At 41.2% G+C, this 57,671-nt stretch carries 50 protein-coding genes and 1 pseudogene (1 of these 51 running past the window's edge); 43 read left to right on the top strand and 8 right to left on the bottom strand.

The window, feature by feature from the left end; translation table 11 throughout:
• Positions 1 to 305 precede the first annotated feature (305 nt).
• From BN3456_RS09690 to BN3456_RS09730, 9 genes are all read left to right on the top strand, one after another.
• Positions 306 to 776, top strand: a complete 471-nt coding sequence (locus BN3456_RS09690) for a PTS sugar transporter subunit IIA (RefSeq protein WP_089983943.1) — start codon at positions 306 to 308, stop codon at positions 774 to 776.
• 76 nt (positions 777 to 852) lie between these two features.
• Positions 853 to 2,799: a BglG family transcription antiterminator gene (locus tag BN3456_RS09695; protein ID WP_089983944.1), complete on the top strand. Its 1,947-nt coding sequence runs from the start codon at positions 853 to 855 to the stop codon at positions 2,797 to 2,799.
• 125 nt (positions 2,800 to 2,924) lie between these two features.
• Complete coding sequence (locus BN3456_RS09700; RefSeq protein WP_089983945.1) at positions 2,925 to 3,566, top strand: class II aldolase/adducin family protein; 642 nt, start codon at positions 2,925 to 2,927, stop codon at positions 3,564 to 3,566.
• Positions 3,567 to 3,598: 32 nt separating this feature from the next.
• Positions 3,599 to 3,913, top strand: a complete 315-nt coding sequence (locus BN3456_RS09705) for a PTS sugar transporter subunit IIB (RefSeq protein WP_089983946.1) — start codon at positions 3,599 to 3,601, stop codon at positions 3,911 to 3,913.
• Between the two features lie 20 nt (positions 3,914 to 3,933).
• Entirely contained in the window at positions 3,934 to 5,199 is a 1,266-nt protein-coding gene (locus tag BN3456_RS09710) for a PTS transporter subunit IIC (protein ID WP_089983947.1), read from the top strand.
• 28 nt (positions 5,200 to 5,227) lie between these two features.
• Positions 5,228 to 6,073: a class II fructose-bisphosphate aldolase gene (locus tag BN3456_RS09715; protein WP_089983948.1), complete on the top strand. Its 846-nt coding sequence runs from the start codon at positions 5,228 to 5,230 to the stop codon at positions 6,071 to 6,073.
• A gap of 22 nt (positions 6,074 to 6,095) precedes the next feature.
• Positions 6,096 to 6,356, top strand: a complete 261-nt coding sequence (locus tag BN3456_RS09720; RefSeq protein ID WP_089983949.1) for an HPr family phosphocarrier protein — start codon at positions 6,096 to 6,098, stop codon at positions 6,354 to 6,356.
• Between the two features lie 5 nt (positions 6,357 to 6,361).
• Positions 6,362 to 8,074, top strand: coding sequence for a phosphoenolpyruvate--protein phosphotransferase (ptsP, locus tag BN3456_RS09725; protein WP_089983950.1), 1,713 nt, complete (start codon positions 6,362 to 6,364; stop codon positions 8,072 to 8,074).
• Position 8,075: 1 nt separating this feature from the next.
• A complete protein-coding gene (locus BN3456_RS09730) occupies positions 8,076 to 9,050 on the top strand; it encodes an NADH-dependent methylglyoxal reductase (protein WP_089983951.1) in 975 nt (324 codons plus the stop codon).
• Between the two features lie 132 nt (positions 9,051 to 9,182).
• Here the strand turns inward: BN3456_RS09730 and BN3456_RS09735 are convergent, their stop codons facing one another.
• Both BN3456_RS09735 and iadA read right to left on the bottom strand, forming a co-directional pair.
• Positions 9,183 to 10,607: a YfcC family protein gene (locus tag BN3456_RS09735; protein ID WP_089983952.1), complete on the bottom strand. Its 1,425-nt coding sequence runs from the start codon at positions 10,605 to 10,607 to the stop codon at positions 9,183 to 9,185.
• Positions 10,608 to 10,636: 29 nt separating this feature from the next.
• Positions 10,637 to 11,818, bottom strand: coding sequence for a beta-aspartyl-peptidase (gene iadA / locus BN3456_RS09740; protein ID WP_089983953.1), 1,182 nt, complete (start codon positions 11,816 to 11,818; stop codon positions 10,637 to 10,639).
• Between the two features lie 259 nt (positions 11,819 to 12,077).
• Between iadA and BN3456_RS09745 the strand changes: the two genes are divergently transcribed.
• The 6 genes from BN3456_RS09745 to BN3456_RS09770 all read left to right on the top strand — a co-directional run bounded on the left by BN3456_RS09745 (position 12,078) and on the right by BN3456_RS09770 (position 17,733).
• Positions 12,078 to 13,031 carry a Gfo/Idh/MocA family protein gene (locus tag BN3456_RS09745; RefSeq protein ID WP_089983954.1) on the top strand — a complete coding sequence of 318 codons (954 nt, stop codon included), beginning with the start codon at positions 12,078 to 12,080 and terminating at the stop codon, positions 13,029 to 13,031.
• Positions 13,032 to 13,189: 158 nt separating this feature from the next.
• Positions 13,190 to 13,870 (top strand): D-lyxose/D-mannose family sugar isomerase, encoded by a 681-nt coding sequence (locus BN3456_RS09750; protein ID WP_089983955.1) that lies wholly within the window; start codon positions 13,190 to 13,192, stop codon positions 13,868 to 13,870.
• Positions 13,871 to 13,898: 28 nt separating this feature from the next.
• Positions 13,899 to 15,410 carry a sugar ABC transporter ATP-binding protein gene (locus tag BN3456_RS09755; RefSeq protein WP_089984060.1) on the top strand — a complete coding sequence of 504 codons (1,512 nt, stop codon included), beginning with the start codon at positions 13,899 to 13,901 and terminating at the stop codon, positions 15,408 to 15,410.
• A gap of 15 nt (positions 15,411 to 15,425) precedes the next feature.
• The gene (locus tag BN3456_RS09760; protein WP_089983956.1) at positions 15,426 to 16,409 is read left to right on the top strand and encodes an ABC transporter permease; all 984 of its coding nucleotides are present in this window, start codon (positions 15,426 to 15,428) and stop codon (positions 16,407 to 16,409) included.
• Positions 16,410 to 16,446: 37 nt separating this feature from the next.
• The gene (locus tag BN3456_RS09765) at positions 16,447 to 17,403 is read left to right on the top strand and encodes a substrate-binding domain-containing protein (RefSeq protein ID WP_089983957.1); all 957 of its coding nucleotides are present in this window, start codon (positions 16,447 to 16,449) and stop codon (positions 17,401 to 17,403) included.
• Between the two features lie 60 nt (positions 17,404 to 17,463).
• Positions 17,464 to 17,733, top strand: a complete 270-nt coding sequence (locus tag BN3456_RS09770; protein ID WP_089983958.1) for a hypothetical protein — start codon at positions 17,464 to 17,466, stop codon at positions 17,731 to 17,733.
• An 87-nt stretch (positions 17,734 to 17,820) separates the two neighbouring features.
• Here BN3456_RS09770 and BN3456_RS09775 read toward each other — a convergent pair whose 3' ends face one another.
• Entirely contained in the window at positions 17,821 to 18,072 is a 252-nt protein-coding gene (locus BN3456_RS09775; RefSeq protein ID WP_089983959.1) for a helix-turn-helix domain-containing protein, read from the bottom strand.
• 374 nt (positions 18,073 to 18,446) lie between these two features.
• On the opposite strand from BN3456_RS09775, the gene BN3456_RS09780 reads away from it, so the two are divergent.
• Together BN3456_RS09780 and BN3456_RS09785 are read left to right on the top strand one after the other, a co-directional pair.
• Positions 18,447 to 19,262 carry an ABC transporter permease gene (locus BN3456_RS09780; RefSeq protein ID WP_089983960.1) on the top strand — a complete coding sequence of 272 codons (816 nt, stop codon included), beginning with the start codon at positions 18,447 to 18,449 and terminating at the stop codon, positions 19,260 to 19,262.
• 44 nt (positions 19,263 to 19,306) lie between these two features.
• Positions 19,307 to 20,701 (top strand): alpha-L-fucosidase, encoded by a 1,395-nt coding sequence (locus BN3456_RS09785; RefSeq protein WP_089983961.1) that lies wholly within the window; start codon positions 19,307 to 19,309, stop codon positions 20,699 to 20,701.
• A gap of 383 nt (positions 20,702 to 21,084) precedes the next feature.
• On the opposite strand, the gene BN3456_RS16305 is transcribed toward BN3456_RS09785, so the two are convergent.
• Together BN3456_RS16305 and BN3456_RS09800 are read right to left on the bottom strand one after the other, a co-directional pair.
• Positions 21,085 to 21,492 carry a sugar-binding domain-containing protein gene (locus tag BN3456_RS16305; protein ID WP_089983962.1) on the bottom strand — a complete coding sequence of 136 codons (408 nt, stop codon included), beginning with the start codon at positions 21,490 to 21,492 and terminating at the stop codon, positions 21,085 to 21,087.
• A gap of 515 nt (positions 21,493 to 22,007) precedes the next feature.
• Positions 22,008 to 22,892, bottom strand: coding sequence for a LysR family transcriptional regulator (locus BN3456_RS09800; RefSeq protein ID WP_089983964.1), 885 nt, complete (start codon positions 22,890 to 22,892; stop codon positions 22,008 to 22,010).
• A gap of 309 nt (positions 22,893 to 23,201) precedes the next feature.
• Between BN3456_RS09800 and BN3456_RS09805 the strand changes: the two genes are divergently transcribed.
• From BN3456_RS09805 to ttdB, 3 genes are read left to right on the top strand one after another with little or no spacing between them, the layout of a single operon-like run.
• Positions 23,202 to 24,467 (top strand): SLC13 family permease, encoded by a 1,266-nt coding sequence (locus BN3456_RS09805; protein WP_089983965.1) that lies wholly within the window; start codon positions 23,202 to 23,204, stop codon positions 24,465 to 24,467.
• A gap of 51 nt (positions 24,468 to 24,518) precedes the next feature.
• Positions 24,519 to 25,418, top strand: a complete 900-nt coding sequence (gene ttdA / locus BN3456_RS09810) for a L(+)-tartrate dehydratase subunit alpha (protein WP_089983966.1) — start codon at positions 24,519 to 24,521, stop codon at positions 25,416 to 25,418.
• A complete protein-coding gene (gene ttdB / locus BN3456_RS09815) occupies positions 25,418 to 26,044 on the top strand; it encodes a L(+)-tartrate dehydratase subunit beta (RefSeq protein WP_089983967.1) in 627 nt (208 codons plus the stop codon). Before ttdA ends, ttdB begins: the two co-directional genes overlap by 1 nt.
• Positions 26,045 to 26,362: 318 nt before the next feature.
• On the opposite strand, the pseudogene BN3456_RS16595 reads toward ttdB, so the two are convergent.
• Positions 26,363 to 26,542 (bottom strand): annotated as a pseudogene (locus BN3456_RS16595) (ATP-binding cassette domain-containing protein); the annotation flags it as partial.
• Positions 26,543 to 26,582: 40 nt separating this feature from the next.
• Complete coding sequence (locus tag BN3456_RS09825) at positions 26,583 to 26,876, bottom strand: hypothetical protein (RefSeq protein WP_089983969.1); 294 nt, start codon at positions 26,874 to 26,876, stop codon at positions 26,583 to 26,585.
• A 365-nt stretch (positions 26,877 to 27,241) separates the two neighbouring features.
• Between BN3456_RS09825 and BN3456_RS09830 the strand changes: the two genes are divergently transcribed.
• The 21 genes from BN3456_RS09830 (at position 27,242) to BN3456_RS09930 (ending at position 55,022) form a co-directional block, all read left to right on the top strand.
• Positions 27,242 to 28,576 carry a GntP family permease gene (locus tag BN3456_RS09830; protein WP_089983970.1) on the top strand — a complete coding sequence of 445 codons (1,335 nt, stop codon included), beginning with the start codon at positions 27,242 to 27,244 and terminating at the stop codon, positions 28,574 to 28,576.
• Between the two features lie 51 nt (positions 28,577 to 28,627).
• Positions 28,628 to 29,617 carry a zinc-dependent alcohol dehydrogenase gene (locus tag BN3456_RS09835; RefSeq protein WP_089983971.1) on the top strand — a complete coding sequence of 330 codons (990 nt, stop codon included), beginning with the start codon at positions 28,628 to 28,630 and terminating at the stop codon, positions 29,615 to 29,617.
• 47 nt (positions 29,618 to 29,664) lie between these two features.
• Complete coding sequence (locus BN3456_RS09840; RefSeq protein WP_089983972.1) at positions 29,665 to 31,032, top strand: homoserine dehydrogenase; 1,368 nt, start codon at positions 29,665 to 29,667, stop codon at positions 31,030 to 31,032.
• Positions 31,033 to 31,070: 38 nt separating this feature from the next.
• Positions 31,071 to 33,194: an extracellular solute-binding protein gene (locus BN3456_RS09845; RefSeq protein WP_089983973.1), complete on the top strand. Its 2,124-nt coding sequence runs from the start codon at positions 31,071 to 31,073 to the stop codon at positions 33,192 to 33,194.
• 6 nt (positions 33,195 to 33,200) lie between these two features.
• A complete protein-coding gene (locus tag BN3456_RS09850) occupies positions 33,201 to 34,076 on the top strand; it encodes a carbohydrate ABC transporter permease (RefSeq protein ID WP_089983974.1) in 876 nt (291 codons plus the stop codon).
• Between the two features lie 4 nt (positions 34,077 to 34,080).
• Positions 34,081 to 34,923 (top strand): carbohydrate ABC transporter permease, encoded by an 843-nt coding sequence (locus BN3456_RS09855; RefSeq protein ID WP_176699168.1) that lies wholly within the window; start codon positions 34,081 to 34,083, stop codon positions 34,921 to 34,923.
• Between the two features lie 4 nt (positions 34,924 to 34,927).
• Positions 34,928 to 35,902 carry a Gfo/Idh/MocA family protein gene (locus BN3456_RS09860; protein ID WP_089983976.1) on the top strand — a complete coding sequence of 325 codons (975 nt, stop codon included), beginning with the start codon at positions 34,928 to 34,930 and terminating at the stop codon, positions 35,900 to 35,902.
• Positions 35,899 to 37,074 (top strand): mandelate racemase/muconate lactonizing enzyme family protein, encoded by a 1,176-nt coding sequence (locus BN3456_RS09865; RefSeq protein ID WP_089983977.1) that lies wholly within the window; start codon positions 35,899 to 35,901, stop codon positions 37,072 to 37,074. Before BN3456_RS09860 ends, BN3456_RS09865 begins: the two co-directional genes overlap by 4 nt.
• A 12-nt stretch (positions 37,075 to 37,086) precedes the next feature.
• On the top strand, positions 37,087 to 37,815 hold the full coding sequence (locus BN3456_RS09870) for an MBL fold metallo-hydrolase (protein ID WP_089983978.1): 729 nt from the start codon (positions 37,087 to 37,089) through the stop codon (positions 37,813 to 37,815).
• Positions 37,812 to 38,708, top strand: a complete 897-nt coding sequence (locus BN3456_RS09875; RefSeq protein WP_089983979.1) for a dihydrodipicolinate synthase family protein — start codon at positions 37,812 to 37,814, stop codon at positions 38,706 to 38,708. The genes BN3456_RS09870 and BN3456_RS09875 overlap by 4 nt, the downstream gene beginning before the upstream one ends.
• 231 nt (positions 38,709 to 38,939) lie before the next feature.
• Positions 38,940 to 41,609 carry a translation factor GTPase family protein gene (locus BN3456_RS09880; protein WP_242862856.1) on the top strand — a complete coding sequence of 890 codons (2,670 nt, stop codon included), beginning with the start codon at positions 38,940 to 38,942 and terminating at the stop codon, positions 41,607 to 41,609.
• Positions 41,610 to 41,675: 66 nt separating this feature from the next.
• Complete coding sequence (locus BN3456_RS09885) at positions 41,676 to 42,476, top strand: FAD binding domain-containing protein (protein ID WP_089983980.1); 801 nt, start codon at positions 41,676 to 41,678, stop codon at positions 42,474 to 42,476.
• Positions 42,477 to 42,478: 2 nt separating this feature from the next.
• Positions 42,479 to 42,946: a (2Fe-2S)-binding protein gene (locus BN3456_RS09890; RefSeq protein ID WP_089983981.1), complete on the top strand. Its 468-nt coding sequence runs from the start codon at positions 42,479 to 42,481 to the stop codon at positions 42,944 to 42,946.
• Positions 42,943 to 45,225, top strand: a complete 2,283-nt coding sequence (locus BN3456_RS09895; RefSeq protein WP_089983982.1) for a xanthine dehydrogenase family protein molybdopterin-binding subunit — start codon at positions 42,943 to 42,945, stop codon at positions 45,223 to 45,225. Before BN3456_RS09890 ends, BN3456_RS09895 begins: the two co-directional genes overlap by 4 nt.
• Positions 45,226 to 45,434: 209 nt before the next feature.
• A complete protein-coding gene (gene pflB / locus BN3456_RS09900; protein WP_089983983.1) occupies positions 45,435 to 47,687 on the top strand; it encodes a formate C-acetyltransferase in 2,253 nt (750 codons plus the stop codon).
• A 123-nt stretch (positions 47,688 to 47,810) separates the two neighbouring features.
• A complete protein-coding gene (gene pflA, locus BN3456_RS09905) occupies positions 47,811 to 48,569 on the top strand; it encodes a pyruvate formate-lyase-activating protein (protein ID WP_089983984.1) in 759 nt (252 codons plus the stop codon).
• A 75-nt stretch (positions 48,570 to 48,644) separates the two neighbouring features.
• Positions 48,645 to 50,096 (top strand): FAD-dependent oxidoreductase, encoded by a 1,452-nt coding sequence (locus BN3456_RS09910; protein ID WP_089983985.1) that lies wholly within the window; start codon positions 48,645 to 48,647, stop codon positions 50,094 to 50,096.
• A 79-nt stretch (positions 50,097 to 50,175) separates the two neighbouring features.
• The gene (locus BN3456_RS09915; RefSeq protein WP_089983986.1) at positions 50,176 to 51,072 is read left to right on the top strand and encodes a tocopherol cyclase family protein; all 897 of its coding nucleotides are present in this window, start codon (positions 50,176 to 50,178) and stop codon (positions 51,070 to 51,072) included.
• 94 nt (positions 51,073 to 51,166) lie between these two features.
• Positions 51,167 to 52,327 (top strand): DUF4317 domain-containing protein, encoded by a 1,161-nt coding sequence (locus BN3456_RS09920; RefSeq protein WP_089983987.1) that lies wholly within the window; start codon positions 51,167 to 51,169, stop codon positions 52,325 to 52,327.
• 185 nt (positions 52,328 to 52,512) lie between these two features.
• Positions 52,513 to 53,721: an amidohydrolase family protein gene (locus tag BN3456_RS09925; protein ID WP_089983988.1), complete on the top strand. Its 1,209-nt coding sequence runs from the start codon at positions 52,513 to 52,515 to the stop codon at positions 53,719 to 53,721.
• A gap of 104 nt (positions 53,722 to 53,825) precedes the next feature.
• On the top strand, positions 53,826 to 55,022 hold the full coding sequence (locus tag BN3456_RS09930) for a MalY/PatB family protein (protein ID WP_089983989.1): 1,197 nt from the start codon (positions 53,826 to 53,828) through the stop codon (positions 55,020 to 55,022).
• Positions 55,023 to 55,161: 139 nt separating this feature from the next.
• Here the strand turns inward: BN3456_RS09930 and BN3456_RS09935 are convergent, their stop codons facing one another.
• Positions 55,162 to 55,764 (bottom strand): 50S ribosomal protein L25, encoded by a 603-nt coding sequence (locus tag BN3456_RS09935; RefSeq protein ID WP_089983990.1) that lies wholly within the window; start codon positions 55,762 to 55,764, stop codon positions 55,162 to 55,164.
• Between the two features lie 240 nt (positions 55,765 to 56,004).
• Between BN3456_RS09935 and scfA the strand changes: the two genes are divergently transcribed.
• Positions 56,005 to 56,148, top strand: a complete 144-nt coding sequence (gene scfA / locus BN3456_RS09940; RefSeq protein ID WP_087156264.1) for a six-cysteine ranthipeptide SCIFF — start codon at positions 56,005 to 56,007, stop codon at positions 56,146 to 56,148.
• A gap of 167 nt (positions 56,149 to 56,315) precedes the next feature.
• On the top strand, positions 56,316 to 57,671 hold the 5' portion of the coding sequence (gene scfB, locus BN3456_RS09945) for a thioether cross-link-forming SCIFF peptide maturase (protein ID WP_089983991.1). Its footprint extends 42 nt past the window's final position; only the first 1,356 of its 1,398 coding nucleotides appear in the window; it begins with the start codon at positions 56,316 to 56,318; its stop codon lies off the right edge, out of view.

Here is a 57,671-nt window from a genome sequence, read left to right on the forward strand (position 1 = left end):
GCACTCATCTGTGGGGCTATTCCTTTATCTAAGATGAGATGATTGTAAAATAAAAAGTCTGCCAGTACAACACCGACAGACAAAAAGTTAAGAAAGGGCTATCACGCAGCATGCGTGATTTGGTTCAGATATTTTTCAAACATAAAAAATTATATACAAGTTAAATCAAACATAAAATGGTACAAGGACCTTTATGCTTTTCCTAATGGCTAAGGAAAGGAGTGGTTTGCCTGAGCAAGAATGCTGGCGCTATACTTAGAGTAAAGAAAAGGGACTCTTAAGTAAAGGTAAAGGAGAAATTATGGATGGAAAAGGTCTCATCATTATTTAGAAAAGATACAATTTTTTTTATTGATGATGATAAGGAGTATACGGATAAAGAGGTACTTCATATTATTGGAAAAAAGTTGTTAGACAGGGGATATGTAAAAGAAAGTTTTGGTGAGGCTTTGCTTGAACGGGAGGCGAATTATCCTACAGGGCTGGCAATGATGCCTTACCCGGTAGCAATACCGCATACAGATCCCGGGCATGTAAATGAGCCTTGTATTAGCATCGTAAGAATCAAACAAGGGGCAGTGTTTCACGAGATGGTAAATTCGGAGTCTATAGTGAAGGTGAATTTTGTGTTTTGCATTGCGTTACAGGTGGCGGATAAACAGACAGGTGTTCTTCAATATCTGATGCAGGTTGCAGGAGATGATTCTATAATGAACATTATAAAAAATGCAAAAAATGCAGATGAAATATACAAAGTAGTGTCTATAAAAAAATAGGATTTAAAGCATTCTCTGTAGGCTGGATGAGTTGTAGGGAGTGCTTTTTGAAATGAGGGTAAAAGAGGATGCGTAGATGTATTTGATAGAAAGACAGAAAAAAATGTTAGGCCTATTATTATCGAGTGATAATTGGATGACAGGTATAAAGATTGGTTATATACTTGGAATTACAGACCGCACAGTGCGTAATGATGTGAAGAACCTTAACGAGGCACTCAAGGAATATCCGAAATCATATGTTGAAGCTGTGCGCGGAAAAGGATATTTATTGGTCAGTGAGTATAGAAAAGAACTGCTCGAACAAGTGGAGCAGACGAATGTAAATGAGACTACAAAAGGGCGTTTATGTAATTTGGCATTGGAAATTCTTACAGTAGATGAGCCAATCATGTTGGATGATCTTGAAGAAGATTTTTTCATTAGTAGAACTTCATTGGAGGCAACTATAAAAAGTATCAATGTGCAGTGTGCTGCAGATGGAGTCCAAAATGCAGTCAGGCGTAAGAAAAATGCAATATATACAGAATGTGAAGAAGAAGAGCGAAGGAAGCTAATTCGGAAGTTTATTGTCATATCGGAAGAGCAGTCTGGAGAGATGCTGAAAGATGAATATGGTTTTTTAAACCGCGAACATACAGGTATTTTGATGAAGCATATCTGCCATGTATTGGCGAAACAAGGAATGCAGCTGATGGATAAAGATATGATGGAATTGGTCTTGTATCTTTATATTCAGTGCATGAGAATACAAAAAGGTTGCCTGGTAACGATGAAGTGTGGCAAAACCCGGCAATCTGTACCAAGAATGCTTTGGAAAATTGCAGAGGAACTGACGAATCTACTGGAACATGATATGAAGGTAAGGTATCCCGAGAAGGAAATGATCTTACTAACATGTCATCTAAGTGATGTAAGAATGATGAAAGTGGATCGTTTTAGTAAAAAAGAAATAGAAGCAATAATCGAACCGCGATACCTAGTTATTGTTGAAGAAATGTTAAATGACATTAAGAATGATTTTATGCTGGATCTGACAAAGGATGAGGAATTGTTCGTAGATTTGATTCTGCATATAAGATTTTCGATTAAATTTGGAAAGGACAGTCCACATCAAGGTAATCCGCTTTTAGAAACGATGAAGAACCAGTATCCGTTTGTGTTTGAGCTCTCTACTTATATATTTAGCAGATTCTATGAAGCACTTGGAATAGAACTTAATGAAAATCAATTAGGATACATTGCGGCACATTTGGGAGCTGCATTGGAACGCTTGGAGAATAGAGAATCTGGAAGTGATCTTAAAATTGCTGTCTGCAGCAATATGAACCTGGCAGTAATTCGGCTTTTAATGGCAAAGTTGCATTCACTTTATACAAATGTGGAGATTAGCGGACCTTATCCGGTATACGATATAGAGCGTATAATTAGTGAGGAACCAGCGATGATAGTGACGACAACCTCATCCAATATATTCCGAGAGGTTCAAATACCTGTAATCACAATATCTCCAATGCTTGAATCCGAAGATGTACTTGCAATTAACAAAAAGATAGGGGAACTAAAAAGGGAAGCTGTAGTACCAGGAGTGTCTAATGGAATAGAACAGTATTTTGATGAAGAGTTATATTTCCCGCAGTTGGAGATGGATTCCAGGGAGAGTGTTCTTCAGTTTCTATGCAGAAAAGTAGTAAAAAAAGGATATGCATCGGAAGAACTGTTAGGTAATACGTTGGAACGAGAAAAGATTGCTCCTACGATATTTGCGAATAAGATTGCTGCGCCACATCCAATCCGAGTATGCGCGTACAAGACAGTAATAGCAGTTGCAGTACTAAAAAATTCCGTTCCATGGGGAAATCTGGAAGCGAGATTAATCTTTCTTCTTGTGGTGCGTGGAAGCGATATGAAGTATATGAATAGCTTTTTTGAACTTACATCAAAGCTTGTGTGGGATAAGGAAAAGGTCAGAAAGCTAATTGAGATAGAGCAATTTAACGACTTTATAAAAAAACTGGCATAAGTGCTGTGAAAATCACCTGTTATTTCTTCCTTTGCCATGCGGAACAGGTTGGTTTTATCTTTGGAAAGTAGTTCGCTATAATATATTTAACGACAAAACAGAACCCAAAAGGTAAAGGAGAAAAAATGGAGTATCAAGAAACAAGAAAAAAAGTATTGGAAATAGCTGTAAAATGCCTGGAAAAAGGACTGATTCATGGCACTGCAGGAAATGTGTCAATGAGAGTACCGGGAGAAGATGTTATAATTATTACCCCAACCAGAATTTTTTACGATCAGCTGACGCCGGAGCAACTCCCGGCAATTTCTTTACATGCAGAGCTGTTAGATGGAGAATTTAAACCCTCTTCAGAAGCGCCGATGCATACTGCGATTTATCGCGCAAGAAAGAATCTAAATGGAATTGTACATACACATTCAATGTTTGCAACTGTATTTTCCATCTTAGAAAAGGAAATTCCACCAATGATGCCACCCTCAACACCATATGCACCGGTACCGGTTGCGCCATTTGAGCTTCCAGGATCTGAAGAACTTGGGCAGGCAGCAGTAAAAGCACTTGGTGAGGATAAAATGGTATGTACATTACAGAATCATGGGCTTCTAGCAGCATGTCCGACATTAGATCGTGCATTTTCGGCAGCAGAATATATCGAAGAATGTGCACAGCTTGCTTATTGGACGATGCAGGCAGGCAAGATGAATCCAATTACGGATGAAGCAGTAAAGATTCTTCGCGAAAGAATGTTGAAAGGTATTGCAGTATAGCAAGAATAGAGCAATAAAAAGGAGAATAAATTATGGCTCAAAAATATCGTATATTAGCGGTTTGTGGAGCGGGCCTTGCCACCTCAACACATGTAGCAAAGACATTACAGACGGGATTAGAGAAAAAAGGTATTACATGTCAGATTAGAACCTGTAGTGTGGCAGAATCGCTCGGTGTGATTTTTCAGTATAAACCACAGGTAATTATGGCGACAGTATCTGTTAATTCAATCAAGGATTCAGGCGGGGCAAAAGTGTTTTCAGGAGTTCCGCTTTTGACAGGAATCGGGTCACAGCAACTGTTTAACGATGTCGTAGAATATCTAAAAACACAAGGTAATGCCTAAAATCAAGAGAGGAAAAAGATATGGATATAGTATTTATGATACTAGATAAGGTAGTTGCTCTTGGAGCATTTGTAATGATGCCGGTTATCTTGTTTATTATGGGTATGATATTCAAGATGAAAGCCAGTGATGCTTTACGTGCAGGAATTACAGTGGGTATCGGATTTAAGGGTATTTCTTTGGCAGCGGGATTGATCGGTACAACGATGAACCCTCTGGTTGAAAAGCTGCAGCAGCTCTGGGGCCTGAAACTGGATGCGGTAGACCTGGGTGTTCCGGTTATATCAACAATGGCATTCAGCGATGGTAGATTTGTACTTATGATGTTTGCAGGAGTGATTCTGATAAATGTTATTATGCTTGTTTTTAATTTTACCAAAACTTTGAATGTAGATATCTGGAATTTTTGGCATTATCTGTTTATTGGAACCTTGGGAACCATTATTTCAGGAAATATGTTCATTGGGTTATTGATAGGTGTCATCTATTCTGTAATAAACCTGCTTCTTGCAGACCGCAATCAGGAAATAATCTGTAAAGTTTGTGGCGAACAATATAGAGGCTTATCCTTCTGTACAATGGCATTTCCAATTCTGGTCCCGATTGGTCAGGGAATTGACTGGGTGATTGACCATATCCAGGGTGTACGCAAAATTAACTTTAACTTAAAGTCAATTCCGAGTAGATTTTCCTTTTTGTCGGAACCAATCATGATAGGATTTATTATTGGTGGAGGATTGGCACTGCTTGCTCGGTATAGCTGGGATCAGTGCTTGAATGTAGGTATGACGATGGCGGCAGCGATGTTCCTACTCCCAAGAATGATTTCCATACTTATGGAAGGTTTGTCACCAATTGCCACAGCAACACGTGAATTTATGACAGCCAGGTTTCCAAATCGTGAGTTCAGAATTGGTATGGACTTTGCGCTTCTGGTTGGTGATACGGACATGATTACATTGGGTCTTCTGTTTGTACCGATTTCCCTGCTTATGGCAGTTGCACTTCCAGAAAACCGTGTATTACCGCTAATTGGTCTTACCAATCTGTCTTATATGATGATGGCACCGATAATCACATCAAAGAGAAATATGTTTCGTGCACTTATAATAGGAATGGTCATGGTAGCACTGGTATTCTTTATGGCAACCAGTCTGACACCTTTGATTACACCGGCAGTAGTAGGTGCAGGACTTGCAGATCCAGATGGCAACTATACGTTATTTAATACTGGAGAACATGTAGGTTTTGTATTACTTCAGATATTGAAATTATTTTTTCACTAATTGGTAACTGGTCAGGAGGAGATTAGCTATGATTATAGAACGAGAACAGATTGAAGAACTGTTTAGAGATGCAGAATTGAAATGCTATGCAATTCCTCATTTTAATCATTCGGATTTCTGGGATATGTCGGCAATTGCGGAAGCTGCACAGGAATCAGATACACCCATATTTATTGCCTGTCTTCCAAAAGTAATTGAAGCAATCGGAATTGAAAAGTTAGGTGCAGTAGCGCAGGTTACGATGAAACAGAGCAGGACTCCGATTATTTATCATCTGGATCATTGCCACAGTGTAGAATTATGTTTGAAGGCGATAGATAACGGATATAACTCAGTCATGATTGATGCGGCGGATCTGCCACTTGAGAAAAATATAAAAGAAGTAAAAACAGTGGTTGATTACGCACATGAACAAAATGTTCATGTGGAAGCTGAAATTGGAAAGATAAAAAGTGCCGGTGATGAAGGATATACATCGGAAACTGCATTTGCAGGTCTTGAGGATGCGAAGAAGTTAATAGAGGCAACAGGTGTGGATGCACTGGCGATATCTATTGGAAGTGAGCATGGATTTTATAAACATGCACCAAAGCTTGATTACGAATTATTGGAAAAGATTCATGCTTATGTCAACATTCCGCTGGTACTTCACGGAGGTTCTGGAATTCCGGAAGCAGATGTTAGGAAAGCAATAAATGGTGGCATTAGAAAAGTAAATGTGGGAACGCATATCCGTTATACTTATATTAAGTCAATTGGCGATGCAATTCAGAATATGGGACCTGCAACACATACAGCTGATATTATGGCATCTGCGAAAAAGGATGTAAAAGAGATATTAAAAGATTGGATACGGATCTGCGCAAATAAATAAAAAGTATAGGAAGGAACCAGCTATGTATGCAAGAGAGATTACGATTACCAATCCTATGGGATTACATGCAAGACCGGCGACACTGTTGGTGCAAAAAGCTGGAAAATATGAATCAAACCTCCAGTTGATTAAAGAGAATGTGATTGTTAATCCGAAGAGTATTTTTACAGTGCTATCGGCAGGTCTTGGGGCGGGTACAACAATTACGATTCAGGCAGAAGGACCGGATGAAAAGCATGCCGTAGACGATCTGTGTGAATTTATTGCTTCATTGAAGGAGTAATTGATATGGTACGAAAAGGAATCACTGCATTTGACGGAAAAGTGGTAGGAAAAGCATTGGTAATTCAGGAACCACCAAAGGTAAATCCAGAGACAAAACGAACAGGAACAGAAGCAGAAGTGGTTACAAGTGTGAAACAAGCAATTGCGGAAATTGCAAAGGATATGGAGCATAAGATAGCCCGTTACCAGGGTCTGGATGCTACAATGAAACTGGATATTGTTAATATGCAGAAAACGATGCTTACGGATCAGGTATTTCTTGATAATATACAAAATGCGGTTCATGAAGGATATAATGCAGAAGCCTCTGTGTACAGATGTGTGAAAGAGCAGTGTGATATGCTTGAATCACTGGGAGATTCATATCTTGCAGAACGTGCAGAAGATTTCAGGGATGTAGGGAACAGGCTTATTTATGAGATCCTTGGCATACACTCTTTTGATCTTTCAGTACTGGAACAGGATGTCATTTTGGTCGGAGAAAATATTCCGCCATCTCTTTTGGCGGATGGCGATGAAAAGCATATCAAAGGGATGCTGATGACTAAAGGGTCAAAGACAGCGCATGTATGTATTCTCGCTGCGAATATGGGAATCCCCTCACTTGTAGGCTGCGTAGACGTAGAAGGTCTGAAAGATGGAGAGAATATTTTCCTGGATGCTTCCACGGGCAGTGTAAGGTATGGGTTATCAGAGCAGGAAATTGTAGAAGCAAAACAAGATGTATTACAATATCAGGATGAACTGCGAGTGATGAGGAATTATAAGTATAAGGCGGCAGAAACAAAGGATGGTACAAGGATTCAGCTTCTTGCCAACATTGTGGATATCAGTGGAATACAGCGAATGCTTGAGGTTGGTGCAGATGGAGTAGGATTGTTTCGGACAGAATTTTTATATATGAATAAGCAAAATTTGCCTACAGAGATGGAACAGTTTTCTATATATAAGAGTGTTGCACAAAAATTAACACCGATGCCGGTCACGATTCGTACAATGGATATAGGCGGAGACAAAGAAGTTGAATCATTGCATCTGGCAAAAGAGGAAAATCCATTTTTGGGATATCGGGCAATTAGAATTTGCCTGAATCAGACTGAAATATTAAGAGAACAGTTAAGGGCAATTCTTCGTGCAAGTGTATATGGTAAGATTCAAATTATGTTTCCGATGATTAGTTGTATGGAAGAGTTGGATCAAGTGTTGCAGATTCTTGCAGAAGTAAAAGAAGAGCTGAAAAAAGAAGGAGTTGCATTTGATCAGGAAGTTCCGACAGGGATGATGGTTGAAGTACCGTCAGTGGCGGTCATGGCTGAACATTTTATCAAGAAGGTAGATTTCTTTAGCATAGGAAGCAATGATCTGACACAATATACTGTGGCGGTGGATCGGCAGAATGAGAAGATATCTGGATTATATGATTACTTTCATCCGGCAGTGCTAAGTTTAATTCAGAACACAATTCAGGCATGTCATAAGACGAAAAAACCATGTTCCTTGTGTGGGGAGATGGCAGCAGATATTCAAGCAATTCCACTTCTTCTTGGAATGGGGTTGCGTAAATATAGCGTGAATCCGTCCTCAGTCTTAAAAGTGAAAAAAATACTTGCAAACTGTAGTGAGAAACAGGCGGAAAAGCTGGCTAGTACTGCATGTGAGGCATATAGCGCTACTGCTGTCAGAAAATTAATCAACGAAATGTCGGGAGATGAATAAGATGCAGACAATAAGACTTGGAAAAACCAATGTGCAGATTCCAAAGCTGGGAATGGGAACTTGGGCAATTGGTGGTGGACCGGCCTGGGGTGACCGCGATGAAAAAGAGTGTGTGGATACGATTCATAAAGCCATCGAATTGGGAGTAAATCTGCTGGATACAGCACCAGCATATAATTTTGGAAACAGTGAAAAGGTTGTTGGCAAAGCGTTGGAGAAAATTGGGCGAGAATCCGTTTATGTGATTACTAAATGTGGAATCGTATGGGACAGAGAGGGGAGCCTGTTTAATAAAATTGGCGATGTACAGTTGTATAAGAATCTTTCAAAAGAATCAATTAAATTAGAAATTGAAGAGAGTCTGGAGCGCCTTGGCATTGAGTATGTGGATGTGTACATGACACATTGGCAGTCAGTGGAACCATACCATACGCAAGTTTCCGAGACGATGGAAATTATGAATAATCTGAAAACCAAGGGAAAGATTAAAGCAATCGGAGCAGCCAATTTATCTAGGGAACATATTGAGGAATATTTGAATTATGGAGAACTCGATATTGTACAGGGAAAGTATAGTATTTTGGATCGGCAGGCAGAAGAAGAATTACTTCCGTTCTGTCGGGAGAATGGGATTACATTTCAGGCGTATTCTCCACTGGAGCAAGGGTTGCTGAGTGGATATTATACAAGAGAATATCGGCCAAAAGGCGCACAGGCAAATAAAAAATGGTTCCAGCCGGAAGCCATGCAGAAAGTAATGGATATGCTGGAAAAGTGGGAGCCACTGTGTAAGAAGTATGGGTGCAGTATCGCAAATCTGGCATTAGCCTGGGTAATGGCACAGGGAGATTATATTACTGTGTTGAATGGATGCTCTAAAGTCAGCCAGATAGAAGAAAACAGTAAAGCTATCCAGATTGACCTGTCTAAAGATGATGTGAAGTGGATGAGAAGTTTAGCGAATGAAATTCTATAACATACCCTTCAGAGATGATAATTCCTAAAGGAAAATTTTAAAGCGGAGCGATAAAGTAGAACACTTGCAGTTCTTACAACTATCATAATATAAGAACTGCAAGCGTTTTGATATCCATTACAGCAAGCTTATTTACTGCAACTGTATTATCGTTGCAATTACAATAAACACGATACTTAACGCCCACTCTAAAAATGCTAACTTGATGGAAAATTTGAACCACTGCGTAAACCCGATATTCCCCGCTCCAATACAGGCGTTGGTTGTGGAGCTGGTAGGGATCACTATATCGGAAAAGCCAGCAGCACACTGGAATGCAATAACTGCAGTCTGTGCTGTAATTCCTGTCATCTGTGCCAGGGGAGCCATAAGCGGCATTACCAGTGCAGCCATTCCGCTGCCCGAAGGTACAAGGCAATTGATTATAATATTAATAAAAAACATACCTACGGCAATCAGAGATGAAGGCAGTAATTGCAGGATGCCGGACAATCCATTTAAAATAGTGTGGAAAATCATACCGTTTTCCATAACAATTAATACAGCACGGCCCAGGCCGATAACCAGACATGCAAATATCATGGAGCGTGCTCCTTCTATCCATGTTCTGCATATTTCGTTTCCGTTAATTCCACCCACTACACCGGCCACAATACCCATGGCTAAAAAGATGGGGGCCATTTGACTCGCAAACCAGCCTAAACGTATTGCACCGTAAATAATAATACTAAACCCTGTGAGCATTGTGATCAATACAAGAATATTGCGAACAGAAAAGCTCGTATTGGAAGTATATTCTATATTTTCTTCTGTGTCAGGTAATGATTTTTCCAATTCATAGCAATAACTTTTTGCTGGATTTTTCTTGACTTTTTCCGCATAGTGGATTGTGTAAAGTGCTACCGCAATCAAAATAATTACATGCATGATTATTCGATACCATGCACCTGAGAAGATCGGCAGGCCTGCGATACCTTGTGCAACGGCTGTAGCATAAGGATTGAAGGTTCCGACCGAACTACCCACAAATGCACCACAGACTACCATAGCAACACCGGTAATACTGTCATACCCCATTCTGCGCGCCAGTGCGATACATATGGGAACGAATATAACGCATTCTGAATCAAAGCCGATAAGGCCGCCTAACAGGGAAAACAGAAGCATAACCATAAAAATGACCCAGCGTTCTTTCCCTTGTAATACTTTAACCAGCTTATTGATGAGAATATCCAATGTTTTGGTTGCATTTATGATGGAAAAGGATCCTCCGGCAATCATTACAAAAAAGATTAAAGAGGCCATTTCCACAAGTCCGCTGGGAATGGCGTTGAAAAACTCATACAGTGTTGTTGGATTGGAAGCTACATGATGATAGGTTCCAGGAACCAATATAGCCCGCCCGGCGTCGTTTTTCACCATATCAAACTGGCCGGCCGGAACGATGTAGGTCAATATGGCGCAAATGAAAAGGATAGTAAATATTAGTAAGTACGTATGTGGTGGTTCTTTCATAAGAAGCTTGGGAAAGGTTTTCCCTTTTTTATTTTCGTTCATGTTCTAATCTCCTATTTTTAGTGTGAATCTTACATCATAGTAGAATGCTCAAATACATTGTGCAGCAGCGCACCATTTTCATTTGCGGCCAACTTGCCCCTGGCATAAACTTCCCTGATTTCAAGATCGCAGTCCATCAGTACTAGATCGGCATCGGCCCCCTCTTTTATTGTTCCTTTTTGCGGATACATCCCAATTGCCCGGGAAACATTGGAAGTGATTACCCGCAGAGCTGTTTCCAGAGGTATTTTTTCTTTAAGTACTAAATCCTTAAATTCTTTATGCATCGTTTCAACAGTGGTGACAATCAATCCGATATAGTTTCCCTGGGCATCATATACCGCCATACTTCCGTTGGCATCAGAACTCATGGTAACACGTTCAATATCTACTCCCGCATCGAGATACCGGTGAACGGCCTCACTGGGCTTTACCGCTTCAGCAGTCCCATACTCAGGACCGATTCCAGTTGTAATATCAATAGTTCCACCTAACCTGGCAAATTCAATCGATTGTTCAAAGAGGTCCTTGTCCCGATTAACATGAGTTGGGATAAGCAGATAGGGCGGCAGCTCCGTTTCTTTAATAATATCCATGAGCATGTCCAATTTACGGGCACCTACTCCCATATGTATATGGGTATAGCCACGTTTTCCGCCAACCAGCCCTCCGGTATATGATTCTGCTATCAAATGCTCCATTTCAATACGTGTGGGCTGTGATGAACGCCTGTCCGAAACAGCTGTTTTTGCACCGATGACTTTATCGATGAGAATCAAATCTCTACGAACCGACCCTGTAAGTGTAGCAGACGGCATCTCAAAGGATCCGGTCAGCATACGTGCAGTAATTCCTTCTTCTTCCAGGGCACATACTTTGGCATACAGTGCCTCAATGTTGCGGGCGGTTCCGTCAGTACCGTGCAGTCCGACCACGGTGGTGATGCCATGGACGACAATATTTGAAATCTGCAGTTCCGGAGTCCGGCTGGCAAAACCTGCCTCGCCGCCTGCACCCATCACGTGTACATGCTGATCTACAAAACCGGGCGTCAGGATTTTGCCCGCAGCATCCACTGTCTGCATATCAACCTCCTTGTAATCTCCTTCAATGCAATCCGCAATTTTTAGAATCTTCCCTGCTCCAATCAAAACATTCTTTTTACCAAGCGGTTCAGGGGCGTAAACTTCTGCATTCTTAAATAAAATCATTTTTTAAACCCACCTCTCTGCGAAAGATTTCAATGAGAAAGTAGAACAAATTTTCCTTCCGATATCCTTTCGCTTTTATTTTTGTGTTCTCCATTGATCAAAAACAAACACATATGGATAATATATCTTAATCGATGTAAAAATAATGTCGAATTATGTAATTAATGTATATTCGCATTGATATAGTTATTAAGTATTGATATACTGGAGTCTTACATGGCAGAACGCGAAATTCTTTAAAACAGGAGAACAAAAAGAGATGAGAATTGGAATTTTAGGAGCGGGAGGAATTGCTGTGTCTATGGCGGACACAGTAGCTCAAATGAGTGACGTTACGATTGAGGCTGTGGCGTCCCGGTCAATTGAGAAAGCGGTGCAATTTAGCAAAAAACACAGTATTGTAAAGGCTTATGGATCATATTTGGAATTGGTTCAGGATCCGGCTATTGATCTGGTATATGTTGCGACAGTTCATTCCAGCCATTATGAAAATGTAAAACTTTGTTTGGAAAATGGGAAAAATGTGCTGTGTGAGAAAGCATTTATGATGAATGCAGAGGAAACACGACAAGTAATTGAATTGGCAAAAGAAAAGAACCTGCTTTTGGCGGAAGCTATATGGACAAGATATATGCCTTCCAGAAAAATGATTAGAGATCTTGTGACAGATGGCACAATAGGAAAAGTCACGTCGCTGACTGCAAATCTCGGGTATGTTGTTGGTCATAATGAGCGGATGAAGCGACCGGAATTAGGCGGCGGAGCGTTGCTCGATTTAGCTGTTTATCCAATTAACTTTGCGCTCATGGCCTTTGGGGATGATTACGATTCATTTTCCGCAGATGCAGTAATGGCTGATACAGGTGTGGATGCAATGGACAGTATCACATTGAAATGGAAAGACGGCCGCTGTGCAGTGCTTCACGCCAACATGCAGGCTGCACTTGACCGGCTTGGGTGTATATATGGGGATCAGGGGTATATCATAATTCAGAACATTAACAATTGTGAAAAGATTACAGTTTATAACACACAACATCAGATTATTCGGGAGATTCCGGTACCAAAACAAATTACAGGATATGAGTATGAGGTTGAAGCATGTAAAAGAGCACTTGAAGAAGGAAAGACAGAGTGTGACGAAATGCCTCTTGCGGATAGCTTAAAGGTAATGGAATTACTTGATGCTATACGAAATTCATGGGAAAAATAAACTATCACAAAAAGTAACAGCCAGTTATGGATAGATCCAGAGCTGGCTGTTACTTTGTTTTTATGCCACCCTGTTATTGCAGCATTTTTTAGGACTTATCTAATGTTATCCTGAATAAAATAATAAAGAAATGTTGTCACAAGACGAGGAGAAAAAATATGAAAAGATCCAAAATCAACAAGGTAATCAAACACATGGAAAAATTAATTAGTGATAATGGGTTTCATCTGCCTCCATTTTGCTCCTGGGCGCCGGAAGAATGGAAGAATAAGGGAACCGAGTACGATGAGATACGTGATAACATGCTGGGCTGGGACATCACCGATTACGGACAAGGTGATTATGATAAACTGGGATTTGCCCTTATTACCCTGCGAAACGGAAATCAGCACAATCCCAAATATAAAAAAGTGTATGCAGAGAAGCTGTTAATGTTGAATGAGGGTCAGCATTCCCCCATGCACTTTCATTGGACGAAATCAGAAGATATCATTAATCGCGGAGGCGGTACTCTAATAATTCACATTTATAATGACAAAGATGGTGCTCTTGATGATACTGATGTACTCGTTAATTCTGACGGCCGCTCCTATTACGTAAAGGCCGGTACTGGTGTAGAACTGAAGCCAGGTGAGAGTATCACTATCTGGCCTCATCAGTACCATGATTTTGACACTGTGCCGGGCACCGGAGATATTTTGATTGGCGAAGTGTCCATGTGCAATGATGATAATAATGACAATCACTTTTATGAAGTACTGGGAAGATTCCCAAAAATCGAAGAGGATGAGGCGCCATATCGTTTATTGTGCAATGAATATCCGCAGGTTGGAAAATAGTACAGAAAAGAAAGAAAAGGTGAAGAGCGTGCAGGAATATATTGTTGAAATGAATCACGTGAGCAAATCTTTTCCGGGTGTAAAGGCCTTAGATGATGTTTCGTTTAACTTGAAATCCGGCGAAGTCATGGCGCTGCTTGGAGAAAATGGTGCCGGTAAGTCCACTTTGGTAAAAGTTCTAAGTGGTGTTTATACAAGGGATGAAGGAGAAGTGAAAGTTAATGGTACCGAACAGCCTGACTTGACTCCCAAAAAAGCACAGGAGCTGGGAATAGCTATTATTCATCAAGAACTTAATATGTGTGCTCATCTGTCTGTTGCCGAAAATATTTTTCTGGGCCGGGAAGTTCGCAGGGGCGGGACCCTGGCCGATAAGGAAATGAACAAAAAAGCGAAAGCAATTCTCGATGAGCTTAACATCGACATTAATCCTAAAACGATTGTTGGGAATCTGCCGGTATCAAAACAGCAGATGGTGGAAATTGCAAAAGCCTTGTCAATGGATACTAAGGTTTTGATCATGGATGAACCGACTTCAGCACTGACCTCAAAAGAAATCCATGACCTTTTTGTTATTATCCGCAAACTAAAAGAGGAAGGCCGCGGGATAGTTTATATTTCGCATCGGCTGGAAGAATTGCAGCACATTGTTGACCGCGTGAGTATTATGCGTGATGGAAGGTACATAATTTCAATGAATTTCGCTGATACCGACATGGAAGAAATTATTTCCTATATGGTCGGTCGTGAAATTAAGGAAAAGTTCCCACGTGTCAGCTGTAAAAAGGGCAGTAAAATCATGGAAATAAAGGATTTCAATGCCGGGCGGCTGGTTCGAAATATTAGTTTTGATGTGTATGAAGGGGAGACGCTGGGGATTGCCGGGCTGATGGGAGCCGGACGGACTGAAACGACGCGCGCTATCTTCGGAATCGATCAGAAGGAATCAGGAACCGTTTTTTTGGATGGCCGTGAGTTAAAAATCCATCGCCCCATTGATGCTATTAAAGCCGGAATCGTACTGGTTCCAGAGGACAGAAAAAAGGACGGACTTTGTGTTAATCTAAGTATCAAGGATAACATCTGCCTTCCAAATCTTGATATCATCTGTAACAAAGCCGGAGTTGTGAAAAAGAAAAAGGAGATGGAAATGACCGACAGCATGGTCGATCAGCTGCAGATAAAACTACCTGACACAGAAGTGAATGCCGCAGCACTTTCCGGTGGAAATCAGCAGAAAGTTGTTCTTGGCAAGTGGCTGGCCCGGAAATCCCGGGTAGTTATCTTTGATGAGCCGACCAGAGGCATCGATGTAGCTGCAAAAGTTGAAATCTATAATCTAATGAATCAGCTGAAAAAAGAAGGAATCGGCGTGGTATTTATATCCTCCGAACTGCCAGAACTTATGGGAGTCAGTGACCGCATTCTGATTATGTGTGACGGAAGGATGACCGGTGAATTGGAAACAGCGGCAGCTACTCAGGATAAAATTATGATGTATGCAACTAAATTTGAAAACAAGATGGAAAAGAGCAGATAGGTGGGGGAAAGTGCTATGATAAAAAAAATTCTATCCATTCGGGGGATGGGGCAGGTAGTTACGGTGACAATCGGACTGATTATCATGTGTGTCATTTTTGGTATATTAAGCCCGAGCTTCTTTTCCGGCAGGAATGTTGGGAACCTGCTGCGCCAGATCGCACCGATTCTTTTAGTCGGTATTGGTCAGTCCTATGTCATGATTACAGGAAATATTGATCTGTCCATTGGTTCAGTTTTAGGCATGAGCTGCATGATTTCGGCAACTCTGATGACTAAGGGGATATCTCCCGCTGGGGCTGTTCTCATTACTTTGGCTGCCTGCCTGGCAGTGGGACTTATCAATGGTCTTCTGGTTGCCCAGTTCCATCTGCCGGCATTCATAGCGACTCTTGGTACAATGCAGACAGCCAGAGGGATTGCTCAAATCGTCAATAATAATTACAATACGGACGCAATTGGCAAAGCTGCACAAGGTTTTCGTGATTTCTTTTATTATGGAAAGCTTCTGGGTACTTACAATACAGTTTGGATCACATTGGTGCTATTTTTGATTTTTAATTTCTTACTCAGCAGGACCAGAACCGGACGACATATTTATGCTGTCGGGAGCAATATTGATGCTGCAGGGCTCTCCGGAGTTAATGTTGTAGCAACAACTGTTAAGGCCTATCTGGTCAGTTCGTTCTGTGCTTTTACGGTCGGCCTTATTACCTGTGCGACCGCTGGTATGGGAACGATGGATGCCGGCAACATGTATGAGATGTACGCAGTTGCCGCTTCCGTTATCGGGGGCGTATCAACCCTTGGGGGACAGGGCATTCTGGTAGGTACTATCATTGGTGCAGCAATCTGGGGTGTACTGCAGAATGGTCTCCAATTTGCCGGTGCTCCAGTTGCAATGAGGAATATCGTCATCGGTGTTATAGTTGTTGTTTCAGTGCTGCTTGACGTCATCATCAGAACGGGACGTAAACCAAAACTTAAAAAAAGTAATTAAAGCAAACGCTTTAATATAAAAAGGGAGGTATTTTGAGATGAAGAAAAAACTTTTAACTATTCTGCTTTGTGCTTCACTGGCAGGAACACTGGCAGCAGGCTGTGGCGGAAAAGACAAAGAGGAAAGCAGCTCAGCAGATTCGGGTGGTGAAAAAAAGGGAAAAGTCATTCTTATCACTATGGATAGCACCGATCAGCATTGGGTAAGCGTTGACAAGGGAGCAAAGGAAGAAGCTGAGAAACTCGGGGTTGATTATGCCTGGATGGCTCCTGACAAAAAGGACGATGCACAGCAGATAGAACGGGTCAATAATGCAGTTGCCGATGGGGCCGATGCCATCATGATTGCTGCAAATGGTCCGGATGCCATTACCTCGGCACTTGATGAAGCCAAAGAAGAAGGTATTAAGATTATTTATGTCGATTCACCGGCAAACACTAAAGCTGAGGCGACTTTTGCAACTGATAATGAGGCGGCCGGCAAAACCGCCGGAGAAGAGTTGATTAAAGGGTTGGAAGCCGCCAATATAACCGAAGGAAAAATCGGCATTGTCGGTGTCAATCCGGCCACTCAGTCGACGGTAGATCGTGAAAAGGGGTTCCGTTCGGCATTTGAGGGTTCAAAATATGAACTGCTGGAAACACAGTTTGGTGAAGGGGATACAGCCAAATCACAGGACATTGCCGACAATTATATCACAGATGGCTGTATTGGTATTTTCGGAACGAATGAAGGATCAACTGTAGGTACAGGAAACGCTGTTAAGGGTGACGGCGGCTCAGTGATTGCAGTCGGATTTGATAAATCAGACGCAATTCTGTCATTAATCGAAGACGGCTCCCTGCTCTGTGTCATGAGCCAGAATCCTGATGTAATGGGTTCAGAAGGCATGAAGGCGGCAGTAAAGGTTATAAATGGTGAAGAAATTACGGAAAAAGATGTGGATACCGGAGTTTCCGTTATAAGCAAGGATAATGTAGCAGATTTTCAGTAAAAGGTTGTAAAAAATAGTAGTAGAGAGCAGGTAGCATACGACTCCAGGTATGCAAGTATCATGTGCCAGGACAATTATTACCTATATCTGGAGAAATATCATAATCGTTTATGTGTTACGCATCTGCAGGATACAGACGCAGTTCCCAAAGAGAAACTAGATGATAATGTTGCTGTAGTTCAGGCTGACGCACACAGGGTGCTTTTTACCGGTGTACTGGGCTGGCAGAAAATAGCATACTGGGTTGCTCGAGCACCATTGGATATGCCTGCTGATTTCGAGATAGGATTAAAATATAATCAGTTATTTAAATCTGAAAAAGAGTTATGATAGCAGAAAGAGGCTCTTACCGAGTAACTTGTAGTACAATGATATTTATAGAGTATTGGGTAGTTTTTGCTTAGCAGGTACTACCCTTTATTCTTCATCCAGCAATGTTTCATAGGTTACATCTAATACTTTGGCAATTGTCTTGAGTTCTATGTCTGTGACAAATCTTTGACCGCTCTCAATCTGTTGGATGGCATTTTTATCAATATCGAGTCCATGAACCTGCAGTAAAGATGACAGGGCATTCTGAGATGTCTTTTTGGGTAAATTCGTTCTGATTTCTTTTATTTTTTTGCCACATATGTTTTTTTTACCGTCTTTAGCATGATTTTTAAACATAATGTCCTCCATCTTGACATTTAGTAGTTGTCATTTTGAACATTATATGGTAATGAATGTCAAAAGAGTATTTTAACATTTGTGTTATTAATATGGTAAAAGGCTCTAATTTCAATAAAATAGAGTCACGTGGCCTGAGTAAGCGGCGCCAACCACTTACTTAGGTATAAAGGTGCCCGACTAAAGGAAATCACCCTTATGTTTTTACCACGCAACGAAGGTAGTATATCAAATTTACTACTGCTTTTCAAGCGTGCCGCTAAGTAATTATTGTGCGCATAAAGGGTTCTTAATACATATCCAGTCTAGGGCCCCTATGCGTGCTTTTTATTTGTTAGAGCTTTTTATATAGTAACCTAGGCAGAGTACTGTAAATGAACATTGTCAGACAGGCATCTGTGAATATTATTGTTGTTATGGGCGTCAGTATTATTATGATCGCCGGTGAACTTGATTTGTCAGTGGCTGGTGTGGCATGTCTTACAGGTATGGTTGTTTCTAAGATTATGGTATCTGGTATAAGTATCCCGTTAGCAGCGCTTATAGGGCTTATTTTAGGAGCGGCAATTGGGCTTTTGAATGGGTTTCTCACAACTAAGTTTAATTTGTCATCTATGATTATCACTTTGGCAGTGAACAGTGCATGCACTGGATTTGCAAGTCTGGTAACTGGTGGAACTGCAGTATATGGTTTGCCTAAGGATTTTGAATTTCTTGGAAGAGGAACAATACTTAAAATTCCTACTCAGGTTATTGTCATGCTTGTAATTGTAATAATTGCCTGGATATTGTTAAGCAAAACTCTGGCCGGAAGATATGCACTGGCAATTGGTGGAGATAATCAGGTATCCAGGCTTGCAGGTATATCTGTGAACAAATACAAAGTACTCTATTTCGTTATAAGCGGCTTTTTAGCAGCACTGGCTGGTATAATCTTGACAAGCCGGCTGTCGACCGGGCAGCCCAATCTTGCAATAAATATGAACATGGATTCTATTACAGCTGCAGTCCTCGGCGGGACCGCTATGGAAGGAGGAACTGGGAGCATTGTAGGTAGCGTGCTTGGAGCATTACTTCTGACTATAATCACAAATGGGTTGACTATCAATGGGGTAGATTCCTATTGGCAAATGGTAATCTCAGCGGCTGTACTTGTTATTACTATTGTAACTAGAAGAAAAAAAGATTAAACAACGAGGAAAGGAGAATAGCTCTGTGAGCTATAAATAAGAACATGAAATACGAACCAACATTAGAATCTGTCGAGAAGCATGAAATTCCGGACTGGTACAATGATGCAAAATTTGGAATCTTTTTTCACTGGGGACTGTACTCTGTACCGGCCTATGCAAAAAAGGGAAATAATTTAAATGAAATGACCGAACAAGATAACACTTTTGAGTCTTCTATGACTGAATCTCCCTATTCAGAGTGGTATTTGAATAAACTCCGTATAGAAGGAAGTTCAACTCAAAGGTATCACTACAAAGTTTATGGAAAGGATTCGGATTATTACGATTTTCAGAAGGACTTTGAGAAAGCCAATAAAAACCTAAACATGAATGACTGGGCTGATGTATGCAAAAAGGCTGGAGCCAAGTATGTAGTCTTAGTTACTAAACATCATGATGGATATTGTATGTGGCCCAGTGAAGTGAAAAATCCAAGTATGCCTGATTATCAGTCAAATAGAAACTTCGTTGAAGAACTTACAGATGCTGTACGTTCAAGAGATATGAAGATGGGATATTACTATTCAGGTATCTTTGATTGGACATTTTTCAAAAAGCCTATTTTAGATGTTAGAACTTTTATAGGTCAGCATTTGGCCTCCAACGAATACTGTGAATATTCAGTGGCCCAAATGAAAGAGCTAATTGAGAAATGCCATCCTTCCATTCTATGGAATGATATCGGTTTTCCGCCACAGTATAATTTGAATAAAATGTTTGCAGATTATTATAATACGGTACCTGAAGGAGTCATTAATGATAGATGGAAGCAATTTCATCTTAATACGGAAAAGGATGCAGAGGCTCAACTTGACAAATGGGTTGAGGAAGCTGGCGAACGTATGAAGACTCTTGGCCTTGAGGGAATGATGATGAATGATGATCACCACGACTTTTCGACTCCAGAGTATACAACGAAATTTGAATATCGTGAAAAAAAGTGGGAACTGACAAGAGGAATCGGAATGTCCTTTGCATATAACAAGGAAGAGGACGAGAATGATATGCTGTCTGCTACGGAGTTGATTACAACATTGGTGGATGTCGTAAGCAAGAATGGTAACTTTTTGTTAAATATTGGTCCAATGGCGGATGGAACTATTCCGGAGATGCAGAAAAAGCCATTGTTTCAACTCGGAGCTTGGCTGGAGAAAAATGGAGAGGCCATTTATGGAACCAGGTGCTGGAGAGAACAGGAAGGCATCACAGCTGATGGTTTAGGAGTCCGCTACACAGAGAAGCCGGATGCACTGTATGTATTTATACTTTCTTCAGAGATATCAACAGAATTAACTATTAAGAATTTAGAGATTCCTAAAGACAGCAGAATTCTCCTTCTGGGGGACGGAAGTTCATTAGAGTGGGAACAGAGTGGCTCTAAGTACATTCAATCATAGATGTTTTAAGAAAAAGTGGCGAGTTCTCTGGATGGGTAGAACATGATAGCAGCCGGATTTGGGCAACTCAGCTTGCTATAGCTCCCTTCAGCATATTTTCCCGCTGCACGAAAGGCAGCACCCCAAATTGGCCATGAACCATCGCCGCTGTATTCCATTCTTTATATAACTATCCTGATAACTCCGTTGTCTCTCTTTCAAGTTTTAAACTTGGTGTACAGCATGCATCTTTGAGTAAATCCTCCTATTCAGAATCAGCCCTCAAAATCGGAATCAATCCCCCACGCAGAAAAAATGACTGCGTTAGAATTTTTAAAAATGTTAGATGCAGCGCTGAAGGTGATACAGGCAACTGGAGAAAAAAAATTGGATAAGTATGCTTTTCAGGTCTGAAGTTGCAGAAGTTTTTCCGCTAACCAATAATCAATAATTAGTGTATCAGCTAATTTACCTTTGAGGGCAGCCTGGAGAGAATAAACTTTATGGCTGCCGGATACAACGAGAATCTTTCGGGGAATTTTTTTATAAATATCCAAATCAATAGCAAGTGTTCTTTTTGCAAGGTTCTGGCAGCATTCGTTTCCACCTGCATCTAAAAAGCGCAGCATGATATCCGTATAAATGGAGAGTTTGAATTTAATGAACAGGAAAACCGTATTACAAAGTGTCTCGGAGGATTCACACCAAAAAGCTGCAGCTATAATGTAAAAAGTGGACAATGTGTTGCTTCTTTTGAGAGGAGCAACTGTGAGAGCTGTCCGTATCGGGATAAATGTAACCCTAAACGGCATAAGCGAACCTGCCAGAAAGTATTATCAGCAAACAGTAAACGCAGATCACTCCAACAGAGAACAAGAACCAATAAGAAATTCAAAGTCATATCAGCTTTTCGGAATGGAATCGAAACCATTCCATCTATCCTTCGCAGGAAATATGAAGTTTATCACATGCCAGTTCGAGGCAAGACCAGATACAGATATTTCACTGGATGCAAAATAGCAGCTCTGAACATCAAGAAGTTTTGCAAATATCTGCAAGGCTTGGATAGTTATGCTCTAAACGTCGAAATAGGCTAAAAAGGAGGAGGGAGACCACCTGTAATTTAGAAAAACGGGTATCTGCATGAGCAAAAGAATAAATGTGTTAATTTTTCAAGGTACAAAGTATATAACGAGATGTCAAAGCTATTCTTTTGACGCTCTAACCATGTAATAAGGTGAGAAACAGCAAGCGTTATCTGTTCCTCAAACACGGAAAATGCAGTTAGTACAAAAAATACCCTGTGCAGATTAAGAAGCTATGGCAATCATTTATAAATTCTAGCCGAATATTTTTTCGTAAATGAAATGTATTTTTCTACACTACTGTTAATATATGTCCCTTTTTGCCATACAAGCCCAATTTCCTGCTGTATTGTTGGGACTATAGGAATGCCCACTAAACTAGGTATGTTTTTCAGGAGAGAAGAGTAAAGGAACGCTCCCCCTAAGTTGTTTTTAATGAAGTTCTCAATCGTGTATAGCTGGCTGGCACGTAAAATGACATTTGGTTTTACCCGAAGGTGTTCAAAGATGGAATTTAAGGTAGTGTTTTGTACAGAGTCTGTATTATACATAATGAGCGGTTCGTCCTTTAACATTTCTATGGTCACTTCCTTCTCTTTCGCCAGGGGGTGTTCTGGAGATACGCAAAACACAATTCTGTCAGAAAGAATTTCGTAAGAATTTAATTTATCCACTTCATAATAATTCATATTTACCAGGGCAAGATCCAGTACGGCTTCCTGAACTAGATTTGTAGCACGGATGGAACCGTATTCAAATAGTTCTACTGGAATGTAAGGATATTCTTCGTGGAATTCAATCAACATGTCTGGAAAGAATATGGTACTCAAGATTGGCGGAATGCCTATACGTATTGGATTGATTTGTCTGCCAAGGTCATAGAGTTCAGAAGAAGTCTGATTAAAGGTATTGAGCAGTTCGTTTGCTTTCTGATAGAATATTTCGCCCTCTTTTGTTAAAATCATATGATTTTTAGAACGAGTAAACAAACTAATTGAGAATTCTCTTTCCAATTCATGAATTGCAGTGGATATTGCAGGTTGTGTGACGTAAAGCTTTTGTGCTGCTTGGGTAATGCTGTGGTATCGGCTGACAGCACAAAAATATTCTAATTGAGTGATTTTCATAACATTTCCTCTTTCTTTAAAATATTTTTTGACAGCAAGTATAGACAAAATCGCTAATAAATGATTGCTATTGACTGGCATTATATCATGTTTTTAGATTAAATGCTGAAAAAATGAATCTTATTAATTTTTTTTATAAGGGTATTACTTCTATTAAATGTACAAACATAAGAGCAATCACTATAATGAAGGAATAGCAAAAGGTAATAAATCGGCCGTCATATTGCTTTTTGATATTTCCAATGGCTAAAATGATTTAGTCAGTGGTAATAAATTATTAAATATGAAAAAGGAATTGGAGGAAAACAAATGAGTCCATCTATAATAACTCTACTATTTCTTCTGTTTGCGGTAGTCATGTTCGTATTCGAAAAGATTCCGCTCGGAGTTACTTCCATGATTGTTTGCATTGGATTGGTTGTAACAGGGGTACTGGATGTCAACACAGCTTTTGCAGGATTCATAGACAGCAATGTGATCTTATTTGTAGCAATGTTCATTGTCGGGGGTGCATTATTTGAAACAGGTATGGCAAACAAAATCGGTGGTATTGTAACGAGGTTTGCCAAAACAGAACGCATGTTGATTGTTGCAATCATGATAATCGTGGGTGTGATGAGCGGGTTTCTGTCTAATACAGGTACAGCAGCAGTGTTAATTCCTGTTGTAATCGGTATCGCAGCTAAGTCAGGATATAAAAGATCCAGATTACTGATGCCTCTTGTATTTGCCGCTGCAATGGGAGGCAACCTCTCCTTGATTGGTGCGCCGGGTAATCTGATTGCACAGAGTGCACTGCAGGATATGGGATTAAAATTTGGCTTTTTTGAATATGGAATCGTAGGATTGCCAATTTTAATCGCGGGCATTATATTTTATGCAACAATTGGTTATAAACTGCTTCCAAACCATGATGTGGCAGATGACGGTGCCTTTGATACAAGTAAAGACTTTAGCGATGTTCCGCCATGGAAACAATGGTTATCACTGATTATCTTAGTTTTGACAGTGCTGGCTATGATTTTCGAAGACAAAATTGGTATTAAATTAAGCGTTTCCGGTGCAATTGGAGCATTATTATTGATACTGACCGGTGTTATCTCAGAAAAAGATGCACTGAAATCTATTGACTTGAAGACAATCTTTCTGTTTGGAGGAACACTTTCTCTGGCTGCTGCTTTACAAGAAACAGGAGCAGGTGAAATGATTGCCAATAAGGTAATCGGAGCACTGGGAGATAATCCGTCACCATACATTCTGACTTTTGTTGTGTTTATTCTCTGCTGTGTATTGTCGAACTTTATGTCAAATACAGCAACTACAGCACTTATGGTTCCCATATGTCTGTCTATCGCCCAGGGGATGGGAGCGGATCCAAGAGCTGTACTGATGGCTTGTGTGATTGGTGGGTCCTGTGCATATGCAACGCCGATAGGAATGCCTGCAAATACTATGGTTGTTGGAGTAGGCGGATATAAATTTATGGACTTTGTAAAAGCAGGTCTTCCTTTAATTATCATTGCAACAGTCGTAAGTATGATTATCCTTCCGATTGCATTCCCATTCTTCCCATAAGGAAAATGATAATTATAGTAAAATACATGAAAAACAATAGGAGGTAAAGAAATGGAGAAGAAAGAACAGGTAGAGCAACTTACCAATTATATGGCAAACTTCGTGTCTTATATTGGAAAAGTGCTTCCAGATGACATTAGTGCAAAGCTGGACGAGCTTGCAGAGAAAGAGGATGGTCCGCTTTCTAAAGTAATCTATGAAACAATGAAAAAGAATCAGGCCCTGGCAAAAGAACTTAACAGACCATGCTGCCAGGATACCGGTGTACTTCAGTTTTGGGTAAAATGTGGGACAAACTTTCCGTTGATTGGAGAATTGGAAGCACTATTAAAAGAAGCAGTTGTCAAAGCAACTGTTGAGGCGCCGCTTCGTCATAATAGTGTAGAAACATTCGATGAATACAATACAGGAAAGAATGTCGGAAAAGGCACACCGACTGTATTCTGGGATATTGTACCAGATAGTGATCAGTGTGAAATCTACACCTATATGGCTGGTGGTGGATGTACACTACCTGGAAAAGCAATGGTTCTGATGCCGGGTGCCGGTTATGAAGGTGTTACAAAATTCGTTATGGATGTGATGACATCTTATGGACTGAACGCATGTCCTCCTCTACTTGTGGGTGTTGGTGTGGCAACTTCTGTTGAGACAGCAGCTTTACTTTCCAAGAAAGCTTTGATGAGACCTCTGGGAAGTCACAGCGAAAACGAACGTGCTGCATCCATGGAAAAACTGTTAGAAGATGGTATCAATTCAATTGGCCTTGGACCACAGGGTATGGGTGGAAAATATTCTGTTATGGGTGTCCACATTGAAAATACAGCAAGACATCCATCCACAATAGGTGTTGCTGTTAATGTTGGATGCTGGTCACACAGACGCGGTCACATTATTTTTGATAAAGATCTCAACTATAAAATTACCACACATTCGGGGGTGACATTATAATGCTGAAAATGAAAGATGGAAAAAAAATTTTGACAACACCAATATCAGCTGAGGATCTGGCTGATATCCATATTGGAGATGTTATATATTTGAACGGAAGCGTGACAACCTGTCGTGACGTAGCACATAGACGATTAGTTGAAGAAGGACGTGAACTGCCTGTTGATGTTAAAGATGCAGCAATTCTTCATGCAGGTCCAATTATTCGCTCATTAGAAGACGATAAATTTGAGATGGTAGCTGTAGGGCCAACCACAAGCATGCGTATGGAGAAGTTCGAGAAAGAATTTGTTGAGCAGACAGGTGTAAAGGTCATTATCGGAAAAGGCGGTATGGGACCGAACACAGAATATGCATGCAAGAACTATAAGGCAATTCATTGTGTATTTCCTGCAGGAAATGCAGTTTTAGCCGCTACAGAAGTGGAAGAAATTGTAGATGCACAGTGGCGTGATCTTGGTATGCCGGAGACGTTGTGGCACTGCCGTGTGAAAGAATTCGGACCGCTAATAGTTTCTATTGATACAGAAGGACGGAATTTATTCGAAGAGAACAAAGTAATCTTCAATGAAAGAAAAGATAAAGCAATCGAAGAAATCTGCAAACATGTGAGCTTTATTAAATAATCATATAGAACAATTTCATTAAATCAATCTTTTGCCATAAGTGACCATACAAAGAGATATATTATTATAATCTTTGTATGGTCATTAATCATTTCTCCTGAAGAAAAACTTCTTTCCATTTTCCTTTAAAGTTTCTCTGCCTGTGCGCACAATAATCTCCGTGCCATCTGAGACCTGTATATAACACTGCATGTAAAAACCCAGAAATTTATTGCGCAGAATGATTCCTCTTATCGGTCCTTCTGAAAATACAAGCTCCTCCGGGCGGCAGCATACAACATTTCGATGTTCATCTGCGAAATGATTTGATATTCCTAGAATTTCCCTCCTCATTTTTGCACGTAATTTTGCATCCAGGTTGCTGAACGGTTTATCGAGAAGAAGTATTTTCGGTCTTGTGATCAAGGAAAGAATAAGCGAAACACGCTGCTGACCACCCGATATTTCCTTGATTGCTGCATCCTTGTATGCTTCAAATCCAACTGATTTCAGATATTCCATCTGAAAACAATGATGGTAGGAATCAGCAGAAGCATATTCAGAGCCGCACTTTTATCCAGCCTGGAGCTCCCAGATCGGCAGATGCTTGCAAGAGGGCTATATCCAGTTTTTTTTCTTCCCATAGTCCAGATGCTAAGTGCTGCCGCCAATCCAAGGAATTTAGAGAATAAAGCTGTCCTTTGAAACTCTGGCCGGCGATACATAATAGCGGATAGAAGATGAATACCAGTACACCTGCAATCAGCAATATTATAAGTAATTTATCCAGTAAATTGTATAAATGGGCATCAATTGCTGATGCCCGTTTTTGCTTATACTTTTTACTCTTCACCTTTGTTTCCTATCAAAGAGTTTCATTTTTCCAGAATCATGTCCCGCTCTGTTCCAAAAAGTGACAGAGCTTCTTTCATCAGTTTACTTTGATTGAGTTTGAGTTATTTTTTGTTCCTACAACAAATTGCATAACGTTGCAACACGGATCGTATAATGTTGCAATACAATGGATTCGCTGCAACATTATAAGGAAAGATTGTGGCACTCTGGGACTTAAAATACGGGCAAATACACTAATCTGTCTTTAAATAGAAAACTGGCACACTTTTTGCTTTATAATTTTATGATTGCATTATTATATAATCCCGGGACTAATGATGTGAAAGAAACAACGAAAATCTTATAATATTTTGGGAGGTCAATATGGTTAAATCAACAGCCTATATATTGATTGTGTTTGTTATTGCAATTTTTATCATGATTGCACTTATTTCCAAGGCAAAGGTTCATCCTGTTATAAGTATTTTATTGACATCTTTAATTTTAGCAATAGCCCTGGGAACCCCCTGGGGCGATATTATGCCGACTATTGAAAGGGGGCTTGCTGATACAATCGATGATATAGCAATTGTAATTCTACTTGGATGTATACTTGGAAAGATTTTGGAGGAGACCGGAGCAGCGGTGCGAATAACCAAAGCCTCCATAAAATTGTTTGGCTGCAAGCATATTATTTGGGGCATCGTGGCCAGCTCGGCACTGTTAGGTATTCCAATTTTTGCTGACTCAGTAGTTATTTTGTTAATACCGATTATCTCTACGCTTGCTGTTGAAACGGGAACATCTATGATGTCTTTCGGGACTGCACTATATTTAGGGGCATTGGTCACCGCTTCTTTGGTTCCGCCTACGCCGGGGCCGGTAGCGGCAGCAGGATTACTGGGAGTACCTATTGGAGAGGCAATACTTTGGGGGATTTTGGTATCTATTCCCGGTGTTATTGCATCCACTTTATATTGCAAGACCTTAAAGACACCGGTATTACCTAAAGAAGAGTACGTGGAAGCAGCAAAAAAGGCTGAAAAGGGGATAAAATTACCAGGTCTGGCAAACTCGATAATGCCCATTATACTTCCACTGATTTTAATTATGCTGAATACTATTATAAGCAATACAGCGCCGGGTTCTAAAGCTGCCGGATTCTTTTCCTTTATAGGATCACCCACACCTGCATTATTGTCAGGATGCTTTTTAGCATTATTATTAACAGGTAAAAAGTGGAAGGCAAAAGAAGTTCTTAATGATTGGGTAGAAGATTCCATCAGATCAGCAGCCATGCCGATTCTTGTAACCGGAATGGGCGGCGCACTGGCAGCTTTTATTAAAAATGCAGGTGTCGCAGATAAAATTGCAAATGGAGTTGTGGGTTTAAATTTGCCCGGAATTTTAGTTCCAATCGTCATAGCGGCTCTGATACACGTTATAACAGGATCTAATGCACTCGGAGTGATGACAGCTGCAGCACTGGTTCAGCCAATGCTTGACACAATTGGAGTTTCTCCGTTAGCCGCATTTTTAGCGTGTGCTTCAGGAGCACTTATGTTTAAGCAGGCAAATTCCAGTGGTTTCTGGGTAACAGTATCAATGTCTAATATGGATGTTAAACAAGGCTTAAGAGGGGTGGGCGGAGCGTCCACAATAGCAGGTGCCGTCTGTTCTATTGTAACGGTCATACTGCACTTTACAAGTATAATTTAAGTGTATTTAATAGGTCACTGATAATTAAAACAAATTAGAGGAGAATATATCATGGAAAAATTTATTACGAAAGCAGCCAGATTGAATGGTCCTTATAATATTGAATTAATTGAAAGAGAGTTAGTTTGTGGAGAAGACGATATTATTGTTAAAAATCATCTAATGGGGATTTGCGGTTCAGATAAGAGTTTCTTTAGAGGTTTCTTACCACCTAAGACAGCTGAATACAGGCAAAATCCTAAGTTTCCATTCTTATTGGGACATGAGAGTGGAGGAACTGTTGTAGCAGCGGGAAGCAAAGTATCTCAATTTCAGGTCGGTGATAGAGTAATGGCTTTTGGCTGGAATAATAATTTTGCAAAGTACTTTGCCGCAAAGGAATTTCAGCTCCAGCCAGTACCGGAAGGAATCGATATGGATATCGCGGGATTGGGGGAGCCGACAGCCTGTGCAATGTACTCAGGGTTAAATAGCGGGGTTCAGTTAGGCGATGTTGTAGTTGTCATGGGAGGCGGATTTGCAGGTCAAATCATCGCCCAGTGTGCAAAACAAAAGGGTGCCTATAAGGTAATAGTGATTGATGTGTTAGATGGAAAATTGGAAATCGCAAAAAAACTTGGATGTGACATTACGATTAACTCTGCTAAAACAAACGCTGTTGAATTCATAAAAGATTTGACTAATGGCCGCGGTGCAGATGTCGTTGTTGAGGCTGCCGGAACAGAAGCGTCTTTTAACCTGGCAAGTGAAATCATTAAGCATAATGGTAAATTTGTATTTTATAGCTGGGTTACAAAACCAATTACCTTGAATATCACCCGATGGCATGATGATGGTCTGGAGTTTATTAACACTTGTCTGGTACATCATACCTGGCAGCAGAGATATGTATGGACACCGGAAGTATTCCGCCCGATTGCACAGGGAAAAATTGATGTTAAATCTCTTATTACCAATGAATTTAAGCTGGATGATTTAAAAGCAGGCTTTGAACTGGCAGATAAAGACGACACAGCCATTAAAATTGTATTTCGTCCTTAGGCAGTAGTTATTGCGGCGAAATAGCAGTGAAAGGAGAAAATTACAATATGGATTATACAAACTTATGCAAGGTCAATTCAGGGAAAAAGTCCATAGTTGGGATTATAGGGGCTACACGGGGGTATGGGTATACATTATTAGCGCAGATTCCAAAAATCAAATGGATGGAATTAAGGGTTATCTGCTCCAGACATCCGGAAGAGTGCATAGAAGTTTTAAAAGAAACTGGATACGGTGAAAGAGATATTATATTATGCAGAGACAAGAAAGGCATTAATCAGATCGATGAGAAAGCACTCTTAATCGTCAGCGATTATCGGCTAGTTATGGAATGTAAAATCACAGCGTTAGTAGAATGCACCGGCAATACGGCTGTAAGTGCAGATGCAGCACTTTTGGCACTGGAACGGGGAATCAATGTTTACATGGTATCAAAGGAGACAGACAGCGTATGCGGTCCTGTTCTAAATAAAGTGGCGGCCCAAAATGGTGCAGTCTATGCACTTGCTAATGGAGATCAGCCTCGCAATCTCTTAGATCTTTATTCCTGGGCTACGTTATTGGGACTGGAGGTAATCGCGGCAGGAAAATCCAGTGAATATGATTTTGTCTGGGATAGGGAAACGGGGATACTTTCTAATACAGACGGAAGCGGAATGAAGATAAAGATGCCTGAGATGCTTGAATATTGGAGATTTAAAGGAAAAGAAACATTGAGAGGACGTCAAGAACTTCTGGGAAAGTATACAGAAGTTGTTTCTGCAGATCTCTGTGAGATGAATCTTGTATCTAATATCACAGGTTTGCTGCCATCTGCTCCGACGATGAACTATCCGATTGCTAAGATTAGTGAACTTGCAAATATTTTTATTCCAGAGGAAGACGGCGGCATTTTAAAGCGAAAAGGTGTAATAGATGTTTTTTATAATCTTCGCGGTGAAGATGAAGCAAGCTTCTGTGGTGGGGAATTTATTATTGTGAAATGTGAAAACAGAAAGGTGTGGGATATCTTAAAGGCAAAAGGGCACGTTGTGAGCCACAATGAAAAATATGCCTGCATTTATTATCCATATCATTACATGGGACTGGAAACCCCGGTATCTATTATCCTTGGTGATATAATGGGAATCGGAACACATCCGGAGTGCCGGCAGATATCCATTATGGCCGCAATTGCAGAGACCCACATATACAAAGGGACAGTATTAAAAGTGGAAGGTCATCATCATTCGATAAAAGGACTGACTCCGGAACTCCTTGAAAGGGAAAAAGGAGAAAATGCTGCTCCATTTTATCTTATGGATGGTATGACACTAAAAAAGGATGTAAAAAAAGGCAATTATATCTCCTTAGATGATCTTGATTTATCACAGTTGGAAACATACAAATTGTATAAGCAGGGTCTCAAAATGTAACAAAAGTAAAGAAAGTAAAGTCATAGAGGTGGAGATTTATGTTTAGCGTGTTGCTGATAGTTCCGTATCCTGAGTTGGGACAGGTGGCTCAAAAAATTTATAGGGCCTATTTCAAACAAGAGGATTGTCATGTAGATATTCGAGTAATCAGGGCTGAACAAATAGAAAGGACGCTTGGAGACGAACAGCATGATCTTATAATTGGAAGAGGTCATAGTGCAGCTATTTTAAAAAAAACATTTCCATACATACCGGTTTTAGAGATACCAATTACCGGATATGATATCATGAGAGCGTTATTGGAAGCAAAAAGAAAGTTTGATTCCAAAAAAGTAGCAGTTATCATTTCTTCTACATATAGTCATGACGAAAAAATTTTAAGCAACCTATTTAATATGGAGGTATCGGTCCAGGAAGTTGCTGATTATTCCCATGTAACGAAGGCAATAAAGAAAGCAGCTGAAAATAAATATGATACAGTCATTGGCGGATACTCGGTAAAGACGGCGGCAGGAAGTGAAAATATTAATACCGTTACAATAGAGACCGGCGAAGAAGCTGTTCTGCAGATTATGCACGAGGCAATCCTTATGAGAGATACGATTTATAAAGAGCGGGAAAGACGGAGCATTTATGAGACGATTAACCAGACCTCAAATGAGGGAATCATCTATGTCAATATAAAAAATGAGATTGCCTTGGTTAATCGAAAAATTCTTCAAATGATTTTTCAAAATAATGGCGCTGTACATGGTAAAAAGATAGAGGAAAGTTATCCTTTTTTTGCTGAAGCATATTATCAGGTGATGAAATCAAAACAGCCGCTTTATAATGAATTACAGAAGGTACAGGATACAATATTTTCGATTGATTACATGCCGGTGATAGTGGGAAACACACCCACAGGCGTGGTAATCACCTGTCAGGAAGTTAAAAAGATTCAACAGATAGAATCACAAATCCGTAAGAAATTGTCAGACAAGGGACTTGTTGCAAATTATAAACTTTCTGATGTTATCAGAAAAAGTGAATTAATGGATAATACAGTGAAAATCGCTAATAAATATGCATCAGTGTCATCTAACATTCTGATAGTGGGAGAAACGGGAACTGGAAAAGAACTGATTGCACAGGGCATTCATAATGGGAGTAAGAGAAGGAATGGCCCGTTTGTTGCAGTAAACTGCGCTGCACTTCCCGAAAATTTACTTGAAAGTGAATTGTTCGGCTATGTAGAAGGGGCGTTTACAGGCAGCCGTAAAGGTGGAAAAATGGGCTTTTTCGAGCAGGCACATCATGGGACCTTATTTTTGGATGAGATATCCGAAATACCCATTAACTTTCAAGGAAAATTGCTGCGAGCATTGCAGGAGCGGCAGGTGAGTACAAAGGATACGGACGGGGACGGAAAAATAGATCAGTATGGATATGGATGGCCTGTTCAAGCAGAAAATGCATCTGAATACTGGGCACATTTTATGTATATGGGTGGAGCGGACATTTCCATGTATGAGGACGGCGCATGGAAATCTCATCTGAGTAGTAAAGAAGCTATCCAAGGAACACAGACTATGGTAGACTTGGTTCAAAAGGATAAAATTGCTCCAGAAAGTGTAGTAGACTATGACTGGGAAGCTGCAGCAAATGCATTTGTATCAGGTGAAGTAGCAATGATGCAAAATGGATCTTGGGTTGTAGACTCTGTAAAAGAAAAGGGACCTGATCTTGAAGGAAAATTTGGTGTGGCAGTATTTCCTGATGGACCAAGTGCAACCGCATATAGAGGGTATCCCAATACTTTCAATGTATTAGAATCTTCTGAACATAAAGATGAAGTGTGGAAATTTCTTGATTATTTTTACAATACAGACAGTGACGTTAAAGGTCTTACACTTGTGGGTGAATTCTGTAATGCAGCTGGAGGAATGTTATATACAAAGGATTTTATTGAATATGCAAAAGCAAACTATAATAAAGAACTTCAAGCTTTCCTTGATGAATCAGATAACTTAAAAGCACCACCACTTGACCCAGATTGGCAATCTCTAACCAGTATGTATGGAAATTCAACTGTTCAGCAGATGCTTATGGGAGATATAAATGTTGAAGAGGGTATAACAACTCTGGATGAACAGTTAAAAGAATTGCATGGAGAAGAGTAATTAATTATGAATAATAAGTTGAAGAACAAATTGTCACCGTATATGTTTATTTTACCCTGTGCCCTATTAATAATCGTTATATTGATTTATCCCGTTTTGACAGGACTTTTTAAGAGCTTTTATAATGAGAACTTAATCAAGATAACACAGAAAGATTTTGTAGGGTTAGAAAATTATATAAATCTTTTTCACGATAAGATGTTTCTCAAAGCACTTAGGAAATCTATTGTGTGGACATTGGCAATCCTGGTGTTTGAGATGCTGCTGGGGATGTTTTTTGCAGTGATTCTAAATAAAGATATTTACTGTAAAAAAATATTTAGATGTCTGGTACTAATTCCCTGGATCATACCAAATGCTATCGCAGGCATCATTTGGAAATGGTTTCTAAATGAATCTTATGGAATGATGAATTACATACTCAAAAGCATAGGGCTGATTGATTACAATCTGCCCTGGCTATCTGAAAATAAGCTGGCAGAATTGTCGGTAATCATGGTGATCATTTGGAAAAGCATCCCCTTTGTTGCTATTACATTGCTTGCTGGAATGCAAGCAATTTCTGTGGACCTATATGAGGCAGCTAAGGTGGATGGAGCAAAAGGGGCACAGTGTTTTCGCTATATTACCCTTCCAGCGCTTAAAAACATCTCCATGATAACAGCGATACTAACATCCATATGGAATTTTAATCAATTGGAAATTATACAAGTAGTTACAAAGGGGGGACCGGGAGAGGCAACTATGTCCCTGCCAATCTATATTTATAGATTATTTATGCAGACATTTCAGACAAGTTATGCGTCTGCTGCAGCCATAATCATGATGTTAATTTTGATTGTACCTTGTATATTTTATGTTAAAAAGTCACTTGAGGGGTGAGAAAATGAATAGAGAACAAAAAAGAAAAGTACAAAAAATAATACTTACATTTGTAATCCTTGTGACTACGGTTATACTGATTTTGCCATTTCTATGGATGATATCTACCTCGTTTAAGCAGGCAGATGAGATATTTGCAGCAATACCAAAATGGTTACCAAGAGAATTTAGTTTTCAAAATTACGTAAAGATATGGAATAGAGAATATTTTAAAATTTATTTTGTAAATTCATTAATTGTTTCACTGTGCACCATGGGAATATCCTTAATTGTGGCAATGCTTGCGGGCTATGGGATTTCTAGATTCCGGTTTAAAGGGCGTACTTTTTTTTCTTCGGTTTTAATTGTGGTACAAATGTTTCCTAGTATGTTGCTTTTAATCCCCATGTATACAATTATGAGCAAAATGGGTCTTCTTGATACACATTTGTCCATGATTATTGCTTATACAACCTTTGCCATGCCATTTTGTACTTGGATGATAAAAGGCTATTTTGATACCATACCTGTTTCTCTGGAAGAATCAGCAAGAATTGATGGGTGTGGAAGATTAAAAATTCTATTTCGTATTATTATGCCCCTTGCAGCACCAGGAATTGTTACTGTTTCCATGTTTTCCTTTATTTTGTCATGGCAAGAATATTTGTATGCATTGACATTTGCTCGTACTGAAGGAATGCGTACGTTAACTGTAGGCATTTCCCTTATGCAAGGACAACATGGAAGTGTAGATTGGGGACAGATTATGTCAGGTTCTGTTATCGCATGTATTCCTGGGTTGATTCTGTTTACTTATTTGGAAAAATATTTGGTACAAGGTTTTACTATGGGAGCAGTAAAGGAGTAGCAAGATGAATAAAAGGATAAAGGTAGGAATTATTGGTTGTGGACGTGTAGCTGAAAACCATGTTGAAGCCATTCGAAAATGTGAGAATTGTCTCTTGGTTGCAGCAGCCGGTGGCCGAAGAGCCCAGGAATTTGGTAAGAGACATAATATTCCTATTATGGAAACTGAGGAGCTTTGCAAAGCAGAAGAAATTGATGCTGTGCTAATATTGACTCCACCCAAAACACATTTTGATTATGTGATAAAGTGTGCAGATGCTGGTAAGCATATTTTGGTAGAAAAGCCTGTAAGTTTTTGTGAAGAAGAGATTGAAAAGATGATTCAAAAGGTACGAAAGAAAAATGTAGTCTGTGTACCAGGACATAGCTACATATATCTGCCAGAACTTGCACGTATGAAGAATGCTGTTAACAATGGAAAATTAGGAGTTCCTACGTATTTATATTTGTCAGAAACATATTATATGAAACCAGATTTGTTTGAGAAATATGAAGGCCCGGAGAAGGATGTTTTATGTCATCAGCTATATATGATGCTGGGATTCCTTGGTATGCCTCTGGAAGTAAGTGCATTTAAAGGGGAATTTGATAAAAAGGATATTGAAACAGGGGGACCACAGGTCATAGTAAATTTTAAATATAGTACAGGTACCCTGGTACAAATTGTCGTAAGCTGGGCAGCAGATGACTATTCTGCAGATTCTTTTACCTTTAAAGTTAAAATTATGGGGACAAAGGGAAGTATGAATTTTTCCAGGCTTGATTATGTAGAAACTCTTCCAGGTGGATATGACCAGCCATTGTATCAGGAAATGTTTGATGCCCAGTTAGATTGGTTTATTAATAGTTGTATCATAGATAAGAAAGAGCCGTTGTCGACAATGGAGGATGCAGGTAACGTCTGCCGGTTATACAAAAGCATACAAAGGGCTATAAAGGATAAAAAAGTAGTTATAATAGCGAAAGGGAAGGAATTATGAAAATCACTGATATAGAAACTATTTTACTGTGTTACCGATATGAGGAAACAGAAAAATGGAAATGGTCTGGAGGAGAAACAAAGCAAAGAAATTGTATACTGGTAAAAGTAACTGTAGATGATAAGTATACTGGGCTTGGAGAAATTGGAGAGTCTGCGTATCTACCCAGAGCTGTTGAAGCTATGATTGAAACGCGTTTTAAACCAATGCTATTGGGCGAGGATCCTTTTAACATTGAGAAGATCTGGAGAAAGATGTATATTCAGTCTTGTCACTATGGAAGAAAAGGTGTAATTTCTACGGTCATAAGTGGTATAGATATTGCTTTATATGACGTAATAGGTAAAATACTAGAACGTCCGGTGTATGATTTGATTGGCGGAAAGTACAGAACAAAATTCAAAGTTTATGCAAGCGGGGGCATGTCGAAGTCTATAGAAAACCTTGCGAAAGAAGGTCTTTCGTATGTAGAAAAAGGATACTTTGGATTCAAAGTGAGGATCGGAAATGAAGATATAGAAGAGGATATATCCCTTATAAAAGAATTAAGAAATAAAGTAGGAACTGGCCCATCAATTTTAGTAGATGCAGGGCAATGCTATACTAATTTTCCGTGGACTTATGACACAGCAATTCAAGTGTGTAAAAAGCTGGAAGAATGCAACTTGTTCTGGTTGGAAGAGCCTTTGCATCCTGATGACATTGATGGATTTAAGCGTTTAAATGCTAATACAACTATTCCTATAGTTGCAGGAGAAAATGAATTTACCCGTTATGGTTTTTTGGAGTTAATCAGAAACCACTGCGTAGATATAATTCAGCCAGATGTAACAAGGTCAGGTGGAATATCAGAATGCAAAAGGATTGCAGCTATTGCATCTGCGTATCATATGCGGATGGCGCCTCATATTTTTGGAAGCGGTGTTGGGTTTATGGCAAACATGCATTTTATGGCATCAGAGCCTGATGCATTTGTAATGGAACATGATCAAACTTTAAATCCACTTAGAGAAGAATTGTTAATAAGACCAATTACATATAAGGACGGCTATGTTAACTTGATTGAAGATCTTCCAGGACTTGGCGTAGAACTTAAAGAAGAAACAGTTAAAAAATATGCATACAATGACATAGACGCCGTTGAAAAAGGCAACTTTGTTCCTGTATATTAAAAGGTGAGAAATATGTATAATTGGAATGTTACACCAATACTTGCGGGTGAGTTTGGCATGGTTAGAGATGATATTAAATACAGAAATGGTGATGTATCTAATAGTGAAATGGTACCTTCTTTAATATACAAACTAAGTTGTGAAGATGAAATTGTCATGGTTGACTGTGGCTTTTCAACTCCAGAGATATATAACGATATGGGATTGGAGATAAAGAGAGAGGGGACCTTTTTTGACATCATAGAAAATAATGGAATAGATAGAACTAAGGTAAGACATTTAATCTTAACCCATTTACATTGGGATCATGCAGGCAATTGCAGCCTTTTTCCCAATGCGAAAATTTATTGCCAGTCGAGAGAACTTATGGGGATTAAGGAACATCCTGATATTTATTCACCCGAGTACCTGCAAGACTTTTATAATTCAAAAGATAGAGTCTTTTTACTAAATGGAAAAAAGGAATTGTTACCTGGAATTACCATTGATTATTGCGGAGGGCATACCTATGGCTCCCAATATGTAACAATTCATAATAATGGAATCACTACTATAATAACCGGTGATACAGTAATGACTTATAAAAATATTAAAGATAATACTCCTGTTGGACTTGCAGTGAATGGAACAGAATGCGAAGCAATGTTAGAATGGATCAATAAAAGCAAACCCAACTGGATATTACCAAGTCATGATTATAAAACATTAAAATACCAGAAATATGGAAAGGATTTAGTATGAAATTAGAGGGAATATTACCTGTTATACCAACACCCTTTAAAACCGAAGGGCAAATTGATATAGAAAGCTTTAAAAGACTACTAGATCTGGCAATACACGAGGGTGCCTCTGGAGTTTGTCTTTTTGCAGCCGGAGCAGAGTTTTATAAATTAAGTTGGGAAGAAAAGACGGAACTTTTTGAAATTGCCATTAACCACTGTAAGGATAGAATACTGGTAGTTGCAACAGTAAGTAATCATGGAACCTATCATGCAATACAGGAAAGGGAATATTATGAAAAGAGGGGAGCGGATGCAATCAATCTGATGCCTCCAAGTTTTGCGGCTCCGTCAGGAACCATGATTGCTAGTCATGTTATTGATGTGGCGAAAGATGCAGTTGTTCCCCTTATTATACAGTATGCACCTGCACTTTTAGGCTTTGACCTTGATCGGGAATTCTTTGAAAAGGTTGGAAAATCTATAAATGATATATATATTAAATTAGAAGCAGATCCGGTAGGCCCTGTCATTACTAGCTTAATTAAGACCATGGGCAATGATGTAAAAATTATTACCGGAAATGGTGGGATTAACATGTTGGAATCCTTCCAAAGAGGGTCTTGTGCCGTCATGCCCGGTGTGGCAACTCTTTTGCCTTATGTAAAAATTTACGAAAAGTTTAAAAGCATAGGGTATGAAGGGGCTATCGATTTATATAATAAGTTCTTACCACATATGCAGTTTATACAAAGGGATATTGAATGCTTTGTCGCTATGGAGAAAATTATTCTATACAAGCGGGGTATTATTGATAATCCCATGTGTAGAAAGCCTTATAATTATCCTGATGAACTTACAAAAGAAATACTTTTACAATCCTATAAGGAGATAAAGAAAATTTTTTATTCATAATTATTAAGTGGGCCTGCAGTAAACATGCTCAAAGCGTATATGAAAATCATGTTAACGTTGCCCAATTAATAAAAAGTCTGAAAACATGTATTGGTTTTCAGACTTTTTTGCTCAAGATATATTTTATTTCTTTGCTGGCAGCCACTTTTTATTTTGTGAGACATTTATCGACTTTCAATGCTTGCTGTGATATAATATTTCAATATTATTCATAGACAGGAGGGGCCAAAAGTGGACAGTACACAAAAAAAGATACCAACGAAACGTATTTGTACGGGTCTGTTGGCCCATGTAGATGCGGGGAAGACAACCTTGTCAGAAAGTATGCTGTACTTAAGCGGAAAGATTCGGAAGCTAGGTCGAGTGGACCATCAAGATGCATTTCTGGATACATATGAATTGGAGCGTGCGAGGGGAATTACAATTTTTTCCAAGCAAGCTGTATTTTTATGGAAAGATATAGAAGTTATTTTGCTGGATACGCCGGGGCACGTTGATTTTTCTGCCGAGATGGAGCGGACTCTTCAGGTATTGGATTATGCTGTTCTAGTTATAAGCGGGTCAGACGGTGTACAGGGACATACAGCGACACTTTGGCGTTTGCTGAAGCAATACCAGATTCCTACCTTTATATTTGTGAATAAAATGGATCAGGACGGAACAGACAGGGAATCCATTTTAAAGGAACTGAAGAAACGCCTGAATGAAGGGTGCATTGACTTTAGTGAAGCTTCTGGCCGAAAAGGTAAAAGCAGTGAATGGTTTGAAGAACTTGCCTTGTGCGGGGAAGAACTGCTGGAGGAATATCTGGAAACAGGACAGATAGAGAAATCGTCTGTAGCAGAGGCGGTATGTTCAAGACAGGTATATCCCTGCTATTTTGGTTCGGCACTCTATGCACAGGGTGTAGAAGAATTGCTGGAAGGCCTGGGGGAGTATACGATAAATAAAGAATATCTTTCGGATTTCGGCGCCAAGGTTTATAAGATTGCCAGGGATGAGCAGGAAAACAGGCTGACTTATCTGAAAGTGACCGGCGGCATTTTGAAGGTAAAGGATATCCTTCCTGATATAGAAGAGAAAATAAATCAAGTCCGGATCTATTCCGGATCAAAATATAAAATAGTACAGGAAGTGACCGCGGGGGGGATCTGTGTAGTTACAGGGCCTGAGCATACTTACCCAGGTCAGGGAATCGGCGCGGAGGAGGGGCTGGACATGTTTGTTATGGAACCGGTTCTTACCTATCAGATACAGCTTCCCCCTGACTGTGATGTACATAGCATGCTGCAAAACTTAAGGCAATTGGAAGAAGAGGAGCCTCAGCTGCATATTGTCTGGGAGGAACAGCTTGGAGAGATTCATGCACAGCTGATGGGAGAGGTTCAGACAGAGGTTCTGAAAAATATTATCAAAGAACGATTTGGTGTAAATGTAGAATTTGGCACGGGAAACATTGTTTATAAGGAGACCATAGAAGGGGAAGCAGAGGGCGTGGGACATTTTGAACCCCTTCGCCATTATGCGGAAGTACATCTTTTGCTGGAAGCAGGAGAAAGAGGCTCAGGGCTTCAGTTTGTGTCGGACTGCAGTGAAGATATGCTGGATAGGAACTGGCAGAGGCTGATTCTTACACATTTGGAGGAAAAAGAGCACAGGGGAGTTCTGACGGGTGCAGAGATTACAGATATGAAAATCACCCTGATCGCCGGACGCGCCCATCTTAAACATACGGAAGGCGGAGATTTCCGACAGGCAACTTACCGGGCTGTCCGGCAGGGGCTGAAAAGAGCTAAAAGTATTTTGCTTGAACCTTATTATGAGTTTCGGCTGGAGATTCCAGTTGAAAATATTGGACGGGCCATGTCGGATATGCAAAAAATGTACGGAAATTTTGAGCAGCCGGAGCTGGAGCATGATATGTCTGTTCTCACTGGAACTGTACCTGTAGCAACTATGAGAGGATATCAGACAGAGGTTCTCTCTTACACTGGAGGGAGGGGCAGATTGTTCTGCAGCCTGAAGGGCTATGAAACCTGCCATAATGCAGAGGAAATAATAGACATGGCGGGCTATGACTCAGAGACAGACTTAGAAAATCCCACAGGTTCCGTATTCTGTGCCCATGGAGCAGGATTTGCTGTGAAATGGAATCAGGTCGAGGAATATATGCATGTGGAGAGTCCTCTAAAAAGTTCATTGCCGGAGAAGGAAAGGCATGCTTATGAACCGGTACCTTCTTCTGTTTCCAGAATAGAGCTGACGGAGGCGGAACTGGACGCTATTTATAGAAAAACACCGGATCCGGTTCAAAGAATGGCCGACGGCCGGCCTAAAACTGTAAAGGCGCCGGAGCTGGCTGAACCTGAAAATAAAAGAGAACAATATTTACTGGTTGATGGATACAATATTATTTTTGCATGGGATGAATTAAAAGAACTGGCAGAAATAAACCTGGAAAGCGCAAGAAGCAAGCTGATGGATATTTTATGCAATTATCAAGGGTATAGAAATTGTACACTGATCCTGGTGTTTGATGCCTATAAAGTAGCAGAAAATCCGGGAGCAGTGCAAAAGTATCACAATATTAATGTGGTGTATACAAAAGAAGCCGAGACGGCAGATCAATACATTGAAAAGACAGTCCGCAATATGAACAGACAATATGATGTTACAGTGGCCACATCGGATGCCCTGGAACAGGTCATTATCATGGGACAGGGGGCACAGCGCCTCTCTGCAAAGGGACTGAAAGATGAAATAGAACTAATGTTAAAGGAAATACGAAGTGAGTATTTGGGACGTCCCGCCGAGGACAGAAATTATCTTTTTGACTATATGTCGGATGAGCTGGCAAAAGAAATGGAGAGTGTCAGGCTTGGGAAAGAGGATAATTTTTAGAATATTCTGAAAACGGACCGCAAAAGGGACTGACCCTTTTTAGCGTACCATGGAAGGAGAATTGTTTTGTTGACGATTAATAATTATGTGAAGGCAAGGTCCCTGGAGGAGGCTTATGAGCTAAACCAGGCCAGAAATGCCCGTATTATGGGTGGCATGCTTTGGATGCGGCTGGGAAATGCGAGAGTTCAGACGCTGATAGATTTGTCTGATCTGGGACTGGATCAGATTGAGGAGACGGATCATGTATTCCGTATTGGGGCTATGTGTACGCTGCGTCAGCTGGAGCTTCATGAGGGGCTCAAGGTTTTGTACGGTGATTCTATTGCGGAATCTGTACGGCATATTGTGGGAGTACAGTTTAGGAATCAGGCGACTGTGGGAGGCAGCGTCTACGGGCGATTTGGATTTTCAGACGTGCTGACTTGTCTGCTGGCTCTGGATACGTTTGTGGAATTGTATGATGGGGGTACTATCCGACTGTCTGAATTTATAAATAGAAAACGGGACAAGGATATTCTTGTATCGATTATCATAAGGAAAAGCAACAGGAAACTTAAATATGACGCGGTGCGCCGGACAAAAACGGATTTTCCGGTGTTGACGTGTGCTGTTGTGACAGGTCCGGTGCACGGGAAAGAGACCTGGTATTTTTCTGTGGGGGCAAGGCCTATGAAAGCAAAGGTTCTGGAAAAAGAATGGAGTATTCCAAAAGATATTTCTGACGAACAGCTAAGGGATTATGCCACAGTGGCGGCGGCAGGCTTTGACTATGGTACGAATATGCGGGGGAGCGCCAAGTACCGTCAGCATCTGGCGGAAGTTCTTATTAGGCGTTCAATGCATGCAATTTTAACGGAGGAATAATCATGACGGTGGAATTTACATTAAATGGAAAAAAGGCGACTGCGGAGGCGGCAGGAGATACTGTGCTGCTGGATGTTTTGAGAAATCTGGGCTGTCACAGTGTAAAATGTGGCTGTGAGACGACTAACTGTGGGCTGTGTACCGTTTGGATCAATGGAAAATCGCGGCTTTCCTGCTCTGTACTTGCGCTGAGCATAGAAGGAGAGCAGATTACGACTCTGGAGGGTGTGAAAGAGGAGGCTGAGGAGTTTGGAAGCTTTCTCGCAGCGGAAGGAGCGGAGCAATGCGGTTTTTGTTCCCCGGGATTTATTATGAATGTACTTGCCATGATGAAAGAACTGGAGAATCCCGGTTTGGAGGAAATTAAAGAATATCTTTCGGGAAATCTGTGCAGATGTACAGGATATATGGGGCAGCTGCGGGCTATATGTAAATATATGGAATCTAGAAAAAAGGAGGTGCATTCATGAGAGTGGTAAATCAGCCTGTACCTAAAGTAGACAGCCGGGCACTGGTTGCAGGACAACCGGTATATACCGATGATCTGGCACCGGCGGACTGCCTGATTGTAAAACTGCTGAGAAGTCCTCATGCCCATGCACTGATTCAAGATATCCACTTGACAAGAGCATTGGCAGTACCCGGAATCGAATGCATTTTGACATACAAGGATTGCCCGGATAAACGCTTTACTATGGCAGGTCAGTCATATCCGGAGCCAAGCCCTTATGACAGACTGATTTTAGATCAGCGAGTCAGGTTTGTAGGGGATGTTGTGGCGATTGTGGCGGGAAGCAGCAAGGAAGCTGTAAACAAAGCTTTAAAACTAATTAAAGTAAAATACCAATTGCTGGAGCCTTTGCTGGATTTTCGAAAGGCGAAAGACAATGCTATTTTAGTTCACCCGGAGGATGACTGGAAAAGCCTTTTCCCTGTGGGTGCTGATAATAAAAGAAACCTTTGTGCACATGAGGAAGAGGGGGAGGGAGATATCGAGGGGGTGCTGGCTTCCTGTGACTATGTACTGGACAGAACTTATCATACTAAGGCTAACCAGCAGGCCATGATGGAGACCTTCCGCACTTATACCCATCTGGATACTTATGGAAGATTGAATGTAATATCCTCCACCCAGATTCCGTTTCATGTACGCCGTATTCTGGCGACGGCTCTCGATATACCAAAGTCAAAGATCCGAGTCATCAAGCCCAGAATCGGCGGAGGTTTCGGTGCAAAGCAGACTGCGGTTACCGAAGTCTATCCGGCGCTGGTTACCTGGAAGACTGGAAAACCGGCAAAGATTATATTTACCCGGGAGGAATCTTTTATCGCATCGTCTCCCAGACATGAGATGGATGTCCGGGTCAGAATTGGGGCTGACAAGAGTGGAATTATAAAGGGAATCGATATGTATACCCTGTCCAATACCGGGGCATTCGGAGAGCATGGGCCGACCACGGTGGGATTGTCGGGGCACAAATCTATTCCTCTTTATGGAAAAACAGAGGCTTTTCGCTTCATTTATGATGTGGTTTATACAAATGTGATGTCTGCTGGAGCCTATCGGGGGTACGGTGCAACCCAGGGCATATTTGCGGTGGAGTCCGCCGTAAATGAACTGGCCGGGGTACTTGGCATGGATCCGGTTGTGCTGCGTGAAATGAACATGGTGAAGGAGGGGCAGATTATGCCCGCTTACTATGGAGAGACTGCAAACAGCTGTGCCCTTGACCGCTGCCTGGCGCGGGCAAAGAAGATGATTGATTGGGAACATAAATATCCCTGCCGGGATATGGGAGGCGGCAAAGTCCGCGGCGTAGGTGTAGCTATGGCTATGCAGGGCTCCGGTATTGCCGCTCTGGACACGGCATCCGTGGAAATCAGGATCAACGATGATGGGTTCTACACTCTGATGGCAGGCTCTACAGATATGGGAACAGGAAGCGATACCGTACTGGCTCAGATAGCTGCCGAATGTCTGGACTGCAGCATGGAGGAAATTGTCGTACACGGTGTAGATACAGATTCTTCCCCTTATGACTGCGGCTCCTATGCATCCAGCACAACTTATGTGACAGGAATGGCTGTACTTAAGACCTGTGAAACACTGCGGCAAAAAATTTGTGACAGAGGAGCGGCCTTCATGGACTGTGCTCCGGAGGATGTGGAGTTTGACGGGGAAAAGGTCTGGAATTTAAAAACCGGAGAAAGCATAGCCAGACAGGAAATCGGCAACCGTGTGATGTGTAATAATGAAAAAGCACTGTACGCAAGCGAGGCATTTTCATCTCCGGTATCTCCTCCCCCATTTATGGTCGGCATGGCCGAGGTAGAGATAGATAAGGAGACGGGGCAGGCTGAAATGATAGATTATGTGGCAGTGGTAGACTGTGGAACCGTGATGAACCCCAATCTGGCAAGAGTTCAGACAGAGGGCGGAATTGCCCAGGGAATCGGCATGGCACTTTGTGAGGATATTGTGTATAACCAAAATGGAAAGAATTATAGCAACTCATTTATGCAGTATAAAATTCCCAGCCGTTTAGACGTAGGAGAGATTCGCGTTGAGTTTGAGAGCAGCTACGAACCTACCGGACCCTTTGGGGCGAAATCTATAGGGGAGATTGTAATAAATACCCCACCTCCGGCTATTGTAAATGCTATACAGAATGCAACCGGTGTTTTGATAAGAGAACTTCCCGTTACTGCTGAGAAAATTTACTATGGACTGAAAAATAAAGAGAAATGAACTTCATAAGGCAGAACATCGGTTTCCATGATGCCCCGTGGCAGCCCACATCCCGATAGTTATGCATTATTAACAAAATTGCATAAAATTAGATACAAGAGAGCAAAATGATAATTATTTTCATTTTGCTCTTGTTTTTTGCAAAATGTGATGTTATACTGTGCGTGAAATCAAAGAAAACCCGCATTTATCGGAGGAGGATCTTATATATGAAACAGTATGAACAATGGGATGGTTTTAATGGAAGACTCTGGAAAGAGGATATCGATGTTCGTGATTTTGTACAAAAAAACTATACTCCTTATGCAGGAGATGAAAGCTTCCTGGCAGAACCTACAGAGGCGACAAACCAATTATGGGGCAAACTTCAGCAGCTTCAGAAAGAAGAGCGTGCCAAAGGCGGCGTTCTGGATATGGAGATTGAGGTGGTTTCCGGACTGACAGCTTACGGGCCAGGATATATTGATGAAGAAGTAAAAGACTTAGAGCAGGTAGTAGGGCTTCAGACAGATAAGCCGCTGAAAAGAGCTTTTATGCCTTATGGCGGTATTAAGATGGCAGAACAGGCATGCACAACTTATGGATATCAGCCCAGCGAAAAGCTGCATGAGATTTTCACAAAGTATCATAAGACACATAATCAGGGAGTATTTGACATTTACACCCCGGAAATGAAAAAAGCGCGTCACAATAAAATTATCACCGGGCTTCCGGACACATACGGAAGAGGGCGTATTGTGGGCGACTACCGCCGGGTTGCGCTTTACGGAATAGACCTTCTTATTGAAAAGAAGATGGAAGACTTCAACGAAACTGAAAGACACGGAATGAAAGGAACAGATTTCCGTCTCCGTGAAGAGGTGGCAGATCAGCTGAAGGCTCTGAAAGAAATGAAAGAAATGGCAGCAGTCTACGGTTATGATATTTCTCAGCCCGCAAAAAATGCAAAAGAAGCAGTACAGTGGCTGTATTTTGGATACCTGGCAGCGATTAAGACACAGAACGGTGCAGCTATGAGTGTTGGGCGTATCTCTACATTCCTGGATATTTATATTCAGAGAGATATGGAAAAAGGTCTGATAAATGAGACCCAGGCTCAGGAATTGGTTGACCACCTGGTTATGAAATTTAGAATGGTGAAGTTTGCAAGGATTCCTTCCTATAACGAACTGTTCTCCGGTGATCCGGTATGGGCGACCCTGGAGGTAGCAGGAATCGGGCAGGACGGGCGTCCTATGGTTACGAAAAATGACTATCGTTTTCTTCACACCCTGGAAGACATGGGACCTTCACCGGAGCCAAACCTGACAGTGCTGTATTCCTCAAGACTGCCGGAGAGCTTTAAGAAATATGCTTCCCACATTTCAATTGCCACAAGTTCTATCCAGTACGAGAACGACGATGTTATGCGTCCGGTATGGGGGGATGACTATTCAATCTGCTGCTGTGTATCAGCCACACAGACAGGTAAGGAAATGCAGTTCTTCGGTGCCCGTGCCAATCTGGCAAAATGTCTGCTCTATGCAATCAACGGTGGCCTGGATGTGAAGTCAGGACAACAGGTGGGACCGGCATATAAACCGATTACTTCTGAATATCTGGATTATGATGAGGTGATGGATAAGTATGACAAGATGATGGAGTGGTTGGCTAAGTTGTATGTGGATACATTGAACATGATTCATTATATGCATGATAAATATTATTACGAAGCTGCGGAAATGGCTCTGATTGATACAGACGTGAGAAGAACATTTGCAACAGGAATTGCAGGTTTCTCTCATGTGGTTGATTCTTTAAGTGCAATCAAGTATGCTAAAGTTAAGGCAATCCGTGATGAGTCAGGTGCAGCTGTGGACTTCAAGACAGAGGGAGACTTCCCGAGATACGGAAACGATGATGACCGTGCAGATGATATTGCAGTGTGGCTGCTGAAAACCTTCATGGGCAAATTGAGAAAATGCCATACCTACAGAAATTCAGAACCTACTACTTCAATTTTGACCATTACTTCTAATGTAGTATATGGCAAAGCAACAGGCTCACTTCCGGATGGCAGAAAAGCCGGGGAGCCCCTGGCACCGGGCGCAAACCCTTCTTACGGTGCAGAACAGAATGGACTATTAGCTTCTCTGAACTCAGTTGCAAAACTTCCTTATGAAGATGCACTGGACGGCATTTCAAATACACAGACAATCAGTCCGGGAGCATTGGGACACAATCCTAAAGAACGTATTGACAATCTGACTCATGTGCTGGATGGGTATTTTGATCAGGGAGCACATCATCTGAATGTCAATGTATTCGGAAAAGAAAAATTGATTGATGCTATGGAACATCCGGAAAAAGAAGAGTATGCCAACTTTACAATCCGTGTGTCCGGGTATGCAGTGAAGTTTATCGATTTGACACGTGAACAGCAGATGGATGTTATTTCCAGGACATGCCACGCAGAAATGTAAAGCTGTAAGCTAGATATAAAAGGTTTGATCCACCATGCAAAGGGGTCTGACCCCTTCCGCAAAAGGGTCAGACCCTTTTGCGATTGACAACAATCTAATTTTATCAAATATGAGGTGAAGATTATGAAAGGACAAAAAGAATTGACAGGATATATTCATTCGTTGGAAAGCTTTGGTTCCGTAGACGGACCTGGTGTGCGGTATGTGATTTTCATGAGCGGCTGTGCAATGCGCTGCCAGTTCTGCCATAATCCCGACACCTGGAACATGCATTCCGGCACACAGTACACAGCAGATGAACTTCTGACCAAAGCCGGAAAGTACCGTTCCTATTGGGGGAGTGAAGGGGGAATCACCGTAAGCGGGGGCGAGCCGCTGCTGCAGATAGATTTTCTGACTGAGTTGTTCCGAAAAGCAAAGAAGGAGGGGATTCACACTGCGCTGGACACAAGTGGTAATCCCTTCACAAGAAATGAACCGTTTTTTGGAAAATTTCAGGAATTATTAAAATACACAGATTTAATATTGCTGGATATCAAGCATATAGATGAGGAGCAGCACCGAATACTGACAGGATGCACAAACAGCAATATTCTGGACATGGCAGAGTATCTGTCAGAAATCGGAAAGCCTGTATGGATCAGGCATGTTCTGGTTCCCGGACGAAGTGATAAAGATGAGTATTTAAAAAAGCTGGATATCTTCCTTCAAAAGCTGCATAATGTAGAAAAAGTGGAAGTTCTCCCCTACCATACACTTGGGACATATAAGTGGAAGGAACTGGGGCTTACCTATCCGCTGGAGGGCGTAAAACCTCCATCCAAAAGGCGCGTGGAGAATGCCAGGCGGCTGCTCCATGCCGAGGAGGAAGAGAAAGAGTGAAATTTAGTTAGTTTTAAAAGCAGAGAGCGTATATTTCTATTCATCTGGTACATGCTAATCTTGAGGTGAAGAAGTATGTCTGAAAAATCTATTTGGAGTGAGTCTGCACCTGGAAAAATGCGCTGTTCACTCCAGGGAAATATACGCACCAATGCGGTGATTATCGGCGGTGGAATGGCAGGAATTCTGACCGCCTATTTTTTAGGCCAGGCGGGGATACCCTGTATTGTGTTGGAAGCAGATAGAATCGGTAGCGGGCAGACGAAAAACACAACTGCAAAGGTGACCTCCCAACACGGTCTGATATATGAAAAGTTGTTGCAGGACGTGGGATTGGAGAAGGCAAAACAATATGCCCAGGCAAATCAGGAGGCAATTGAAAGATATCGAAATCTTGCGGGAATGTTAAAAGATGATGTAGACTGGGTAGACTGTTCCGCCTATTTATATACAAAAGAAAATACAAAAAAGCTGCAGCGGGAATTTGAGGCAGCTAAGAAGGTCGGTATCACGGCTGAACTTACAGAGAAGACAAGACTTCCCTTTGAAGTAAAACAGGAATTAGAATTCAAGGGACAAGGACAGTTCCATCCTCTGAAATTTTTATATAGTCTGGCAGAAGATGTTACTGTATATGAAAAGACAAAAGTGAAGTTTGTAGAAGGGCATGTAGTGAAAACGGATTCGGGAGAAATACATGCGGAGAATATTGTATTCGCATGTCATTATCCATTTCAGAATAAACCAGGCTACTATTTCCTGCGCATGCATCAGGAAAGAAGCTATGTTCTGGCGGTAAAATCCGGTAGTATACTGGACGGTATGTATTATGGTATTGATGAAGATGGAGTTTCTCTCCGACACTGGGGAGAATATCTGCTTCTGGGAGGAGGAAGTCACCGTACCGGTAAAAAGATATGTGAAAATCCCTATGATTATTTAACGCGTGTGGCAGATGAATACTGGCCGGGATGTCCCGAGGCTGCCCACTGGTCTGCGCAGGACTGCATGACGCTGGACCAAATACCCTATATTGGGCAGTACAGCCGAAATCGGCCATACTGGTATGTGGCGACTGGGTTTAAGAAATGGGGAATGACAGGTTCAATGGTGTCAGCTATGCTCTTGTCCGACCTTATTTGCAAAAGAAAAAGTAAATATGCAGAAGTGTTTTCTCCTCTGCGGTTTCATATGCAGACTTCTGTGGGGCCGTTATTCAATGAAAGCGGTCATGCGGCAGCTGGATTGATGAAGCGGGCGGCAGGAGCGCCGGAAGATAAGCTGGAAGCTCTGCGTCCGGGGCAAGGCAGCATTATTGAACACGATGGCAGAAAGTACGGTGCATATAAGGATGAATCCGGCAGGGTGTATATGGTATCGGCGAGATGCCCGCACCTGGGGTGTCAGCTTCAATGGAACAAAGTGGAAAAAAGCTGGGACTGTCCATGTCACGGCTCACGTTTTGACTTTATGGGCAGACGTTTGGATGAACCTGCACAGGAAGATATAGAATGCCATACATGCTGACAAAGGGATAAATATTAGAAATGAAGGTTATTTTAAAATAGTAGCTTTGTAGGAAAATAGGCAGGGAGGCTAAACTAAGATGCAGACTCGTTATTTTCATGGAGACAAGAAGCATTCTCCATATTTTGAGGGCTGGTATTTAAAGCATCAGATCGAGGAAAAGACTATTGCATTTATTCCGGCGGTCCATGCAGATAAGAATGGAAAATGGAGTGCCTCCTTACAGGTACTACTAAGTGACGGTAAAAATGACGGAGCGTGGTATCTGCCCTGGCCTACAAAGGAGTGTAAAGTTGAAAGAAACAAGTTTAGGGTGCAGCTGGGAGAAAACATATTTTCCGAAAAGGGGATATCTATTGATATAGAAAATGAGAAACTTTCGGTTCACGGAAAAGTTGCTTATTCAGGGTTTCAAAAAATCCGGGGCGATATTATGGGGTTTTTTAGATTTCTTCCGCTTATGCAGTGCAGCCATGGTGTTATTAGTATGTGTCACAGTTTGAAAGGAAATCTTAAAATTAACGGAGAAATTATTAAGTTTACAGGCGGCAAGGGTTATATTGAAACAGACTGGGGCCGGTCTTTTCCCAGGGATTATCTTTGGACACAATGTTGGTTTGGGGATAAAAACAGTATTATGGTATCTGCCGCTGACGTTCCTATCATGAGAAAAAGTTTCAGAGGGTGTATCTGTGCCATCCATTACAATAGGAAAGAGTATCGGCTTGGAACTTATTACGGAGCAAGAATTCCTGTATATGGAGATGGAAGAATTGCACTGAAGGAAGGTCGGAAGTTGTTGAAGGTTACAAGACTGGATGAGCATCCTTTCAAGCTTAGGGCGCCGGCTTTGGGAAGCATGGAACGAATGATTAAGGAGAGCCCGATATGCCGGGTGCGGTATGAGTTTTGGGTGGGAAAGAAAAAACTCATCGATATAATATCCGGGCAGGCATCCTATGAACAGGTACTTTGAGAAAATTCTATTGAGTTACCCTGTTTTTCCGTTTATAATAGAAAAATGGGGTGTTTTCATCCCTGTATTAAAAACGTGTAAAGAGGGAAGATAAATGAATAAGAAAGAAGTACTTGAAATCAGAAAACAGTTTACTCCGGCTGATTGTGCCATCACCCGTATCTGCGGCTGCTATGTGGACCATGAAAAAAATAAGAGAATGGAGTCCAGAGATGCATTTCTCTCTCTGCCTGAGGAGGAAGCCTTTAAGTATTTTGATATTTTCAAGAAGACGCTGTCAGGAACAATGGGAAAGAATATGCTTCATATGGAGTTCCCACTGGATTCGGAGATGCCGGGGGGCACACAGGAATTTCTGCTAAAGCTAAGAGACAGCAAGCTGGAAGATGACGGGCTTTTGGAGGAGTTCTATGATAAGATTATAGAAAGCTACATATATGAGGAAAATTATTATATTGTTTTAATTCATGCTGCGTATGATATTCCGGGCAAATCCTCTGACGGTATTGAAATGTTTGATGCGTCTGATAATGTGTACGAGTATCTTTTATGCAGCATTTGTCCGGTAGCCCTGTCCAAACCGGGACTTTATTACAATACCGAGGATAACCGGATCCAGGACAGAATCCGGGATTGGATAGTGGACAAGCCGGATAAGGGGTTCTTATTCCCTGCATTTACCGATAGAAACATGGATATTCACGGGGTACTTTACTATACAAAGAAATCAGAAGATTTGCAGGAACAACTGATTGAAGATGTCCTGGGGGCAAAAACCCCTATGTCTGCGGATACCCAGAAAGAGACATTTCAAATGTTGATTGAGGACACTCTGGGTGAGGATGGTGACTATGAAACGGTTCGTAATATCCATGAAACGCTGAATGAAATGATAGAGGAGCACAAGGAAGAACCTGAACCACTGGCACTGGACAAGACAGATATGAAGAAGATTTTTGAAAAAAGTGGTGTTCCCAATGAAAACATGGAAAGCTTTGATAAGAATTTTGAGGAGACGGCGGGAGAGAAAGCTTCTCTATTAGCATCAAATATTACGGAGACAAGAAAATTTAATATTGAGACACCAGATGTTATTATTAAAGTAAATCCGGAGAGAACGGATTTGGTGGATACCCGTGTCATCGACGGAAGACAGTGCCTTGTAATCGCGGTGGATGATCATATAGAAGTCAACGGAGTGAATGTAAGGACCCTCAAAAGTATGAAAGCAGAACCGGAAAGAGAGGTGGAATAATAAGCGGCAGAGATTGAAAATTCTTGTCAAATGTGATATTGTTAAAACATGGACAAAGCAAGACAAAACTATAATAACAGCCTTGCAGGCATGGGGAATGTCTGATGTGCTGTCTCATTGGCCTTCAGCATAATATCAATAAGACAGTGCACTAATATGAAATGTCCGGAAAGGGTGGCAGTTTAATGATTTATTGTGGAAAGCATTTGATTACAGGAGACGGAAAAACACATCTTACAGATGCAGCGGTAGTTGTGAACAAAGAGGGAAAGATTCAGGATGTAGGCGCCCAAAATGAGATGGTGAGTAAGTATCCGGAGGATAAAGTGAAGGATTACGGGGATGTGACAATTCTTCCGGGACTTTGCGACATGCATGTACATTTTGGATATTATTATAGTCAGCCGGATCAGTTTAATTTTGATGATTATATGATTGCCTATTATGCTCAGGAGCAGGCACAGATCGCACTAAGTCTTGGAATTACAACTGTCCGTGATTTGTCTTCTCCCCACAATCTGTGCAAGCAGCTTCGTCTGGCAGGCGAGAAGGGATATGTAAAAGTACCGAGAATTATTCACTCCGATGCAGGCATATGCATGACCGGCGGCCACGGATATGATGACGGAATTGAAGAGGCAGATGGCGAGTGGGAAATCCGCAAAGAAATCAGAAAACAGCTGCGTGACGGTGCCGATTGGGTAAAGATTTTAACGAGCAGTAGAACGAGTACACCGGAATTTACCCAGGAAGAGTTAAATGCAGCAGTGAATGAGTCTCATCGGGTAGGCGTAAAATGTGCAGTGCATGCAGGTCTTCAACCGGCCCTTCAGATGTCAATAGATGCTGGATTTGACACCATTGAACACGGAACATTCCTTACATATGAGCAGGTAAAGCAGATGGCAGAAAACGGCCAGGCATGGGTTCCGACGATGACAGCCTATACTGTTCTTTATGAGTTCTGCAAAGAGAAGCTGGAGGCGGGATATGACAGTGGAGACAGAATTGCGGCAAAAGCAATAAAAGATATGGCTTTCTTTGAGCCGGCTTACAATGCGTACAAAGATAATTTCAAGAAATTCTATGATACAGGCGTGACAGTCTGCACCGGAAGTGACATGGTTCTGTATGAGGCTCCTCCGCTCCCTATCAACCGTGAGATGGAGCTTATGGTAGAGTATGGTATCACACCGCTTCAGGCTATTGAAACAGCCACATCTAACCCGGCAAAAGTGCTTGAAATAGAAGATGTAATGGGACAGCTGAAAGCAGGGCTGGAGGCAGATATGATTGTAGTGAAGGGCAACGTGGCTGAGGACATCAAGGCGGTCAATAACCTGGTGGATGTTTATCAGAGCGGTACTTTGGTATATACAACCCCGGAAAAATAACAGGCAGAATAGTAATATACGAAAAGCAGAGCATTGGACAGCTCTGCTTTTTATAAGAAAATCCGGACTAAGAGAAAAAGCAATAGAGAGGACAGCAGATTAATATGAAATACGATTTTACAACGATTATGGACAGAGCCGGTCATGATGCAATGGCTGTGGAACAGATTCCTGTGGAAGGAGCGGAAGTAAAAGAAGGATTTGCGAAAATTCCCATGTGGGTTGCCGATATGAACTTTCCTACACTGCCGACTATTTTGGATCAAATGGAAGAAAGGCTGAAACATCACCATTTTGGATACTTTGGTTTATCTGATCAGTATTACAAAAGTATTATAAGCTGGCACAGGGACAGATTTGGGATGACAGGGATGAAGAAAACCGACATCGGGTATGAGAACGGCGTGCTTGGCTGTGTTTCATCATCAATTCAGGCATTTACAGCTCCGGGGGAGGCTATATTGCTGCATTCACCCACTTATATCGGATTTACAAAGACGGTAGAAAATCTGGGCAGAAAAATTGTATTGAGTGATTTAAAGCAGGATGAAAAGGGTATCTGGCGCATGGACTACGCGGACATGGGGAAAAAGCTTGAAGAACATCATATTCACTGTGTTATCTTCTGCTCCCCTCACAATCCATCAGGAAGAGTGTGGGACAAAGAGGAGATTGAGAGAGCGCTGGAGATCTATAAAAAGTATGACTGTGTAGTAATATCCGATGAGATATGGGCAGACCTTACGCTGCCGGACTATACACATATTCCAACGCAGTCCGTATCTGAGGATGCGAGAAACAGGACAGCTGCCATATATGCACCTTCCAAAACTTTTAATCTTGCGGGACTGATCGGAGCTTATCATGTGATATACAATTCTTATCTGCGGGATCGAGTAGAAAAGCTGGCAGGCGCTTCTCACTATAATTCCTGTAATGTCCTTTCTATGCATGCATTGATCGGTGCGTATAAACCGGAGGGAAGAGAATGGGTGGATGAGCTGAGACAGGTAATCGGGGAAAATGTAGAATATTCTTACAATTATATTACCAGCCATTTTAAAGGTGTGTCCTTGGGGAAGCCGGAGGGAACCTATATGCTGTTCCTGAACTGTGAAAAGTGGTGCCAGGAGCATAAGAAGAGCCTGGATGAACTTCTCAGAGCCGGAATAGAAGTCGGAGTTATCTGGCAGGATGGCAGACCCTTTCACGGGGAGTATGCAATCCGTGTGAATCTGGCTCTGCCTCATGAACTGGTGAAAGAGGCCATGGAAAGACTCAAGAAATATGTATTTATATAAGCGTGGCCATCAATAACCAATATATGATTCATTTTCCTCACCCCATGACATGATACGAAAGGCAAGAAATACCACCTGCGGGTGATATCTTTATCATATCAAACACAGGTGGCATTATCTACTTTACCTTTTATAAAAATTAAACTTCTGTACTTTCTGCGGTAACTGTATCCTCATCAGTATTGCTGTCTATCGGAGCATTGCGTGCTTCGGTGACAGTTACAACATCGGCATCTACGTCGGTAATTAGATCAATATCTTTATCTACTGCAATATCCAGATCCTTTACTTTAACGGTATCCCCAATCTTCATATCACCTACATCGATAGAGACTTTTTCAACCAGCGCAGAGGGAAGTGCTTTGAATGCAATTTCACGCAATTGCAGCTGTACAACTCCGGCCACTACCTTCTCATGGTTCAGAAGAACTACTTCTGCAACGGAATTAACCTTTTCATCGCTGACCAGGGCCTGGAAATCTATCTCGTAAATCGAGCTGCCCATTGGTGCAAAATCAACTTCCTTAATCAGAACATCCATGGATTGTCCATCTAAATCCAGCATAATCTGACTTCCTCGGCTATTGGTTTTAAGCAGGCGTTTTGCAGCGCCTTTTTCAATCTGGATTGGGATGGATCTTTTTATCTCCCGTCCAAATACATTGCCGGTAACAAATCCTTCTCTTCTTAGTCGTTTGGCTTTTGTTTTCATGTCTCGTTTTTCAGCTTTTAAAGTATTCATTTATCTTTTCCTCCAAAATTCTGAATCCATTACTTAGCAGCCTCAAAAATAAACAGGTTTTGTTAAGTAGATTTCTTTGTTACATTTATATTATAACATCTGTGTCAAGTACTAATTGGAACAGTTCAGCCATCAGCTTGATGCCGTAAATTACAAAAATTACTTTAAAAACCGTACGCGGTATGCTATAATATTTTAAGGTAAAAGAGGCCTGCAGTATAAATATAGGAGGAATTCATTATGAAACATATTAAAACACTGAACACACAGACATTGAATCATACAGTAAAAAAAGGCGGCTGCGGAGAATGTCAGACATCTTGCCAGTCAGCGTGTAAGACATCCTGCACAGTTGGAAACCAGACATGCGAGCAGAAGCGATAAGCTGTACTAAGTGTGACAGTTCAGCTATCAGCTTGATTCTGCTGAACTGCTGTAATAAAATATAGCTATGTGGCTTTAAGGGCAGCGGCTTTAGCCGCTGCCTTGTGTTTGTTGGCGGGACGGCGCTTTTGGGGCGGCCTGGGATATTAAGAAAAGGGGGAACTGTTGTGATACATCAGTACCAAAATAATGGATATAACATTGTCCTCGACGTGAACAGCGGAGCTGTCCATGTTGTGGACAAGATAGCATATGATGTAATGGAAGCTCTGGAAACTATGAATTCATTTCATACTCCACAGACTTTGAAAGATGAGGATACTTATCGTTATCTTCTGGAGCATTTTGGACAGGTTTACAGTGAAGAGGACTTAAAAGACGTTCTGGAGGCTGTCATTGAACTGACAGAGGCCGGCAGGCTCTTTACGAGAGACATTTATGAAGATTATATCGATGAAGTGAAGCAGAGAAAGACGGTGGTAAAGGCTCTGTGTCTTCATATTGCCCACGACTGCAACTTGGCCTGCAGATATTGTTTTGCAGAGGAAGGAGAATATCACGGAAGAAGGGCCCTGATGTCCTATGAAGTGGGAAAGAAAGCCCTGGATTTTCTGATTGCCAGTTCCGGAAGCAGACGGAATCTGGAAGTAGACTTTTTTGGCGGAGAGCCGTTGATGAACTGGAAGGTGGTAAAGGAGCTGGTAGCCTATGGGCGGGAGCAGGAAAAGCTGTACAACAAGCATTTTCGTTTCACTCTGACTACGAATGGAGTCCTTTTAAATGATGAGGTTCAGGAGTTTGTGAACCGTGAGATGGACAATGTTGTTTTAAGCCTGGACGGTAGGCGGGAGGTCAATGATAAGATGCGCCCCTTCAGAAATGGAAAGGGCAGCTATGATCTGATCGTGCCGAAATTCCAGAAGCTGGCAGAAAGCAGGAACCAGCAGAAGTATTACATACGAGGGACATTCACCCGGGACAATCTTGATTTTTCTAATGATGTGATGCATTTTGCGGATTTGGGATTTGAACAGATTTCTATTGAACCAGTTGTGGGGGAGGAGACAGACCCCTATGCGATCAGAGAAAGCGACCTGCCTCAGATTTTTCATGAATATGATGTACTTGCGAAGACCATGGTGGAACGAGAACGTAAAGGCGAGGGATTTACTTTCTTCCATTTTATGCTGGACTTGGAGGGTGGTCCCTGCGTGGCTAAGAGGTTGTCCGGATGTGGTTCGGGCACAGAATACCTGGCAGTTACTCCCTGGGGGGATTTATACCCATGTCATCAATTTGTGGGACAGGATGAGTTCCTCATGGGAAACGTGGACGAGGGCATTGTAAAGCCGGAGATTGCAGATGAATTCAGAGGCTGCAGTGTTTATTCCAAGGATAAGTGCCGGAACTGCTTCGCAAGGTTTTACTGCAGCGGCGGCTGTATGGCAAACTCTTATAAGTTTAACGGTACAATTAACAATACCTACGATGTCAGCTGTGAAATGGAGCGCAAACGTGTGGAA

This window comes from Clostridium sp. C105KSO13 (assembly GCF_001517425.1).
GTDB lineage: Bacteria > Bacillota > Clostridia > Lachnospirales > Lachnospiraceae > Muricomes.

What these genes read in the sequence shown, in the direction of transcription:
- BN3456_RS09855 (WP_176699168.1), top strand. Translation starts at nt 34,081, where the DNA reads ATGAATAGAGAACAAAAAAGAAAAGTACAAAAAATAATACTTACATTT.
- BN3456_RS09745 (WP_089983954.1), top strand. Translation starts at nt 12,078, where the DNA reads ATGAGAATTGGAATTTTAGGAGCGGGAGGAATTGCTGTGTCTATGGCG.
- BN3456_RS09925 (WP_089983988.1), top strand. Translation starts at nt 52,513, where the DNA reads ATGATTTATTGTGGAAAGCATTTGATTACAGGAGACGGAAAAACACAT.
- BN3456_RS09775 (WP_089983959.1), bottom strand. Translation starts at nt 18,072, where the DNA reads ATGTTTAAAAATCATGCTAAAGACGGTAAAAAAAACATATGTGGCAAA.
- BN3456_RS09760 (WP_089983956.1), top strand. Translation starts at nt 15,426, where the DNA reads ATGATAAAAAAAATTCTATCCATTCGGGGGATGGGGCAGGTAGTTACG.
- BN3456_RS09860 (WP_089983976.1), top strand. Translation starts at nt 34,928, where the DNA reads ATGAATAAAAGGATAAAGGTAGGAATTATTGGTTGTGGACGTGTAGCT.
- BN3456_RS09765 (WP_089983957.1), top strand. Translation starts at nt 16,447, where the DNA reads ATGAAGAAAAAACTTTTAACTATTCTGCTTTGTGCTTCACTGGCAGGA.
- BN3456_RS09750 (WP_089983955.1), top strand. Translation starts at nt 13,190, where the DNA reads ATGAAAAGATCCAAAATCAACAAGGTAATCAAACACATGGAAAAATTA.
- ptsP (WP_089983950.1), top strand. Translation starts at nt 6,362, where the DNA reads ATGGTACGAAAAGGAATCACTGCATTTGACGGAAAAGTGGTAGGAAAA.
- BN3456_RS09690 (WP_089983943.1), top strand. Translation starts at nt 306, where the DNA reads ATGGAAAAGGTCTCATCATTATTTAGAAAAGATACAATTTTTTTTATT.
- ttdB (WP_089983967.1), top strand. Translation starts at nt 25,418, where the DNA reads ATGCTGAAAATGAAAGATGGAAAAAAAATTTTGACAACACCAATATCA.
- BN3456_RS09705 (WP_089983946.1), top strand. Translation starts at nt 3,599, where the DNA reads ATGGCTCAAAAATATCGTATATTAGCGGTTTGTGGAGCGGGCCTTGCC.
- BN3456_RS09840 (WP_089983972.1), top strand. Translation starts at nt 29,665, where the DNA reads ATGGATTATACAAACTTATGCAAGGTCAATTCAGGGAAAAAGTCCATA.
- BN3456_RS09845 (WP_089983973.1), top strand. Translation starts at nt 31,071, where the DNA reads ATGTTTAGCGTGTTGCTGATAGTTCCGTATCCTGAGTTGGGACAGGTG.
- BN3456_RS09890 (WP_089983981.1), top strand. Translation starts at nt 42,479, where the DNA reads ATGACGGTGGAATTTACATTAAATGGAAAAAAGGCGACTGCGGAGGCG.
- BN3456_RS09715 (WP_089983948.1), top strand. Translation starts at nt 5,228, where the DNA reads ATGATTATAGAACGAGAACAGATTGAAGAACTGTTTAGAGATGCAGAA.
- BN3456_RS09785 (WP_089983961.1), top strand. Translation starts at nt 19,307, where the DNA reads ATGAAATACGAACCAACATTAGAATCTGTCGAGAAGCATGAAATTCCG.
- BN3456_RS09930 (WP_089983989.1), top strand. Translation starts at nt 53,826, where the DNA reads ATGAAATACGATTTTACAACGATTATGGACAGAGCCGGTCATGATGCA.
- BN3456_RS09915 (WP_089983986.1), top strand. Translation starts at nt 50,176, where the DNA reads ATGCAGACTCGTTATTTTCATGGAGACAAGAAGCATTCTCCATATTTT.
- BN3456_RS09780 (WP_089983960.1), top strand. Translation starts at nt 18,447, where the DNA reads ATGAACATTGTCAGACAGGCATCTGTGAATATTATTGTTGTTATGGGC.
- BN3456_RS09695 (WP_089983944.1), top strand. Translation starts at nt 853, where the DNA reads ATGTATTTGATAGAAAGACAGAAAAAAATGTTAGGCCTATTATTATCG.
- BN3456_RS09735 (WP_089983952.1), bottom strand. Translation starts at nt 10,607, where the DNA reads ATGAACGAAAATAAAAAAGGGAAAACCTTTCCCAAGCTTCTTATGAAA.
- scfA (WP_087156264.1), top strand. Translation starts at nt 56,005, where the DNA reads ATGAAACATATTAAAACACTGAACACACAGACATTGAATCATACAGTA.
- BN3456_RS09770 (WP_089983958.1), top strand. Translation starts at nt 17,464, where the DNA reads ATGTGCCAGGACAATTATTACCTATATCTGGAGAAATATCATAATCGT.
- BN3456_RS09935 (WP_089983990.1), bottom strand. Translation starts at nt 55,764, where the DNA reads ATGAATACTTTAAAAGCTGAAAAACGAGACATGAAAACAAAAGCCAAA.
- BN3456_RS09805 (WP_089983965.1), top strand. Translation starts at nt 23,202, where the DNA reads ATGAGTCCATCTATAATAACTCTACTATTTCTTCTGTTTGCGGTAGTC.
- BN3456_RS09910 (WP_089983985.1), top strand. Translation starts at nt 48,645, where the DNA reads ATGTCTGAAAAATCTATTTGGAGTGAGTCTGCACCTGGAAAAATGCGC.
- BN3456_RS09720 (WP_089983949.1), top strand. Translation starts at nt 6,096, where the DNA reads ATGTATGCAAGAGAGATTACGATTACCAATCCTATGGGATTACATGCA.
- pflA (WP_089983984.1), top strand. Translation starts at nt 47,811, where the DNA reads ATGAAAGGACAAAAAGAATTGACAGGATATATTCATTCGTTGGAAAGC.
- BN3456_RS09875 (WP_089983979.1), top strand. Translation starts at nt 37,812, where the DNA reads ATGAAATTAGAGGGAATATTACCTGTTATACCAACACCCTTTAAAACC.
- BN3456_RS09870 (WP_089983978.1), top strand. Translation starts at nt 37,087, where the DNA reads ATGTATAATTGGAATGTTACACCAATACTTGCGGGTGAGTTTGGCATG.
- BN3456_RS09835 (WP_089983971.1), top strand. Translation starts at nt 28,628, where the DNA reads ATGGAAAAATTTATTACGAAAGCAGCCAGATTGAATGGTCCTTATAAT.
- iadA (WP_089983953.1), bottom strand. Translation starts at nt 11,818, where the DNA reads ATGATTTTATTTAAGAATGCAGAAGTTTACGCCCCTGAACCGCTTGGT.
- ttdA (WP_089983966.1), top strand. Translation starts at nt 24,519, where the DNA reads ATGGAGAAGAAAGAACAGGTAGAGCAACTTACCAATTATATGGCAAAC.
- BN3456_RS09865 (WP_089983977.1), top strand. Translation starts at nt 35,899, where the DNA reads ATGAAAATCACTGATATAGAAACTATTTTACTGTGTTACCGATATGAG.
- BN3456_RS09730 (WP_089983951.1), top strand. Translation starts at nt 8,076, where the DNA reads ATGCAGACAATAAGACTTGGAAAAACCAATGTGCAGATTCCAAAGCTG.
- BN3456_RS09920 (WP_089983987.1), top strand. Translation starts at nt 51,167, where the DNA reads ATGAATAAGAAAGAAGTACTTGAAATCAGAAAACAGTTTACTCCGGCT.
- BN3456_RS09850 (WP_089983974.1), top strand. Translation starts at nt 33,201, where the DNA reads ATGAATAATAAGTTGAAGAACAAATTGTCACCGTATATGTTTATTTTA.
- BN3456_RS09895 (WP_089983982.1), top strand. Translation starts at nt 42,943, where the DNA reads ATGAGAGTGGTAAATCAGCCTGTACCTAAAGTAGACAGCCGGGCACTG.
- BN3456_RS16305 (WP_089983962.1), bottom strand. Translation starts at nt 21,492, where the DNA reads ATGCCGTTTAGGGTTACATTTATCCCGATACGGACAGCTCTCACAGTT.
- pflB (WP_089983983.1), top strand. Translation starts at nt 45,435, where the DNA reads ATGAAACAGTATGAACAATGGGATGGTTTTAATGGAAGACTCTGGAAA.
- BN3456_RS09830 (WP_089983970.1), top strand. Translation starts at nt 27,242, where the DNA reads ATGGTTAAATCAACAGCCTATATATTGATTGTGTTTGTTATTGCAATT.
- BN3456_RS09710 (WP_089983947.1), top strand. Translation starts at nt 3,934, where the DNA reads ATGGATATAGTATTTATGATACTAGATAAGGTAGTTGCTCTTGGAGCA.
- BN3456_RS09700 (WP_089983945.1), top strand. Translation starts at nt 2,925, where the DNA reads ATGGAGTATCAAGAAACAAGAAAAAAAGTATTGGAAATAGCTGTAAAA.
- BN3456_RS09800 (WP_089983964.1), bottom strand. Translation starts at nt 22,892, where the DNA reads ATGAAAATCACTCAATTAGAATATTTTTGTGCTGTCAGCCGATACCAC.